Here is a 57,671-nt window from a genome sequence, read left to right as displayed (position 1 = left end):
CGGGGATGCGGTCGGCCAACGGCTTCTTGCGCGTCGTGAGCCGGGCGGGTGCGAGAGGCGGAGCCGCGGCATCCGCCCCCTGCTCGACAGTGGGTTCGGTGGACATCAGTACCTCACTCGCGGGTCGATGAGCACGGCGACGATATCCACGATGAAGTTCGTCACGGCGATGATCACGGCGATCATGATGACGATGCCCTGCACGGCCACGAAGTCGCGCGACAGGATGTACTGCGCGAGGTGGAACCCGATCCCCTTCCACTCGAAGGACGTCTCGGTGAGCACGGCTCCCGCCAGGAGGAGGCCGATCTGCAGACCGATGACCGTCACGATGGGGATGAGCGCGGGGCGGTAGGCGTGCTTCGTGAGCAGGCGGTACTCGCCGACGCCGCGCGAGCGCGCCGACGTGACGTACTGCGCACCGAGCGTGCCGATGACGTTCGTGCGCACGAGCCGGAGGAAGACGCCTGCCGTGAGGAGGCCGAGGGTGAGCGCCGGCAGGATGGCGTGCATGAGCACATCTCCGACCGCCTCGGGCCCGATCTGGAACGCATCGATGAGATAGATGCCGGTCGGGTTCTGGATCGCCTGCAGCTGCAGCTCGACGCGGGTCGACGCACGGCCCGCCACGGGCAGCCAGCCGAGCCACGCCGCGAAGACGAGCTTGTACAGAATCGCGACGAAGAAGACGGGCGTCGCGTAGAGAAGGATCGCGCCGATCCGCAGGAACGCGTCGGGCACGCGGTCGCGCATCTTCGCGGCGATCAGGCCGAAGGGGATGCCGACGAGGAACGCGACGATGAGCGCGTAGATCGCGAGTTCGAGCGTCGCGGCACCGAACTGCAGCAGAATCGAGCTCACGGCCTGGTTGTCGGTGATCGTCGTGCCGAAGTCGCCGCGGAACACGCCCAGCATGTACTCGAAGTACTGGACGATGACCGGCCGGTCGTAGCCCGCCTCGTGGATGCGCTCGGCCAGCTGGTCGGGAGGAAGCCGTCCGCCGAGGGCGGCGGTGATCGGATCGCCGGTGATCCGCGTCAGGAAGAAGACGACGGTCACGAGGATGATGACCGTGGGGAAAATGAGGAAGAAGCGGATGAGGATGTAGCGCCAGAGCCCGCTGCCCTTTGCAGAGACGAGCGGGTCTGAGGCCATCGCTTCTTCGGCCGCGAGAACCATGCGTATGCCTTAAGAGGTATCGCGCGGGCCGGCCGCCGAGCCCGGAGCGGAGGCATCCCCGCTCCGGCGCCCGGCCTGCCGGCCCGCGCTGGGTACTACTGCTGCTTGTTCAGCGGCGCGTAACGGAACTTGAACGAGCCGTCGAGCGTCGCGCCGTCGACGTCGGCCCCCACGATCGCGACCTGCGTGCCCTGAAGCAGCGGGAGCGTCGAGAGGTCCTTCGCGACGAGCGACTGGATCTGACCGATCTCCTCTTCACGCTTGGCGGGATCTGCCTCCGTCGCCTGGGTCGTGATGAGCTGCTGCACCTCGGGGTTGTCGTAGTGGTTCGCGAGGAAGTTCTTCTGCGAGAAGAAGGGCGTCAGGTAGTTGTCGGCGTCGGAGTAGTCCGGGAACCAGCCCAGCTGGTACTCGGGGTAGACGTCGGCGGTGCGGTCCTTGACGTACTGCACGTACTCGGTCTGCTGCAGGTTGACGGTGAACAGGCCGCCGTCCTCCAGTTGCGACTTGATCGCGGCGTACTCGTCGCCCGACGACGGCCCGTAGTGGTCGCCGTTGTACTGCAGGTTGAGCGTGACGGGCGTGGTCACACCGGCCGCCTCGAGGGTGGCCTTGGCCTTCGCAGCGTCGGGGCCGCCCTTCCCGTCGCCGTAGAGGTCCTTGAGGGCCTCGGTCGCGCCGGTCAGACCCTGCGGGACGTAAGAGTAGAGCGGTGTGTAGGTGCCCTTGTAGATGTCCTTCGACAGCTCGTCGCGGTCGATGAGGTCGGCCGCGGCCTGGCGGACGGCGAGCGCCTTGGCGGCGTCGGCGTCCGACGTCGTCGCACCGTAGGGCATCGTGTTGAAGTTGAACACGATGTAGCGGATCTCGCCACCGGGGCCCTGGACGACCTTGACCTTGTCGTTCTTCGACAGGTCGTCGATGTCGGTCGCCGAGAGGCTGCGGAACGCGACGTCGATGTCGCCGTTGCCGACGTCGAGCTTGAGGTTCGAGGCGTCGGTGTAGTACTTCACCGTGACGCTCGAGTTCTCGGGCGCGGGAAGCTCGCCCTTGTAGTCGGCGTACGGCTTGTACGACACGAGCTCGTTGACCTTGTAGGAGTCGATGACGTACTGACCCGCGAACGCCTTGCCCTTGACGATCTCGTCGTCGGGCGTGACGCTGTCGGCCGAGAACACGTCTTCGTCGACGATCGGCGCGGCGGGGCTCGAGAGGATCTGCTCCCACGTCTGGTCCGGACCGCTCTTGAGGTGGAAGACGACGGTGGTGTCGTCGGGCGCCTCGACGCTGTCGAGGTTGCCGAGCAGCGAAGAGGGGCCGTTCGGGTCGGCGATCGCGAGCTGGCGGTCGAAGGAGAACTTGACGTCCGACGAGGTCAGGTCGTTGCCGTTGGCGAACTTGAGGCCGTCCTTGAGCTTGACGGTGTACTCGGTGTCGGACGTGTACTCGCCCGACTCGGCGATGTCGGGCGTGACGTCGGCCGTACCGTACTGGCTGTTGAACAGGAACGGATAGATCTGGTTCATCACGGCGAACGAGCCGTTGTCGTACGAACCGGCGGGGTCGATCGACGTGATCTTGTCGGTGGTGCCGACGATGAGGTCGCCACCCGAGGCGCTGCCGCTCTCGGTGGACGAGCCCCCGCCGCCGCCGGCGCAGCCGGCGAGGAGAAGAGCCGAGGCCCCGAAGGCCCCGATGGCGAGGCCGAGCCGGCCGCGCGCGCTGTGGTGCAGTGACATGAGTGCTACCTCTGCTGTGAACGAAGTCGGCCGCGGCAGGTCGCGCGGCCCTCGGGATATCTTCATCCCGCACGGCCCGAAGGGCAATCGAGTGAACGATTCGTAACGAGACTGAAATTCTTCGGCCTTGACACTGGATGCCGCATCCGCCCCATGACGAATGTCACGACCGAGTCGTGACGGGCGTGTGAGGCACGATCCGGCGGCGCCCGCGACGATGGATGCCATGGAGAACACACGACTCGCCGCGACTTCCGCCGTCGCGGCCGAAGGCACCCTCGACGCGGTGCGCGCGACGGGACTCGAGAAGCACTACGGCGACGTCCGTGCCGTGCGCGGCGTCGACCTCACGGTCGGGCAGGGCGAGATCGTCGCCTTCCTCGGCCCCAACGGCGCCGGCAAGACGACGACGATCGACATGATCCTCGGCCTCGCCGAGCCCGACGCGGGAAGCGTGAGCGTGTTCGGACGCACGCCGCGCGCCGCGATCGTGCAGGGCTACGTCTCGGCCGTGCTGCAGACCGGTGGCCTGCTCAAGGACATCACGGTGCGCGAGACGCTCGAGCTGACCGCGAGCCTGTTCGTCGACACCCGGCCCGTCGACGAGGTGCTCCAGCGTGCCGGCATTCGCGAGATCGCCGACCGCCGCGTCGGGGTGTGCTCGGGCGGTCAGCAGCAGCGGCTGCGGTTCGCGATGGCGCTGCTGCCCGACCCCGGGCTGCTGATCCTCGACGAGCCGACGACCGGCATGGACGTCGAGGGACGCCGCTCGTTCTGGAGCGCCATCCGCGCCGACGCCGCGCGCGGGCGCACGGTGCTGTTCGCGACGCACTACCTCGAAGAGGCCGACGCGTACGCCGACCGCATCGTGCTCATGAGCCAGGGACGCATCGTCGCCGACGGGTCCGCCGCCGAGATCAAGAACCTCGTCTCCGGGCGCATCGTGCGCGCCACGATCGACGACGCCGACCCGGTTGCCCTCGCGGCGCTGCCGGACGTCGACGGCGTCGAGACGCAGGGCGACCGCGTCTCGCTGCACACGAAGGACTCGGATGCCGTCGCCCGGCATCTGCTCACCCACACCGCGGCGCGCGACCTCGAGATCAGCGCGCAGAGCCTCGAGAGCGTCTTCCTGGCGCTCACGTCTGAAGGAGACCCCTCATGAGTGCCGTCGCAACCGACCGCGTGAGCCTCGATCGCCGCACGCCCCCGCTCGGCGGCTTCACGCTGACGTATCTGCGGATCGAGCTGCTGCGCAAGCTTCGCAACCGCCGCACGCTCATCTTCACGGTGGCCTTCCCCGTGCTGATGTACGTCATCATCGGCCTGCCGCTGCGCGATACGCCCCTCACAGCGACCCCGATCGCCGCGGGCGGACCGTCGGTGGCCGCCTACATCATGGTGTCGATGGCGATGTACGGCGCCATGATGTCGGCCACGCAGACCGGTGCCGCGGTCGGCGTCGAGCGCGCGCAGGGATGGAGTCGTCAGCTGCGCCTCACGCCCCTCAACCCCGTCGTCAACATCGTGATCAAGATCGTCGCGGGCATGCTGCTCGGCCTGCTCGCGATCGTCGCGACGTTCATCGCCGGCGCCGTCAGCGGTGTCGTCCTCACGCCGGCGCAGTGGATCCTGACGGGATTCGCGGGCTGGCTGCTCGCAGGGGCGATCTTCACGACGCTGGGCCTCGCCGTCGGCTACCTGGTCCCCGGCGAGAACGCGGCGCAGATCACGAGCCTCGCGATCGTGCTGCTCGCCTTCCTCGGCGGCCTCTTCTACCCGATCAGCTCGATGCCCGACTTCATGCAGGTCATCGCGAAGTTCACGCCCGTCTACGGCATCAGCGAGATCGCCCGCGCGCCGCTCACGGGTGACGGCCTCGACGCGCTGTGGTTCGTGAACGCCGCCATCTGGCTCGTGATCTTCCTCGCGGGGGCCGCCTGGGCCTTCCGCCGCGACACGAAGCGCGTCTGATCCAGGATGCCGCGACCCGGGACTCCCGCAGAGCCCTGGGTCGCGGCATCCCTCGTTCTAAGGTGATGCTCATGCACGCGAACCCGGCGGACCCGCCCGGCCCGCGCCTCGGATCGGAGTGGCCCATCCGGCCGGCTGCGGCACGAAGCGCCGCCCTCGGCCCCCTCCGGCCCGCGCTGCTCGCGCGAGGCCCGCGCCGCTGGTACCTCGGCGCGACCATCGCACTGCTGTGGCTCCTCTCTCCCGCGCAGGCCGCCGTCGCCGCCGCGAACGGACCCCTGTCCGCCGTGCTCGCCGTGGCACTCGTCGTCGTCTTCGGGGCGGCCTTCCTGGTCGCGCCGCCCCTCGCGTGGTGGCTTCCGCTCCGCGGGCGGCTGCTGGTGTGCGCCGCACTGTTCGCCCTGACCTTCGCCCTGTTCCCTTGGCTCGGGTGGGACATCGCGTCCATGTGGACCTACGTCGGAGTCGCGGTGGGGATGTGCGCCTTCCCCTGGCGGCTGACGTGGGTGCTCATCGTCGGACTCGGGCTCCTCGGCCTTGCGAGCGCGGCGCTGGTCAACGGATGGAGCGAGGATGACATCTGGCTCCCCGCGATCATCGTGTCGGTCTCGCTCATGATGGCCGCCTTCGGGCGGGCGCTCGCGACGATGAACGAGCTGCGGGCGACGCAGGCCGAGCTCGAGGCGATGGCCGCCGAGCGCGAGCGCGGACGGGTCGCGCGTGACATCCACGACATCCTCGGCCACTCGCTGACCGTCATCACGGTGAAGTCCGAGCTCGCGGGGCGCCTCGTGGACGTCGACCCGTCCCGCGCGAGGGCCGAGATCGGCGAGGTCGAACAGCTCGCCCGCGGCGCCCTCGCCGACGTGCGGGCGACCGTCGCGGGCTTCCGCGGTGTCACCGTGAGCGGAGAGCTCGCCGCCGCGCGGTCGGCCCTCGAGGCGGCCGGGATCGCGGCGGAGCTGCCGTCCTCGACCGACGTCGTGCCCGCCGACCGGCGAGAGCTCTTCGGCTGGGTCGTGCGCGAGGGCGTGACGAACGTCGTGCGCCATTCCGGCGCGGCACGGTGCCGCGTGCGGCTCGGCGCCCGCGAGGTCGAGATCGCCGACGACGGCGTCGGGCCGACGTCGGGTGCCGCCGCGTCGACCGGGCTGTCCGGGCTGCGCGAGCGCGTCGAGGCGGCGGGCGGCCGCCTCTCGATCGGCCGCAGCGACCTCGGCGGGTTCGGGCTGCGGGTGACGCTGTGACCGGCACCTCGCCGGGCGCGATCCGGCTGCTCATCGCCGACGACCAGGCGCTCGTCCGGGGCGCGCTGTCGGCCCTGCTCGGACTCGAGGGCGACATCGAGGTCGTCGCCGAGGTCGGGCGTGGCGACGAGGTGGAGGCCGCGGCGGTGGCGTCGAGACCGGATGTCGCCCTGCTCGACATCGAGATGCCCGGGATCGACGGCATCCAGGCGGCCGCGCTGCTGCGGCAGGCGGTTCCCGGCTGCCGCGTCATCATCGTCACGACCTTCGGCCGGCCCGGCTACCTCAAGCGGGCGATGCAGGCGGGCGCTGCCGGGTTCGTCGTGAAGGACACCCCGGCCACCCAGCTCGCCGATGCCGTGCGGCGGGTCGCACAGGGCCTGCGCGTCGTCGACCCCGGCCTCGCGGCGGCATCCCTCGCGCAAGGCGACTCGCCGCTCACGGAGCGCGAGACCGACGTGCTCGGCGTGGCCCGCGCCGGCGGTTCGGTCGCCGACATCGCGCGCATCCTGCACCTCTCCGAGGGCACGGTGCGCAACCATCTGTCGAGTGCGATCGGCAAGACCGGCGGCCGCAACCGCGCGGATGCCGCGCGCATCGCGGAGGAGAGCGGCTGGCTCTAGGCGCCGCGCAGTGCCCGGTCGACGGTCCGCGTGAGTCCGGCGAAGCGGTCATCGGTCGCGAGGTCCTCGATCAGCACGGCGCGGCCGTCGGGCCCCGCGAGCGGGACCTGCCAGTTCGGGTACTCCCGATGCGTGCCGGGCTGGTTCTGCACGCGCCGCTCGCCCACCGCGTCGACGAGCGCGACCCCGAGGAGCAGCGAGGGCGATGCCGTCAGCAGCACGTGCAGCGCCTCGACGATCTGCTGCTCCGACGCCTCCGCGCCGATGAGTCCGCGCTCGCGCAGCGTCGCGAGCATCCGATCGCGCTCGGCGGCGGCCGCGGCACGCACCTCCTCGACGGGCTCCGTGAGCAGGCCCAGCCGGGCGCGCAGCTCGACATGCTCGCCCGCGAGATACCCCGCGGTCGGCGGCAGGTCGTGCGTGTTGACGGTCGCGAGCACCTCCGTGCGATAGTGCTCGGGAGGCTTGAGTCCGTCGCCCTCGTACTCGAACCACAGCACCGACGTGCCGAGCACGCCACGCGACGCGAGATAGTCGCGCACCCACGGCTCGACGTTGCCGAGATCCTCGCCGATGACGACGGCGCCGGCCCGCTCGGCCTCGAGCGCGAGCACGCCGATCATCGCCTCGTGGTCGTAGCGCACGTAGGTGCCCGTCGTGGGACCGAGCCCGGCGGGGATCCACCAGAGCCGGAAGAGTCCGATGACGTGGTCGATGCGGAGGGCTCCGGCGTGCCTCAGGAGGTTGCGGATCATGTCGCGCAGCGGCGCGTACCCCGACGCCGCGAGCGCCGACGGCAGCCACGGCGGCTGGCTCCAGTCCTGGCCCTGCTGGTTGTACATGTCGGGTGGGGCGCCCACGCGGATGCCCGGCGCGTACATGTCGCGCAGCGACCAGGCATCCGATCCGTCCGGGTCGACTCCCACGGCGAGGTCGTGCATGACGCCGATGCTCATGCCGGACTCTTTCGCGTCGCGCTGTGCCGCCTGGGCCTGCTCGTCGGCGATCCACTGCAGCCAGACATGGAAATCGACGCGGTCCGCCAGCTGCGCGCGCAGCCGCGCGACGAGCGGCGAGCCGATGTCACGCGCCTCGTCGGGCCTCTCCTCGCCGTCGGGAAGATCGGCGTAGTGCTCCTCCAACGCGCACCACAGGCCGAAGTCCTGCAGGGCCGAGCCTCCGGCCGCGACGAAGGCGTCGAGCGACCGCTGCCGCGCGGCGCGGCGCGGGGCGCGGTGCACGATCTCGAGGGCCGAGCGCTTCGCGATCCAGGCGATGTCGCGGTCGACCCGCTCGGGGTCGGTATCGGTCGCGGCGGCAGGCGCCTTCGCGGCGTCGAGCAGGCTCCGCTCGTCCGCGCTCAGGTAGGCCGCCTCGCGGATGTCCTCCGGCCGCACGTAGAGCGGTGCGATGAACCGCCGCGTCGCCGGGAGGTACGGCGACGGCTCGATGGGCGTCGTCACCTCGGCCGCGTGGATCGGGTTGACGAGCAGGAAGTCGGCGCCGCGCTGCGCCGCGACGGTCGCGAGGTCGCCGAGGTCGGCGAAGTCGCCCACGCCCCACGACTGGCGCGACCGCACGGAGTAGAGCTGCGCCATGAGACCCCATGCGCGGTCGCCCGCCCCCGGGCGCGTCGGCGGTGCCGACAGCCGGTCGGGCGTCACGACGAGCGTGGCCATGCTCGTGCGGCTGGGTGTGCCGTACCGGTGTTCGCGGGCGTGGAGGCTGTGCCACCCCAGGGGAAGGTCGGTGGGCAGAGGCACGGCCACCCGCCAGACGGCGACGTCGTCGATGCGCCGCGAGACGGGCTGCTGGGCGGGGATCGGGATGCCGCGCCGCGACCCGTCCTCGAGCATCACGGTGAGCTCCACATCACAGCCGTCCGCGACGTGCACGAGCAGCTCGCCGCCGCTCCGCCGCACGACCACGGACGGTGGCAGGAGCGCCCGCCACGGCGCCTCCTCGGCCGCGGTCAGCGCCGCCTGCGCCGAGGACTCGTCGACGGCGTCGATGCCCATCGCGGTCAGGATGCGGCGCAGCGTCGACGCGGGCACCTCGACCCGATCGCCGAAGAACGACCAGTATCCGGTCGCGACCCCGTGTGCCTGTGCGAGCGCCGCGAGAGTCGGCGTCGGGCTGTCGTTCGTCGTCATGAGGCCCCCGTCCACGATCCTGCCAGGTGGAGGGCCGCCTCATGGGGCGCGAGACGACATCGGCTGGACGAGACTGCGGGCAATACCCGGCATCTCGTCCAACCGACGCAGCCTCGCGGTCGTCAGCGCGGCGGGCCGAGCCCGAAGTGGTCGAGTTCGTCGTCGGTCAGCATGCGGCTGCGGATGATGAAGCGGTTGCCCGTCGGACCCTCGACGCTGAACCCGGCACCGCGACCGGGCACGACGTCGATCGTGAGGTGCGTGTACTTCCAGTACTCGAACTGCGCCCCGGAGATGAAGACCTGGATCGGATCATCCACGCCGGCGTCGATGGCGCCGAGGTGGACATCGGAGGTCCCGGTCAGGAACATGCCGACGGGGTAGCACATGGGGGCGCTGCCGTCGCAGCATCCGCCCGACTGGTGGAACATGAGCCTGCCGTGCTGCGCCGTGAGGTGGCGCAGCAGAGCGGCCGCGGCATCCGTCACCGCGACGCGTGAATATGTGGTGGTCTCGGTCATCGTCGTCCTCGGGAAGGGCCAGGCGTCGCGGCCCGCCCGACGATCGCCAAGGGGACGCGATCGTCGGGCAGGCCGGGCGAGGGGACGGGCTCGGATCAGAAGAAGCCCATGGCTCCTTCGGCGTACGAGACGAGGAGGTTCTTCGTCTGCTGGTAGTGGTCGAGCATCTTGAGGTGGTTCTCGCGGCCGATGCCGGACTGCTTGTAGCCGCCGAACGCTGCGTGTGCGGGGTACTGGTGGTAGGTGTTCGTCCAGACGCGACCCGCCTCGATCGCACGGCCGGCACGGTAGGCGGTGTCGCCCGAGCGGCTCCAGACACCGGCACCGAGACCATAGAGCGTGTCGTTGGCGATGCCGATGGCGTCGTCGAAGTCGTCGAACGACGTGACCGACACGACGGGCCCGAAGATCTCCTCCTGGAAGATCCGCATGTCGTTCGTGCCCTCGAACACGGTCGGCGCGACGTAGTAGCCCTCGCTGAGGTCGCCGCCGAGGTCGACGCGGTGACCGCCCGCGAGCAGCTTCGCGCCGCCCTGCGTGCCGATGTCGATGTAGCTGAGGATCTTCTCGAGCTGGTCGTTGGATGCCTGTGCGCCGATCATCGTCGCGGGATCGAGCGGGTTGCCCTGCACGATCTTCGAGACGCGGTCGAGACCGTCGGCGAGGAAGCCGTCATAGATCGAGCGCTGGATCAGCGCGCGACTCGGGCAGGTGCAGACCTCGCCCTGGTTCAGCGCGAAGAAGCTGAAGCCCTCCAGCGCCTTGTCGTAGTAATCGTCGCGCGAGCGGGCGACGTCTTCGAAGAAGACGTTGGCGCTCTTGCCTCCCAGTTCCAGCGTGACGGGGATGAGGTTCTGCGACGCGTACTGCATGATGAGGCGCCCGGTCGTGGTCTCGCCGGTGAACGCGACCTTGCGGATGCGCTTGTGCTGCGCGAGGGGCGCGCCCGCCTCGATGCCGAAGCCGTTGACGATGTTGACGACGCCGGCCGGCAGCAGGTCGCCGATGATCTCGAACAGGAACAGGATGGACGCCGGCGTCTGCTCGGCCGGCTTCAGCACGACGCAGTTGCCTGCCGCGAGCGCGGGCGCGAGCTTCCACGTCGCCATGAGGATGGGGAAGTTCCACGGGATGATCTGACCGACGACGCCCAGCGGCTCGTGGAAGTGGTACGCCACGGTGTCTTCGTCGATCTGGCTGAGTGAGCCCTCCTGCGCCCGCAGGACGCCGGCGAAGTAGCGGAAGTGGTCGACGGCGAGGGGGATGTCGGCCGCGAGCGTCTCGCGGACGGGCTTGCCGTTCTCCCACGTCTCGGCGACGGCGATCGCCTCCAGGTTCTGCTCGATGCGATCGGCGATCCTGTTGAGGATGTTGGCGCGCTCGGCCGGCGTCGTGCGCTTCCACGATTCGAAGGCCTTCCACGCGACGTCGACGGCGCGGTCGACGTCTTCCACGGTGCCGCGGCCGACCTCCGTGAAGGGCTTCCCGTTGACGGGCGAGATATTCTCGAAGTACTGGCCCCTGATCGGCTCGACGAACTCGCCGCCGATGTAGTGGCCGTAGCGGGGGCGGTAGTCGGCGACCGATCCGCGCTGCCCCGGGGCCGCGTAGACGCTCGAGACGCCCTCTTCGACGATGGTCATGTGAGTCTCCTTCGACGCTGTCCCGCGGCTTCGGTGCCGCGTTGCGTCGAAGGTAGGCCTCGCAACGTTGCATCCCGTTGCATCGGGATGCCGACGGGCGTCAGGGCGTGTGCGCGGCGAGCATGTCGGTGAAGTGGCGGTTCTCCATGACGCCCAGGACGTTCCCGAAGGGATCGATGACGGATGCCGTCACGAAGCCCTCACCGCGCGCCGTGACGGGCTGGAACACCACGGCGCCCTTCTCCTGGAGACGCGCGAAGGTCGCCTCGACGTCGTCGACCTGCCAGTACAGCACCGCCCCGCCCGGCTGCGCGCCGGCATCCGGACGGAAGCGCGCGTCGATGATGCCGAACTCGTGCTCGTACGGCCCGACGCGGAACTCGACGTAGCCCGGGCGCTGGAAGTACGGCTCGATCCCGAGCAGGTCGGCGTACCAGGCGGAGGCCGCCTGGAGGTCGTCGGCGTAGAAGTTGAGGGTCGCGAATCCGTTGAGCATGTCCGCTCCCTTCGTCGGTGCGACCAGTCTCGCGGACATCGCGGACAGATCACGTCCGCAACGGATCACTCGCTTTGCAGCTTCTCGATGCGCGCGACGAGGCCTGCGCGCTTGGGCGAGCGTGCGGGGAGCATCGAGAGGCACAGCCGCAGCAGCTCCTCGTCGTCGGCGCCCGCCGCCGTGTCGGCGAATGCGAGGAGGACGTCGACGGATGCCTCGGCCATGAGCGCCTCGCGCAGCGCCGTGCGCACCGACTCGCGGAACTCCTCGACGCCCGGAGCCGTCGAGTCGGGCATCACGTCGCCGCGGTACGCGGCGAGCGCGACCCGGTGAGCGCCGCGGTCGAGGAGCGAGAGCACCTGGTGCGCGTCGGTCTCGACGGGCGCGGCGAGCCGGTAGGGTCGCGACTCGAGCGTCACGTGCGGGGCCGACTTCTCGAGAGCCTTGCGGAGGCGCACCATCTCGGCGCGGAGCGTGACCGAGGCCCCCGCATCGCCGTAGACGAGCTCGCCGAGCCCTTCGGCGGAGACGCCCTGCCTGTGGGTCGCGAGCATGAGGAGCAGCTCGGCGTGACGCAGCCCCAGCTCGGACACCGTCTCGACCCCGTCGCCCGCGACCTCCAGCAGCGCCCGGTCGCGGCCGAGCACGCGCAGCGTCGTCCGGGCCGTCTCCGGCTTGCGTGGCGCACGCCGCGTCGGCGCCGATTCGCGGGCGCGCAGACGGGCGAGGAGCAGCTCGCCCTCGACGGCGCGGGCCGTGGCATCCACGAGCAGCTGAGCCTGCGGCGTGACGACCTGCTCGCCGCCCGTGACGTCGATGACGCCCAGGATGCGGCGCGTCTCGGGGTCGTGGACGGGTGCCGCCGTGCACGACCAGGGCTGCACGAGCCGGTTGAAGTGCTCGGCGCCGCGGATCTGCACGGAACGGTCGAGCGCGATCGCGGTTCCCGGTGCCGCAGTGCCGACGGCGTCCTCCGACCAGTTGGCGCCCGGGACGAACCCCATGTCGCCCGTCAGGGCCCGCACGCGGCGGTCGCCCTCGACCCACAGGAGGCGTCCCGCCGCGTCGCCGACCGCCACGACGACCCCGGCGTCGTCGGGGTCGCCCGGAACGAGCAGGCCGCGGATCATGTCGATGACACCGGCGAGCGGGTGGGCGCGGCGGTACTCGTCGAGCTGCGCCGTCGCGAGGTCGAGCGGCGGGAGGTCCTCCGCACCGACGAGGCTCGCGAGCGACCGGCGCCACGACTCGCGCACGAGCGGGCGGATGTCGTCGAGGCGCATGTCGCCCGTGTTGCCGGCGACGAACTCCTCGTGGGCGCGCTCGATGAGGAGCCGCGAGTTCTCAGGTGTCGACTCGCGCCTCGTCGACCACGCTGAACTCATCGCGGGCTCCGATCGACGTCGGGGAGCGTGCGTCCAGTGTAGGCGCGACCGCCCCGCTAGGCCGCCGGGGTGGTGACCTGCGGACGCAGCGGCAGCAGTGCGCCGGCGACCTGGTCGATCGTGGCGGCGTCGACACCTGCGTCGGCGAGCGCGGCGGCTGCGTGGCCGATGACGCGGTCGAAGTCGGCGTCGCCGATGCCCCGGCCGGCGTGCGCAACACCCAGATCCTTGCCGCGATACCCGTCGGGGCCTCCCGCCGCGGCCGCGAGGAAGAGCGCCATGTGGCCCTTCTGCTCGGCCATGCGCGTGCTCTCGAAGAACGGGGCGAGGGTCTCGTCGGCCATGATCCGGCTGTACAGGCCGTCGACGACGACGGCGATGCCCTCGCCCTCGCCGAGTCGCTGGTACAGGGTCGCTTCGCTGGTGTCCGTCATGTGGGCGCTCCGATCGTGAAGGTGGGGGATGTCGTCAGTGCTGAGTGTCGCCCGATGGCGACAGGACTATTCCGAGCCGTCCGCCGGGGCCTGGGCGGGCGGGGTCGGTCGTGCGGAGGCGGCTCCCAGCCGAGCCAGTTCCCGCTCGATCGACTCGAGCAGCGAATGCACCTGCGCGGTGGCCATGCGGGCGAACTGGCGGGCCCGCACGACGTCGTCGGGAGAGGCAGGTCCCGCGACCTCGAGATCGTCGGTCGCGAACGCGAATGCCGGCGAGCGATCCGCCCACGTCTGGACTGCGGCGCTCGGCGCGGCGGGCCGTCCCGCCGGGGCCGCCGCGTCCTGAGCCGGATGCGCCGCCGCCTGCTTCTCGATCGTGTGGGCGGTCTGCTGCGCCCGCTCGATGATCTCGCGGTACTGCGTGCGCGCCGTCTCGATGAGGTCTTTCGCGTACGACTCAGCCTCGGCGACGGCATCGTCGGCGATGCGCTGCGCGCTGCTGAGGAGCAGGACCGCGCGGCTCGAGATCTCGCCGTCGTCTGCGCCCACACCGCTGGCGGTCAGGGCGGAGTTCTCGCGCCAGGCGACCTCGAGGGCGTCGGCCGCGGCCGTCAGCATCGCATGGACCTCGCCGCGGGCGTAGCCGTGGCGCTCCTCCGAGAACGTCGCTCCGCGGAGCGACTCGGGCGTGGTGGATACGGATTGGATCGCGGACATGATCGTCTGCCCCCTACTGGAAGCCCGGCGACGTGCCTGCCCGGGCGGGTTCCCGGGAGTCTGCTCGTCCGCCGAGGGCGCTGGGTTGTTGGGTGAACGGGTCTTCGTACTTCTCGCTTCGGATGCGGCTCTCGTCGAGTCCTGCGCGGTGGAGCGCTGCGACCGCGTGATCCACCATGCGCGGCGAGCCGCAGACCATCGCCAGGCGGTCGTCCCAGGGGCCGTCCGCGGCGGCGAGGTCGCCGATGAGCCCACGGCGTCCGGGGAACGACGGGTCGTCGGATACGCCGTACTCGACATCCAGCCAGTCGGCGCCGGCGTAGCGCTCCAGCTCGGGCTTCGCATAGAACGCCCAGGGATGCCGCACGCCCTGGTACAGCGCGACGCGGGGTCCGTTGCCGCGGGCAGCGTGGCGAGCGGCGACCTGGTCGAGCACTGCCAGCAGCGGCGCGAGTCCCGTGCCGCCGGCGACGAGCAGGAGGTCGGGCCACTCGCTGTCGAACGGCAGGGTCAGCAGCTCGCCGACGGGCGGGCCGAGCCGCACGCGATCTCCCGCCTTCAGCTCGCGCATGAGCGCTCCGCTGACCTGGCCGCCGGCGACGAGCTGGACGTGGAAGGTGATCGTGCCGTCGGCGCGCGGCGCGTGCGTCGGCGACAGGTAGCGCCATTGCCGCGGCCGCTGCGGGATCTCGATCGCCATCGACTGGCCGGCCTGATAGCGATACCGATCGTCGGGGCGGACCGTCAGGGTGCTGACATCCATCCCCCGCCGCTCGGTCGCGACCACCTCGGCGGACCACGTCGCGGGCTGGGATTCGGCGCCCTCGGCGGCCGTGATCATGGTCGTCGCGATGAGTCCGTACGCCTCGGCCCAATCGCCGGCGAGCTCGGCCGTCCACGCGTCGCCGAGGAAGTGCTTGAGCGTCGCGAGCAGCGACGCGCCGACGGCGGGATAGTGCTCGGCGACGGTTCCGAACTTGCGGTGATCGCGGCCGAGATCCTCGATGTACGGCACGACGTCGCCGACGCGGTCGACGTTGCTCACCATGTGGCCGAGCGCTTTCACGAGGCGGTCGCGCTGCGCCGCCATCGCGACCGGGAAAAGGTCGCGAGTCTCGGGGTGGGCCAGGAACAGGTGCGCGTAGAAGTACCCGGGGACCGCGTCCCCGTGGGCAGCGACCTGAGCCCAGGTCCGTTTGAGCGCTACCGCATCCACGTGTTTCCTGTCCCCTCCGTCGGCGAGTCCGGCCTCGGGCGACGCTAGCGGGTTACAGATGTATCTGCAAAGCGATCACATGCAACTGCAACCCGATACCATGGCTTCCGATGCCGTTCGGGGGTGCGCGCATCACGGGTCGGGGGGCCGCATGAGCGTGTTGTTGTCCAATGGCATGGTATTCGTCGAGGCGGGTCTGCACGAGCAGGCCGCCGAACTTCTGCGGCATTCGCCCGATTTCGGCACCCTCGGGTTCGCCGTCACCGCGGAGGACGGATCGACGGCGGACGTGCCGGCAGAGCTCAGCTCGCTGCTGGCTCACGTCCTGCGGGGGCTGGCCGGCGGGCGGGTGTCTGTCGCGACGCTTCCCGAGGAGCTCACGACGACCGTGGCCGCCGAGCTCGTCGGAGTGTCCCGTCCGACGCTCATGAAACTGGTGCAGGGCGGGGAACTGGCGTCGCGGCAGGTCGGAAGCCACACGCGGCTGCGCACCGCCGACGTGCTGGCGCTGAGGCGGAGACGGGCCCGCGCGCGGCGCGAAGCCCTCGACGCGCTCCGCGCGCTCGACGACGAGCTCGGCGCCGACTGACCGCCTCACCGCGGAGCCCGGCAGGGCATGGTTCGAGTCAGTGGGCGCGCGCGGCGAGGTTGTCGGAGGCCCAGCGGCCGAGGTCGTCGAGGATCGGCAGGAGGCGCCGGCCCGCGTCGGTGAGGGTGTAGGACACGGCCAGCGGAGGGCCGGGGTCGACGTCGCGCACGACGAGGCCGGCGTCGGAGAGTTCGGCGAGGCGGTCTGACAGCACGGCGTCGCTGATGCCGGTGACGGCACGGCGCAGCCCCGCGAAGCCGGCGGGACCGCCGCCGAGCGACGAGACGATCATGCCGTTCCACCGCTTGCCGAGCACCGAGAACGCGAGCGTCACGGCGGCATCGCACACGCTGTGGTCGGTCTCCGTCTCCGGCATCACCCCATCGTACGCGTGCTACAGTCTCGCTAGCCGCTATGTTTTTCTTAGCTGCTCACCTGATCGGAGTAGAAATGTCCCTCTTCCGTCTGGATGCCAGCATCCTGCCCGCGTCCTCCGCCAGCCGTTCCCTCGCCGACCTCGTCGAGGCCGAGTGGATCGCCGCCCACCCCGACTCGAGCGTCGTGCGCCGCGACCTCGCCGTCGAGCCGGTTCCCGCCACCGCCTGGGCCGACGTCGTGACGTCGGGCTTCGTCGAGGCCGAGCAGCGCACCGAGCGCCAGCTCGAGGCTCGCGCCCTCGCGAAGACCGTCGCCGACGAGCTCATCGACGCCGAGGCGCTCCTGTTCGCCGTGCCGCTGTACAACTACGGCGTCTCGCAACACTTCAAGACGTGGTTCGACCTGGCCTACACCGACCCGCGCATCGACCCGCAGGGCACGGCCCTGCGCGGCAAGCCCGCGACCCTCGTCACAGTGCTCGGCGGCAACTACGCGCCCGGGACGCCCAAGGAGGGCTGGGACCACTCGACCGCGTGGCTGCGCCGGGTGCTCGTCGACGTCTGGGGCCTCGATCTGCGCATCGTGGAGCGCCCCTTCACGCTCGTGGGCGTCAACCCGGCACTCGACGCGTTCGCCGACGCGGCCGCGGAGCTGAAGGCGCAGGCCGAGTCCGACGCGACGACGTACGGCCAGGAGCTCGCCGCGCTCCGCGGCAACGTCGCCTGACCTCCCCGCTCTGTCCATAGCCCGTGCTCTCACCGAGCGCCCACGTTCCGCACCGTCCGCAACACGGGCTTTCGGCCAGAGCACGGGCTATGGACGACAAGGCGAGTCAGCCGCGGGCGGCCCACCACTCCCGGAGGCGCCGCTCAGCCTCGTCCTCGCCGACGAGACCCTCATCGAGGCGCACGTCGAGCAGGAACTTGTACGCCTCGCCGACCTCGCGGCCGGGGCCGATGCCGAGGATCTCCTGGATGCGGTTGCCGTCGAGCTCGGGACGCATCGCGTCGAGCTGCTCCTGGGCCGCGAGCTCGTCGATGCGCCGCTCGATGTCGTCATAGGCGCCGGCGAGCCGTGCGGCCTTGCGCTTGTTGCGGGTCGTCACGTCGGCGCGCGTGAGGATGTGCAGGCGTTCGAGTTCGGCTCCGGCATCCCGCACGTAGCGCCGCACCGCCGAATCGGTCCACGCGCCCTCCGCGTAGCCGAAGAAGCGCAGATGCAGCTCGATCAGCCGCGACACGACGTTGGTCGTGTCCGAGTCGAAGCGCAGCGCCTGAAGGCGCTTCTTCGCCAGGCGGGCGCCCTTGATGTCGTGGTGATGGAACGTGACGCCCCCGCCGCGCTCGAGCTTGCGCGTCGCGGGCTTGCCGATGTCGTGCAGCAGCGCGGCGAGGCGCAGCGGAACGTCGGGGGAGGCATCCGGATGCCGCGATCTCTCGAGCGCGATCGCCTGCCGAAGCACCGTCAGCGAGTGCTCGTAGACGTCCTTGTGGTGGTGGTGCTCATCGACCTCGAGCCGCAGGGCGGGGATCTCGGGCAGGAAGACCGCGAGCAGTCCCGTGTCGACGAGGAGCCGGATGCCGCGTACGGGGTCGTCGGTCTGCAGCAGTCGTGTCAGCTCGCCCTGGATGCGCTCGGGGCTCACGATCGAGAGGGTGTCGCGCAGCTCGGCGATCGCGTCGGCCGTGCGGGACTCGACGTCGAACTCGAGCTGTGACGCGAACCGCGCGGCGCGGAGCATGCGCAACGGGTCGTCGCCGAAGCTCACCCGCGGATCGGTCGGGGTGCGCAGCGTCTGCGCCAGGAGGTCTTCCACGCCGCCCGTGGGATCGACGAGCGTGCGGCTCGGCACCCGCAGCGCCATCGAGTTGACGGTGAAGTCGCGCCGCACGAGGTCGCCCTCGAGGGTGTTGCCGAACTCGACGGTCGGCTTGCGCGTGACGCCGTCGTAACTGTCGGCACGGTACGTGGTGACCTCGACCTGCTCGCCGGCGACGCGGGCTCCGATCGTGCCGAACTCGCGCCCCACATCCCACTGCACGGAGCTGATCGGTGTGACGATGCGGAGGATCTCGTCGGGCCGGGCGTCGGTCGTGAAGTCGAGGTCGTGCGTCTCGCGACCGAGCAGCGCGTCGCGCACGGGACCGCCGACGATCGCGAGGTCGCGGCCGGCCTCGGCGAAGGCACGGCCGAGCGTCGCGATGACGGGAGACTCGGCGAGGGCGCCGAGGCGCGCCACGCCCTCGGCCATGTTGAGCATGCTTCGAGCCTACCGACGGGTCGGGCGCGGCATCCCACCGCGCGGTTCGGGGATGGCGGCGATCAGGCCGCGATGCGTCGATCGGCGAGGGCTGTGCACGACCGGCTCATCCGCGGGTTCGACCGACGACCGCCGCCACCCCGGGCTCGAGGGGCTTCGGGCACGGGCCCGCCGATCGTCAGTCGTCGTCCAGGATCGTGATGATGCCCGTGCCGTCGGTGATCGCCACTCCGGAGCTGACGCTCATGATGCCGACGATGATCGTCTCGGCCGGCTCGGCGACCTTGTCGCCCACGATCGTGAGGCTGAAGGTCGCCGTCGTCTGCCCGGCGGGGATCACGAGGGTCACCGTCGTCGACCCCTTGTAGTCGGCGCTCGTGGCGGTTCCGCCGGTGACGGAGACGACGATCGTGACGGCCGACGTCGCGGGCGCCGAGAGCGTGATCGTCAGGGTCGCGGCCGTACCCTTGCCGGTCGACCCCTCGGTGACCGTCGCGTCGTCGATGCTCGCGGTCGGCGCGGCCGCGGGGGCGGGAGCCACGACGGGGTCTGCCACGATCACCCCGCCCGCGATGCCGTGCTGGTCGAGGTCGGAGCCGTAGTTGTTGAACTTGTCGAACTCGCTCGACTGCGTCGAGATGAGCTTCGCATCGCCGCTCGCGAGCGCCGCGTTCGTGCGCGCGATCACCTGCGAAGTCGTGTACGGGTAGGCGATCTCGGGGTGCGCCGACGACAGGAGCGCCGCGACCGCCTGGCGCAGGAGCGCGTCGATGCCGCCGCCGCCCGTGCCGAGCGCCTCGAGCAGCGTGCGGTTCGCGTAGGCCGCGGGCGCCGCACTGAAGACGCTGCCCACCGGCTGGTCGGGGCTGTACACGAGCGTGCCGTCGGGGTTGCGCGGCCAGGCGATCGCACCCCAGTTCGTCGCGTTGTTCTTCCAGAAGCCGGGCGTGTGACCCTCCGCACCGCCCGTCGCGGCGCGGTAGACGGCCGCGTCGCGGTCGGTGACCGTGCCGTCGGATGCCGTGCCGGTCACGGTCGCGGTGTTGGTGTAGCCCGTCGAGCCGACGACGTGGGTGCGCACGCCCGCCGACGTGAACAGCCACACTTCGCCGACGTCGAGGAGACCGTTGCCGTTCGTGTCGCCGCCTGCGTAGACCGGGAGGAAGTCGTCGGCGGTCGAAGCCGTGCCGTTGTCGTCGACGAGGCTCACGGCGAGCGGGGTGTTGCCCGTGTTGCGCACGAGGTACGTCCAGACGACGTTCGTGCCGGGGAGCAGCTGCGGCCCGCCGGCGTCGGCGTCTTCGAGGCCCGTCGGCGCCCACGGGTTCACTGCGTTGATCGCCTTCTCGACGTCGATGCCGAGCAGCACGCCGTAAACCCAGGCCGGGTCGTCGTCGGAGTAGACCGTGCCGAACCGGTCGGCGCCCGTGACGCGGGCGACGTTGTGCAGGGCGGCCGCGCCGGCGATGGTCGTGAAGCGATAGCGCCACACCTCGCCCGGGTCCAGCAGGCCGTCGCCGTTCGTGTCGCCCGACAGGAGCGTCAGCGTCACGTCGTCGGAGGGGTCGACCGTGCCGCGGTCGTCGACGACCGTGATGCCCGCGAGCGGGAGGGAGCCGGCGATCGAGCGCACCTCGAACGTCCACTCGATCGTGGAGCCCGCGGCCACGCGCACGGCCGTCGCCTCGGTGTCGGCATCCTGCCCGTTCGCGCGCTTGACGATGGAGATCGCGGTCGGCGGCACGACGACACCTGTCGTGGTCGCGACGTCGGTGTCGGTGCCGACGAGGTCCGTGCCGGGCACGCGACCCGTGACGGTGGCGATGTTGACGTAGAGTCCGGCCGTCGCGACGCCCGTCGCGCGGTAGAGCCACACCTCGTCGGGGTCGAGCAGACCATCGCCGTCGGTGTCGCCGGAGACGTAGGCGGGGCGCCAGTCGTCGGACGGGTCGGATGTGCCGTTGTCGTCGACGAGATCGATCGCGAGGGCCACGTTGCCCGTGCTGCGGACCTCGTAGGTCCAGACGAGCTGGCTTCCGACGGTGACGACGACGCCCGGGGCCGTCTGGGCGTCCTGGCCGTTGACGTACTTGGTCACGACCGGTGCGGCGATCGCGCCGAAGTAGAACGCGGAGTCGTTCGCCGTGATCAGGGTCCCCGCCGGGTCGTGCCCCGTCACCACCGCGACGTTGCCGTAGAGCCCCACCCGGGCCGTCGCCGTCACGACACCGACCGACGTGAACAGCCACACCTCGTCGGGGTCGAGCTCGCCGTCGCCATCGGCGTCGCCCGAGAGGTACCGGGCCGTGAAGTCGTCGGAGGTGTCGAGCGGCGTCCCGTTGTCGTCGCGCACGACGATGTCGCGCACGCCGGCCTGCGTGAGGTTGCGGACGAGGTAGGTCCAGATGACGACGACCCCGGGTGCGAGGCGCTTGGCCTGGCCGGCCGTGTCGGCGTCGTCGGCGGCGGTGGGAGCAAGGGGGGATGCCGCGTTGACGGCCTTCTCGATGGAGATCAGGCCGACGGGGATGCCGAGGTAGTTCGCGGCATCCGTCGCGGTCAGGGTGGTGCCGCCGCCGGATCCGCTCGCCGTGGCGATGTTCGTGTACTGCCCGAGGATCGCCGTGCGGACCGCCCGGAAGAGCCATGTCTCGTCAGGGTCGAGGATGCCGTCGCCGTCGGTGTCGCCCGAGACGTAGGTCGGGGCGAAGTCGTCGGACGCGGTGCCGGGCGTGCCGTTGTCATCGATGAGCGCGACCCCCGAGACCGGGCCGCCCGATGCCGTGACGAGGTAGGTGAACACGACCTGCGAGCCGACCGCCACGACAGGACCCGTCGGCAGATCCGCGTCCTCCGCCGGCGTCAGGTGCAGCGGGTCGACCGCGTTGACGGCCTTCTCGACCGCGAGCCTGGTCTCGCCCACGGGGATGCCGAGGTAGTTCGCGGCATCCGTCGCCGTCAGCGCGACTCCGCCGCCGGATCCGCTCGCCGTGGCGATGTTCGTGTACTGGCCGAGGATCGCCGTGCGGATGGCCCGGAAGAGCCAGGTCTCGCCGAGGTCGAGGATGCCGTCGCCGTTCGTGTCGCCGGACACATAGGTGGGGGCGAAGTCGTCGGACGCGGTGCCGGGCGTGCCGTTGTCATCGACGAGCGCGACCCCCGAGACCGAGCCACCCGATGCCGTGACGAGGTAAGTGAACACGACCTGCGAACCGACCGTCACGACCGGACCGGTCGGCAGGTCGGCGTCCTCCGCCGGCGTCGGGTGCAGCGGATCGACCGCGTTCACTGCCTTCTCGACCCCGAGCCGGGTCTCGCCCACGGGCACGCCGAGGTAGTTCGCGGCATCCATCGCGGTCAGCGCGACTCCCTCGGCGCTGCCGCGGGCCGTGGCGATGTTCGTGTACTGCCCGAGGATCGCCGATCGGATCGCCCGGAAGAGCCAGACCTCGTCAGGGTCGAGGAGGCCGTCGTCGTTCGTGTCGCCGGACACATAGGTGGGGGTGAAGTCGTCGGACGCGGTGTCGGGCGTGCCGTTGTCGTCGCGCAGCGTCAGCGACGACAACGATCCGCCGACGGCGGTGACAAGGTACGTGAAGACGACTTGCGAGCCGACGGTGATCCGCGGCCCCGTGGGCGAGTCGGCGTCCTCCGCGAACGTCGGGTGCAGCGGGTCGACCGCGTTCACAGCCTTTTCGACGAGGAGCACGGTCTCGCCGACCGGGATGCCGCGGTAATTCGCCGTGTCGGTGTCGACGAGCGGGCGTCCGCCGCCTGTGCCGCGCACGGTCGCGGTGTTCGCGTAGGGGCCGAGGACCGCCAGGCGGGCTGCGCGGTACACCCACACCTCGTCGGGGTCGAGGATGCCGTCGCCGTCGGTGTCGCCCGAGACGTAGGCGGGAGCGAAGCCGTCGCTCGGGTCGTTCGGCGTGCCGTTGTCGTCGATCAGGGTGACCCCGGTGACCGCCCCGCCGAGCGAGGTGACGAGATACGTGAAGACGACGAGCGAGCCGACCGTGACGATAGGGCCGCTCGGCGAGTCCGCGTCCTCTGCAGGTGTGGGGTGCAGCGGATCGGCGGCGTTCACGGCCTTCTCGACGAACAGCAGCACTTCGTCCGGCGCGGTCAGCCCGATGTAGACGGCAGGGTCGCTGTCGCGCCGCGACTGCCCGTTCGTGCCGACGCCCTCCGCCGTCACGACGTTCTCGTAGCGTCCGGCGCGCACGATTCCGGTGGCGCGGAACAGCCACGTCTCGCCGGGGTCGACCCAGCCGTCGCCGTCGCTGTCGCCGCCGACGTAGACGGGGACGAAGTCGTCGCTCGGGTCGGCCGGTGTGCCGGCGTCGTCGAGCAGGCGCGTGAGGCGGATCGCGACGGCGCCGGGGTTGGTGACCTGGTACGTCCAGACCACGACCGAGCCGACCGGCAGCGTCGGTCCGGTCTCGTTGGCGTCCTGGCCGTTGACGTACTTCACGACGCGGAGGATCGTCTGCGGGTCGCAGGGGCAGTGCAGGTTGGGTCCGCCGACGTCGTCGCGTCCGACGCCGCCGATGTTGCCCGGCTGCGGGTCGCGCGGGCCGCCCTTCTGGTCCTGCCAGAGCTGGCCGTCGCTCTGCTCGACGAGCGCCGTCTCGTCGTACGGCTCGCCGGCGGGGACGGCCGGGCCGAGGTCGGCGCCGCCCGCCGCGGTGAGGGCACGGATGAGATTGCGGATCTGCGGGCTGAAGCTGCGGTTGACGGTCGGCGAGCCGAACGGTGCGAACGGCACGATGAAGCTGTTGAACTCGCCCGACCAGTCGTACATGCGGTCCTGCGCCGTGTTGGCGATGAGCACATCGCGCCCGGCGCCGCCGAAGGCGAAGTCGCCGTCGCGGAACCGCGGGTCGTCGTTCTCGGGGTCGGTGTTGGCGCCGCCCGCGGTCTCGAGGTTGTCGTCGAGCTGCAGCAGGTCGTCGCCGAATCCGCCGAACAGCCAGTCGCAGTTGGTGCCGCCCACGAGCCAGTCGTGCCACAGATCGCCGTACATCCGGTCGCGACCGTCGTCGGACTTGACCTTCTGACCGTCGATGTCGATCGGCAGGCCGGTCGCCTCATCGAGGACGTACGCGTCGAAGTTCAGCAGGAAGCCGGGGATCAGCGAGCGTGGGTCGTCGGCGTCGTATTGCGCGAACATCGTCGTGTCGGCGTTGTAGTGCAGCGGGTCGACGTCGATGAGCGGCAGCTCGGTCGCGAGCCGGCTCAGCCCACCGTTGCGCAGATCGCGGTTGTAGAACTGCTGCATCGCCTCAGCACCCGACATGGCGTCGCTGCCTTCGCCGCCGTGCATGAAGTCGTCGCCGAGTCCGCCGTACATCGTGTCGTCGTTGACCGCGCCATCGATCCAGGTGTGGATGTCGGCACGCTTGAGGAGCTCGCCGAGGATGTAGATCTCGGCTCCCGTGAACGGCCCGGGCAGGGAGACGAAGTCCTCGGCGTCCGCCCTCACGACGTGGTGGAGCGGTTCCGTCGACCCGTTGCGGCTCGTCTGGATGACCCCGTCGTCGCCGAGCATCCCGTCGACGCCCGTGCCGCCATAGAGCCGATCGTTGCCCCAGCCGCCGTAGATGTCGTCGTCCTGGCCCTCGCCGAAGAGCACGTCGTCGCCGAGCTGGCCGTGGATCGTGTCGTCGCCGTCCTCGCCGTGGATGAGGTCGGCGGAGCCCACGCCGTTGGGCGAGCCGACGGTGTAGTCCAGCAGCGTGTACGCGCGCGGCACGAGGCGCAGCGCGCCCGCGTAGTCGTCGTACGTGAACTGCAGGAACTGCGCCGTGGCGCCGACCATCCTCACGAGGCGGAAGATCGTGCCGTTGTCGCCGAGGATGACGTCGCTGTCGGCGGCATGGCCGCCTTCCTCGAGGTCGCCGTAGTTGTTGCGCACGAGCCGGATGCCCGCACCGCCGAAGATGGTGTCGGCGCCGTCCGGGCGGCGGGCGGCCGTCGTGAGGCTGAAGAGGTCGGAGCTGCCGCCGATGAGGTCGTCACGGCCCAGGTCGCCGAAGATGACGTCGTTCCCGCCGTTGCCCTCGATCCAGTCGTCGCCGTCGCGGCCGGGGCCGGCGTAGTCCTCGACGGATTGCCGCGTCGTGCGCACGTCGATCGTGAGGGCGCCGGAGTCGTCGATCGCCGAGCCGTCGCCTTGGATCCAGTCGTCGCCGAGCTGGCCGAAGATGAGGTCGTCATCGGCACCGCCGGCGATGACGTCGTCGCCGTAGCGGCCGGTGGGGGTCGAGGTGTCGTGGTCGAACAGCTGGACGTCGCGCTCCTTCGCGCCACGCGGGTCGGCGTACGAGTTCAGCGCGCCGACGCCGCACGCGGTGGCCGACGCGATGTTCGGGCATCCCGTGTCCTGCTGGAAGATCGCGTCGCCCGTGAGCACCTGGAACCGGCGGCTCGTCGCGTCGCCCGTGCGCAGGAGGTTCGCGTTGTCACCCGCGATCGCGTCGTTCTGCTCGCCGCCGTCGATGAAGTCGCCCGTGTCACTGCCGCCCGCGACGTTGTGACCGCCGATGAGGTCGTCGTCGCCCGTGCCGCCGGTGATGCGGTCGGCGCCCTGCCCGCCGATGATGACGTCTTCGCCCGCGTTGCCGCGCAGGAGGTCGGCGGCCCCGCCGTCGGCGGGCTGCGTGGCGATCGACGTCCACGCGAAGGGGTGGGCGGCAAGCGGCATGTTCAGCGGCAGCAGTTCGAGGAAGATGCCCAGCCGCCCGAGGTAGGCCACCGTCGACTCCACCTTGCCGTGGTCGCCGAAGATCAGGTCGTTGCCGCCACCGCCGGCCACGGTGTCGGCGCCCGTGCCGCCGAAGACGATGTCGTTCTCGGTGCCGCCCGTGACGACGTCGGCCGCGCCCTGGTTCGGGTCGGTCGTCGTGATGAGGTCCCACGTGCCGTCGGCCGTCCCGCTGACGGTGCTGTCGCGCACGACACCATGATCGCCGAGCACGATGTCAGCCTCGGCGTCGCCGGAGATCGTGTCGGAGCCGTTCCCGCCGAGCACGATGTCGCGCTCGGTGCCGCCGGAGATCGTGTCGGCGCCGCCCGGCACCGCCGCGTCGGTCGTGGTGATGAGCTGCACGAGGCCCGACGGACGGTCGATCTCGATGCGACCGTGGTCGCCGAGGAGGATGTCGCGACCCGCGTCGCCCGAGATAAGGTCGCCCGCGTTGCCGCCCAGCACGATGTCGTCGCCGGTGTCGCCCGTGATCACGTCCGCGCCGGCGAGAGCCGTGGCATCCGTCGTCTCGATGCGCTTCGGGAGACCCGTCGCGAGGTCGTATGCGACCCGACCGTGGTCGCCGAGGAGGATGTCATCGTCCGCGTCGCCCGAGATCGTGTCGCCGCCGTTGCCGCCCAGGATGACGTCGTCGCCCGCGTCGCCCGAGATGAGGTCGCTGCCGGCGGGCACGTTCGGGTCCGTCGTCTCGACGGTCGCGAACGGGTGGTCGGGGAGTGCCCACAGGACGTGCCCGTGGTCGCCGAAGACGACATCGTCGCCCGCGTCGCCCGAGATCGTGTCACCGCCGTTGCCGCCGAAGATGACGTCGTCGCCCGCATCGCCCGAGATGAGGTCGGCGGCACCGTTGAGCGGCTCGGCCGTCCTGGCGTCGACGCGCCGGGTCGTCGTCTCGATCCGCTCCGGCTCGAGCGCCGACCGCACGTACCCGGCGGGTCCGACGACGGCCTCGGTCGTGTCCTGAACGAGCACGCCGTGGTCCCCGAAGATCAGGTCGCCGCCGTCGCCGCCGACGATGTGGTCGCGCCCAGCGGTGAGCGGGTCGGCCGCGGCCTGGGCACTGACGCCGTTCACGATGACCGACAGCGTGCGCGTGCGGAGGTCGACCTGGATGCCCGAGTCGCCCCAGACCAGGTCATCGCCCGCGTTCGCGACGATGAGGTCGTCGCCCGAGCCGCCCGCGAGCACGTCGCCCGCCTGGCTGCCGCGGATCGTGTCGTTGCCCGCGCCGCCGTACGCGATCACGCCGATCGACCACGACGGGTCGCCGATCGCCGAGGCGTCGACCGTGTCGGCGCCGGCGTTCGCGAAGGCGTTCGCGAGGCTCACTCGGAAGGTGGGCGCGTTGCCGATCTCGTTCGCGAACGGCTTGCCGCCGATGATCGACAGCGAGACGGCGCCCGCCGACCCGGCATACCAGGCACCCGTCTTGTCGGTGTCGCCGTAGATCACGAGCGGCGAGACCGGCCCGGCACCACCGGTGACTGTGATGACGTCGTCGCCCCCGCCGCCGTGGATGACCGTGAGGCCGCCGTGGCGGGCGACGACGCCGGTCGAGGCATCCACTCCCGGAACCAGGGTCGAGGTGATCAGCAGGCTGTCGGAGCCCGCGCCGAGGAAGAGCGAGATGGCCTCGAACGTGTCGCCGATCGTGATGCCGGCTCCGAACGACGTGGGTTCGCCGAGGGCCGTCGCGCCGAAGGCGAGCGCGCCCGCGAGGTCGAAGCCGGTGAGCGACGACGCTGTCAGCACACCGGAGTGCCCCGCGGGCGCGGCGTCGTCGAAGATCAGCAGCAGATCGATCTGCTGCGCCTCGCTCGGGAGCGGGGCGAGCGCGAAGAGCGCCTGGTTCGCCTCGCCGGGGAGCACGAACGCGGTCCAGAGCAGCCGGGCCGGGCCCGCGCCGCCGATCACGCCGAGCGGACCGTCGATCGTGCCGAGCAGATGTGCGCCCTTGCCGAACGGGATGAGCGCGCCGGCCGCGTCGCGTGCGACGACGTCGGGGGCGACATCGCCGGTGATCTGCACGAGATCGCTGCCGAGGCCCGCGATGACCCGGGTCGCGATGCCTGCACCCGTGGAGAGCACGTCGACGGTGTCGTCGCCCTCCATCGCGTCGACCTCGAGGATCTCGACGGCCGTGTAGGTCGCGGTGATGCCGGCGCCGTAGATGCCCGTCGCCGTCACGACGATGTGGTCGGCGAACTCGGTGGCCACCATGACGGTCTTGTCGAAGCCGTCGCCGCCGTCGATCGCGACGGGGAGGTTCTCGTGGTACGCGACCTGGGTCCCGACGAGAAGCGGCATCGGCACGCCCGGAGCGTCGGAGCGGAACACGATGTGGCAGGTCGGGCTGACGGCATCCGGGGTGCAGTCGCCGGTCGTCTGGGCGAGCGCGAAGGCGCGCAGGGTGAACAGGTCGTTGCCGGCACCGCCGAGGAGCGTGAGGAGTGCCTCGTTCGCGTACACCTGGAAGATGTCGTCGCCCGCGCCGCCGATGGCGGTCGTCGCGCGGCTGATGCCGGCGCTGAGCCATCCGCGGGTCGTGGCGATCGTGCCGAAGATGTCGTCGCCGGCGAGGTCGCCGCCCGCCGGTGCCGCTGTGGCGTTGCGCTGGGTGCCGTAGAGCTGGCCGAACTGGAAGGTGTCGTTCCCCGCGCCGCCGTCGAGCACCGTGCCGGCGCTGTTGTCGTCGGAGGCGAAGGAGTCGTCGCCGCCGAGCCCCAGCATCGTCAGTCCGCCGAGCGGGTCGTCGAGGCCGAGGTCGTAGTTGATGCGCTGCACCGACTGGGGACGAATGCCGGCGCTGCCGGCCGGGTCGGAGGTGCGTGCGTCGTCGGTGTCGACGTGCAGCAGTGCGACGAATGCGGGCCGGTTCGCCGTCCAGTTCGGCTCGGTGAGGGTCGTGAAGCGGCGCAGGAGGAAGACGTCGTCACTGGAGTCGGTGCCGCGCACCGTGAGGGCGTCGGTGCCGGAGTCGCCCGTGTCGAGGACGTTGATGACGTAGTCACGGGGGTCGCCCTGGCTGCCGGTCGTCTGCACGAGGTAGGTGTCGCCCTCGTCCTGGCCGTCGAGGGTCAGCGTGTGCCCGAGATCGACGAGCATCGTCTGAAGGTTCAGCACCGTGAAGGTGTCGGCGCCGTCGTCGGCGGTGCCGCCGTTCGCCGCCGTGCTGCTGCCGAACACGTGGGTCTTCGCGCCCAGGAACGTCGAGGTGAACAGGAAGGTGTCGGACTCGGTGTTCCCGAAGATCTCGGTGAGGTCGGTGCGGTCGCTGCAGCCGCCGGCGCAGAGGTCGAAGATGCCGCCGACGACGCCCGCGAACGTCATGCTCGTGCCGACCGCCGGGTCGGCATCAGCGCCGGCGGGCGCCTGGTCGCCGTGGATCGTGATGAGGCGTCCCGCGACGATCCAGGTGTCGACGGGAGCCGAGACGTCGTCGCCGACCCAGAGGGTGATGTCGGTGGCGGCCCAGATGCCGCTGCGGAACGCTGCCGTGACGCCCTTGGGCGCGGCCTGCTGGGTGGCGCCCTGTGCGAGGAGCACGGCGCCTTGTGCGACGAGGATGAGGTCGTCGGGCTGGCTCGACTCCGTCAGCTGCGGGTCGGACCAGAGCGGTGAGAGCGGGCCGAGCGTCGGGGGTCCGCGGGGAGCCGCCGAGTCGGGCACCATGAGCACGACCGAGCCGTGCGTCGAGATCGCGCCGAGCACGATGAGCTCGTCGTTCGCCTCGGTGATGACGACGTCGCCGTAGCCTGCCGCGAAGAGGTGGCCGGAGCCGGCGCCCGCGATCGACGTGTCGACGATGAGGGCGTCGCCCGCGAGCGGGCCGCCGATGCCGCCGAGGCCGCCCGCGAGGAGGTTGATCCGCACACCCGAGATGATCGTGCGTGCCGCCGTCGTCCCGAGGATCGAACCGGAGCGCGTCGTGAGCGCGACGTCGGTCGGCACCGTGCGGTCGGTCGAGCGCGACGTCACCTCGGACAGACGCAGGTCGCCCGCCGTCTCAGTGAGGAAGATGATCAGGGCCGCGCGGGCGATCAGCGCGCCCGGTGCCGTCTCGCAGCCGACGACCGTGCAGGTCGTCGGGCTCGCGATGCCCTCGAGGAGGTCGATCTCGAGGAAGTCGGCGGCCGAGCCGATCGCGCCGTTCGGCGCAAGGAGCGTGATGCTGCGACCCGCGACATCGGCGGGATCTGTCGCATCGGAGGCGTCGCCGGGGTCCCCGTCGAGGATCGAGCCCAGCTTCGCGAGCAGCTGCACGTCGCCGGCGCGCGAGCGGACGAGACCGAGCCGCAGGTCGCCGGAGTTCTCCGTCGCGACGGCGTAGCCCGCGACGTCGACGTCGAGCACGGCCCGCACGCCGGCGGGGATCGTATCGGCGAGCGCCGTGTAGGCCAGAACCGAGATCCGGGATGCCGCGACCCCCGCGCCGAGATCCTTCACGGTGATGTCGCGCGCAGCGATCAGGCCGGGCGTCGCGTCGCCGACCGCCGAGGTGCCGCTGCTCGTGCGGACGATCGGGTCGCGCGGCGAGGTCTGCTGGTCCCACAGGAGCGTCGTGCCGGGGTAGGTCGCCGGCTGGAAGGTCGGCGCGGCCGTGCGGTGCTCGAAGCGGTAGGTGCTGTCGATGACCGTGCCGGTGCCGTTCGGGTAGGCGGCGGGGTCGCGGGTGAGCGTCGTGGCACCCGTGGCATCGGGCCGGAAGTGGCTCGCGTGCTGCCGGTTCCAGTCCGCCGTCAAGCCGTTGATCGACGGCGCCGCGGCCGCCGGCACGAAGGCGATGACGCGCACCCAGATGTTTCCGGCGACCCCGGTCTGCCTGCGGCTGTCGTCGAGCAGCACGTCGACGTCGCCCTGGTCGGAGCGCAGCTCGTCGACGTAGACGACGAACGTCGCGGGGCTGAGCGCGTGGGTCGTCGGCACCCGGTCCACGGCGAGCAGTCGGAGGTGCGCATCTCCCTGCGCCGTGGCCCAGATGCGCGTCAGGCGCACGCGGTCGTCGGAGGTGCCGGGGCCCTGGCGGTCGAGGCTTTGCACGAGCGTCACTCGCACGGGCGCGGCATCCGTCCCGATCGCCCCGTTCGGCGTCTCGAGGTGCGCGACGTTCGTCGTGATGCCGGCGCTGCTCGAGGCGGACTCGATATCGCCGAGCGTGTGCAGGATGTGCGTCCAGCCGGTCGGATTGTTGATGGGTCCGGCGATGATGAGGCGGCCCGTCGCCCGCTTCTGGATGTCGATCCACGTCTCGAGCGCATTGCGCGTCAGGTCGAACTGGAAGGGGATCTGCTCATCGAGCGAGTCACGCGTGCGGCTCAGGAGCCACACCGTCGGCTCGGTCGTGTTGGAGACGGGCGTGACGACGTCGATCGAGCCGAGCGTGATGTCGGCGTGCGAGTGGTCGATGATGATGACGCTCGAGAGCGTGTCGCTGAAGATGAAGAGCGGCCAGCCGTTCGCGGCGCTCGTCGTGTCATTGGCGATCGCCGCGTACTGCTGCGCTTCGTCTGCCCGGTTCACGAGCCCGTCGGCCGACATCAGCACGTTTCCGGGCCCGTCGTTCTCGACCGTCACGGTGAAGGCGCTGCCGACCTGCTGCCCGACGAAGGCGTCGGCGCCGTCGATCTTGACGCCGTTGGCGACCTTGACGACGCCGTTCTCGTCGACGACGAGCCGGGGGGCGCCCTTGCTCCCGCCGAAGATCGTGACGTCGGCATCCCACGTGATTTTGCCGTAGCGGTTGGTCGTCGAGCTGTCGCCGTCGAAGTAGCCGTCCTCCGTCGTGATGTGCCACTTGCCCGCCGTGACGCTCGCGACGGTGTTCGCGTCGACGTAGAGGGCGAGGCGCGGGTAGAGGCCGGTCCCGTCACTCGGCTTCTCGAGCAGCGTCGATGGCGAACGGACCCCTGCCCGCACGAGAGCGGCGGCCTTCGTCACGACCGACGACGTGATCGTGAGCGTGCCGTTCGCGTAGCCCTCGTTGATCGGCACGGGGAACGCGACGCCCAGCCGGCTCGCGAGGCGCTTGATGGTGAGGTCGGTCGCGCGGGCGATGAGGTCGACGCCCGCCCAGCCGGTCACGATCGCCCGCGCCGAGATCGTGACGGTCGTCGTGATCGTGCCCTGGAGAAGCGCGTTCGCGCGTGCTGCGGCACCGCCGAGCAGCAGCACGAGGAAGGCCTCGGCGCCGGCGTGCGCCTGGAGGTCGGCGTACGATGTGGTCGCCTTCAGGCTCACCTGGTCGGCCTCGAGGCGCGCATCGGCCCCGATCGTGACCGTCGAGACGACCTCGACGACGAGTCCGTTGGGCGAGTGGTCACCGTCGTTGAACCAGTTCGAGTCGGCTCCCGCGAACCCGACCGTGCCGACGCCGAGCGAGTCGACCTCGGTGAGACCGTAGACCCGCACGTCGGTCGTACCGGACAGGAGTCGGCCCGCCGTGAGAATCGCCCCGTCTCCGACCGAGATGGTGGCGTGCGGTTTCACCGTGCCGACGCCGTCGGTGTCGGTGACCGAGACGATGCCGCCACCCTTGGAGACCGCGCGCACTTCGAGGTGCGCGTCGGCGGCGGCAGTCATCGCGAGGTCGCGACCGGCCGTGAGAGTCGAGCCCGCACCGACGGTGACGCTCGCCTGCGGGTCGACCGAGCCCTTGGCCCGCGCGACGCCGATCTGCACGATCGACCCGCTGCGGACGTCCGTGTAGGCAGTGCCGTAGGCCGTCGCCGACGCGTCCAGCGCGATGTCCCCGCCGGCGCGGATCGTCGCCGCGGCCGAGCACGTCTGGGCCGAGGCATCCCATCCGACGCACGTCTGCACGACCGGCGTCACCGTGAGGGAGGAATCAGGAGTGTTCGCCGTCACGACGAGCGCCCCGGAGGCGCCCTGGGCCGACGACTTCGAGCGGCCGTCTCCGCCCGCGCCCACGAGGGTCACGAGGTCGACGCCGCCGGGGCCGAGCAGCTTGCCGGCCCCGGTCGGACCGCCGGCGAGGTCGAAGTACAGCGAGAAGTCGCCGGCCGTCGCCCGGAAGTCGAGGCCCTCGACACCGATCCTGTGGGTCGCCGACGAACTCAGCCCCGACGCGTCGAGTGCGATGGCGGTGCCGGTGGGGGTGAGCGCGAGCTTGAAGCTCGTGGCGGTGCGCTCCACGACGTAGTACGTGACGCCGTCGACGAGCGGGGAGATCGCACCTTCGCCCGGCCGCGTCAGCGAGTAGCGCCAGCCGTCCCCCTTGCTCGCGTCGGCGGGCCGGGCGACCGAGAACGAGATGACGCCCGTCGATGCCGTCGTCACGCACGATCCGCCGGAGAAGCCGGCGTCACTGGTCAGGTAGACCTTGTCGCCCGACACCGACGAGATCGTGTAGGTGCCCGCGTAGCAGTTCGACAGGAAGAGCGTGTCGCCCGCGCCGAATCCGAACGCTGCCCAGGAGCCGCCGGCGGTGAGCCGGAAGAAGTCGTGGTCGTTCTCGTTGCCCGGCACGATCGATGCGGTGAGGAGGCCCTTGACGAGCTGGAGCTGATCCTTGTCGATGACGTGCACGCGGTAGATCGCGCTGTCGGTCAGGCCGGTGATGGGGTTGGATCCGGTGCCGGTCGCGACGATCCGGAACCGGACGGCCTCGCCTTCGGTGAAGCCGTGCTTCTGGATGACGATGCGGTTGGACGACGCGGTGTCCACGAGCGTGAAGCTCGTCACGTCGTGGGTCACGGGATCGACCGTCTCGGTGTAGACCATGTCGGCCGAGCCGCTCGTGAACTGCTTCGAGAGTCCGGGGTCGTGGTAGGTCACGGCGTCGCCGTCCTCGAAGGTGTTGCCCTTTTGGATGGCTCCGCCCACGACGTTCGCCGACGTGAAGTCGATCGTGCCGTCCTCTGTGCCGTCCTGCAGCTTGATCGTCGTCGCGTCGATGACCAGCACCGTGTACGTCTGGCCGGCGGTGAGACCCGGGATGACGTTCTCGAGCGAGCTCTGCGACGTCGTCGCGGGCGCGGTGAGGTTGATCGGGGCTCCACCCGGGGTCAGAGCCAGCTTGATCACGTTGGGCTTGGTCGAGTCGGGGACGAGCACGTAGTAGACGGCTCCGTCGATGAGGCCGCCGATGAGCGCGGCACCCCGGTGATACACAACGGCCGCGCCCGCGTAGAGGCCGCTGCCTGCGGGGAGCGTGATGGTGTCGTTCGCCGTGCTGACCCGCAGCGCCGCGTCGAAGGTCGCGACCGCACCCTGCGAGATGACGAGCCTGTCGCCTGTCTTGAAGAGGTGCGGAGCCGAGAAGCGGATGACATCGATGACGGGGTCGACGGATGCTCCCGCGAAGCGCGCACCCAGCCGGTAGACGCCGTCCGATACGACGATGATCGTGTAGTCGCGATCGTCGGCGAGCTGCGTGCCGCCCGACGTCACGGGGTTCGCGCCCGCGAGGTAGCGGACGATCTGGCCGTCCAGGAGGCGCAGCCGCACATCGAGCGCGATCGTGTTGTTCAGGGCGTCGACCGTGACGATGTCGCTCCTGGGGGCATCGCCTTCCTGGATGAGCTTCGCCGAGACGACGGCGTCGCCGGCGGCCGTCAGCACGGCACCCGATCCGACGAGCGCCTGAACACCCGGCGTCACCGTCGTCGTCGAGTGCGCCGCTCCGCCGTCGCCGATGAAGCTGCCGCCGTAGGCCTGCGCCGTCGCGTCGGCCTCAGCCGATGCCGACGCCGTGACCGCGATGTCGCCGTCGCTGAGGCCCGGCGTGTTGACGGACGTCACGAGGCGCACCGTGATGCGGGCGGATGCGCCGATCCACGCCTTGGTCGCTCCCGTGACGCTGCTCGTCGCAGTGGCGTCCCGGCCGCTGGCGACGCCGCCCGCCGTGACGATGAGGGTCGTGACGTCCGTGCGGAGCGACGAGGTCGCTGCGACGCTGACATACCCGTCGGTGACGTCGACCGTGATTCCGTCGTCGATGTACGCCGTGGTGGCGGCGCTGACCGTCGCGGTGCCGGCGGCGTTGCCGCCCGCCGCGATGAGGGCTCCCGCGCCGACCGTCATGGAGACGGTCGCGATCGCATGGGTCGTGGTGGCGGTGACGTCGAGGTCTCCGCCGGTGATGGTCGTTCCGGTGGCGAGATAGGCCAGGACCGAGAGGGAGTCGGTCGCAGTGGCCGAGTGGATCGGGACGGCGATGATCGCCGAGCCGGATCCGCCGCGGAAGGTGGAGATGGCGTCGCTCGTGGCGGTCGCCGTGATGCTGAGTCCGGAGGTGCCGAGGAGCAGGACCAGCCGCGGAGGTCCACGGGTCGGATCGGCGGCGTCGACGAAGGCGGTGACCGTGCCCTCGACGCTCGCCGTGACGGGGCTCACCGAGCCCGAGCCGGCGGCGACGAGCCCCACGGCGACCGCGAGCACCGTGGCATCCGCCTTGCTTCCGGATGCGGTCGCCGAGACGGCGAGGCCCTTCGCCGAGAACGATCCGGAGTCGCCGGTCGGCCCCTCGAGGAGTCCGAGGTAGGCGCGGGTGTCGCCGGTGACCTTGGCGGTCGCATCGATGATCGTGACGGCGATGAGAATCGATCCGGAGCCGCCCTCGCTCTTCGCGGTCGCCTGCGCGGCGGTGTTGAGCGCCCGGATCTCGGCGTCGCCCGCGACGGTGATGGTCGTGGGCAGGGCCGACGCGGTCGACTCTGCGAGGAGGCCGATCCAGGCCTCGACGTCGCCGCTGATGGTGGCCGTCGTCTTCTCGCCGAGGCCGCCGCCGGCGAGCCCCACGGCCCCGAGCTCGGCCTTCACGTCGGCGTTCATGCGAGTGGCGGTCGCCGTGACCTTGAGCGAGCCGGCTTGGACGGTGGTGCCGTCGTCGATGTGGGCGAACGTGTTGCGGCTGATCGTGCCGGTGGCGTCCAGCGTCATGCCGGCGATGAGGCTTCCGGAGCCGCCGAAGGCGTGCACGGACGCGTGCGCGTCGGTCGTCGACAGCACTTGAACGGCGCCTGCGGCCTTGACGCTCGAGCGCCGCGCGGCGTGGGTCGCGTCGGCCGCGGAGGATCCGATGGATGCCTCGGTGCGACCGCTGATCGTGCCGGTGGCGGTCACCCCGCCGCCCGAGCCGCCGATGACCAGGCTGACCGTGACGTTGCCGTTCTCCGTCCGCTTGATGTCGTCGGTGGAGGTCGCGCTGACGGTGATGCCGGCCGCGTTGGAGGTCACCGAGGAGCCGAGGACGCGCGCGAGCACGTCGTTCTCGATCGTGTTCGTGAGCTTCGTGATGGCGACGGAGACGGCGATGAGCGCCAGCTCCACGGCGACTCCGACGATCGATCCTTCGACCGTCGAGGTGTCGCTCGCGGTGACGGCGACGGCTCCCGTACCCGTCACGGTCGACCGCACGATCTCCGCGATCGTGTGGCCCTTCACGGTGTTGGTTCCGACGACGCCGACTCCTGCGGCGCCGAACGATATCGGCACCTCCGAGATCTGGATCGCGACGCCGATGGCGACCGAAGCCGCCTCGGCCCAGAGGGTGCGCGTCGACTCGGCCTTGACGGTGGTCGTACCGGCACTCGTGACAGTCGAGTCGTGGATGTAGGCGTCGACGGCGCCGTCGATGATGTTGTCGGCCAGCGCGACCGCGATCGACGCGTTCGCGGACAGGCCGCCCTCGCTGAGCCCGACGGCGACCGAGAGGGCACCGGAGCCCATCCGCGCCGTGATCGTCGCGACGTCGCGAGCGGAGACGAGGAGTCCGCCGGCGCCGATCTGGACAGCCGCGTCTCGACCCTGGACGGCGGTCACGGCGTCGACGATGGCGGCTGTCACGATGGTCTTGATGGTGTTGCCCGCCCACGTGATGGCGACCGCGCCCGCGAATCCGATCCCGTCGCCGACCGTCATCCGCGCCGAGCCCGCGCCCGCCATCGTCAGCGTCTCGATCGTCGCCTCGGAGTCGGCGACGATCCGTGCCGAGACCGCTTCGACAAGGGATGCCACGACACGTGCGATGAGGGTGGTCGTGATGCGGGACTCGCCGACCGAGATGCCGGCCGAGATCGCCGCGCCGGAGGAGTCGCCGTTCGCGAAGGTCAGCGAGAGGGCGAATCCGCCGGCGTCGGAGTGGATCTTGGCGCGATCCTCCGCGGTGACGGCGAGCTCCCCTGTCCGTGCGATGGCGTGCGCCGCGTTGCGCAGCTCGGCGGTGATGGCCCGCGTGATCGTGTTGATGGCGATCGAGAGGCCTGCCGACAGGTCGAGACCGTTCGAGTCGCCGCTGCCGAGGTGGAACGCCGCCGCGATGCCGAGCGCGAGCGCGTCGATCGTCGTCTGCTGCGTCGTGCCGGCCTTGATCGCGACCGAGTCGCCTGTGACGGTCGTGCCGTCGACGACGGCGAGCACTTCGCTGTCGATCGTGTTGAGGGCGACGGCGATGCCGAGGGCGAGGTTGAACCCGGCGCCCTTGCCGAGCGCCAGCATGAGGCCGAGCGCGCCGGCGTCAGCCGTGATCTTCGAGACGTCCTGCGCCGAGACGGTCACGGCGCCGGCCGCCGTCGAGACGGCCGTCGTCGCGGTGCCGCCCTTGATGATCGCCTGCACCGTGGTCGCGATGACGTTGCTCGAGCCCGCGCCGCCGCCCGCGAGGTTGAATCCGCTCGACGACCCGATCCGCCCGTTGACGGCGCCGCCGAGCACGAGAGCGTCGATCGTCGGGGCTGAGAGGGCCGAGACCGTCACCCCGGTCGCAGCGGAGACCGAGGACGCATCGATGACGGCTTCGACGATGTTCTTGTGGCGCACCGTCGGATTCGCCGGGTCGTGGGTGTAGATCTCGTTGATCGCGACGCCGATGCCGATGCCGCCGCTGAACAGCGACTTCTGGCCGGAGCCGAACGCGACGGCGATCCCGACGCCCGCGCCGTCGGCGTGGATCGTCGATGTGTCGGAGGCGAGCACCCGCGCGGCCCCACCCGTCGCGGTCACGGTGGAGTTCACGATCGCCGCGCGCACCGTGGGAACGGCGGCGCCGGCATCCCACCGTCCACCGATGCTGTTGAACGACCCCGCGCCGCCCCCCGCGATCTGCAGGTTCGGGTTGCTGGTGGCCACGTCGACCGCGACGCCGAACGTGAGGGCGGAGATGACCGCGGATGCCACGGCCGAGACGACCACGTCGCGGAGTGCCGTGACCGTCGAACCCGAGACGAGCGCGAGGTTCTCGCTGACGACGTCGTTGATCGCCACGCCGATGCCGATCGCGATCGTCGGCGAGTCGCCCTTCGAGCGGAAGTCGAGCGCGAACCCCACGCCGCCGGCGTCCGCCGTGATCGTCGCGCTGCTGAACGCGTCGACGAGCACTCCGGCGCCCGTCGCTGTCACAGAGCTGCCCTCGACCGATGCGCGCACCGTCTGGTCGATCGTGTTGCCGGAGCCGGCTCCGCCGCCGCTGATCGGGTCGGTAGAGGCCGCACCGGCGAGGGTGATCGCCAGGATCGTCGGCGTCGACTTCGCCGCGACGACGACGGCGTGGTGCGCGCCGGTGCCGGCGCGGGGGTCGTCGGCGAGGGCTCCGCTCGTCGTGAGCGTCACCCCGACGACGGTCGCCTTGACGGTCGAGGTCACCGTGTTGTCGGCGACCGAGACGCCGACAGTCGCGCTGAGACCGCCCGATCGTGCGGGGACAGTGCCGGCGAGAGCCAGCGCTCCTGCCGCGGCCACGATGGAACCGGTGCTCTCTGCGAGCACGAGCACACCGCGCGCGCTGACGACGGAGGCGCCGACGGGAGAGTTCGCCACCTGATCGGTGATGGATGCCGCGACATCGCTTTCGACGATGTTGATGAGCACCGACCCGGCGCCGGCGATGCGGCCTGTGCCGCCGAAGCTGCCGGAGAGTCCGACGGCCACGCCCAGGACCGAGCCGTTGGCGACGGCTCGGACGACGATGTCTCCTGTCGTCGTGATGCGGGCGTCGTCGACATGGGCGCGGGTCGTCTGGTCGGCCTCGTTGTAGCCGAGGGCCGCGCCGACCGAGCCGCCGCCACCGATCGCGAGGCCGGCGCCGCCGCCGATCGAGATGATGCCGGTCGAGTCGGTCGCGGCGACCGTGACACCCGTCGGGCCTGTGGTGGTGCTGCTCTGCAGAAGCGCCTCGGTGACGTTGACGACGATGTTGATCGCCATGACGAAGCCGAGGCCGATGGTCGTCTTCGGGCCGAGCGCGCCGCCGATCCCTGCACCGACGGAGTAGATGCGGGGGTCGGTGCCAGGGTTCTCGTTCTTCGCGGTCACGGAGAGCGCGCCACTCGTGATCGTCAGGGTCGAGCCGGCGAGCGTCGCCCGCGTGATGGTGGGCCGGTCGTCGGTGCCGAAGAGATTGAGGCCGACGCCCAGGCCGACACCCGCCTTGCCGCCGAACGCGATGCCGCCGCCGACCGCGATGATGCGGGAGCGGTCGAGCGCGCTCACGACGACATCGCCGTCGATCGTGCCGTTCATGCCGCGGAGGGTGGCCTCGGTCTCGTTGAAGATGACGTTGGCCGAGAACGAGCCGGCGATGCTGAGGCTGTCGTTGCCGAGAGCGCCGGCGAGCCCTGCCGAGATCGAGAGCAGATCGCCGCCGCGGACCGCGACGACGGCGACGCCCCCGCCCGTCGTCACGGCATCGGTCTGCACGATGAATGCGCGCGTCTTGACGTCGAGGTCGTTGAGGCTGAACGCACCCGCGATCGACTTCGATCCGCTGCGCTGGCCCACGACGAACGCGGCGCCGCCCGTGACCGCGAGCTGGAAGAACTCGTCGGTCGCCGTGACGGTGATGGTCCCCGCGCGGATGCGACCGGCATCTGCGATCGAGGCCTGCACGGTGTCGCGCACGATGTTGACGGATGCCGCGCCCGCGACTCCGACGCCGGTGGGAGGCGTCTGCACCGACGTGCCCAGGATCTGCAGCGCCTTGGCGGAGGTGGTCGGCGGGTTAGCCGGCGGAAGTCCGGGCTTGGATACGGCGCCCGCGACCGCGAAGGCCCACAGGTCGCCGTTGAGCTTGGCGAGCACATCGACGGCGCCCGTGACGTGGATGTTATCGACGTTGCGGGCGGTTCCGGTCGCGGTCGAGACGGCGTCGGGCGACCCGACGACGGCCTTGGTCGTGCGGTCGAGGTCGTTGATCGCGATCGAGATGCCGACGCCGACGCCCTCGCCCACCGTGATGGCGCCGACCCACGTGACCTGGGTCGTCAGGTCGCCCGCGTAGAGGCGCACATCGCGGCCCGTGACGATCGCGTCGGAGTCGAGACGGACGAGCGTGTCGCTGTGCTGGCGGACGTAGGCGACGGATCCGGCGATCGCGACGGCGCCGCCCGTCGTGCCGGACTGCACGAGGTCGACGTTGAGGATCGCCTCTTCGGCCTTCATGTTGAAGCCGCCGTCGGCGCCGCTGTGGATCTTGGCGCCGGAGCCGACGATCGCGTGCGTCGTGTTGTCCTGCACACGGATGAAGAACGCGCCGCCTGCACCGCCGCGCGAGCCGCTCGTGCCCATCGGGTTGAGCGTGATGCGGTCGCGCTTGGTCTTGTCCGCCGAGTCGAGATCGATGTCGGGCAGCGTGAAGATGCCCGTCATCGTGATGAACTGCTGGTAGTTCGTGGCCTCGATGGAGACGACCTGCTCGTTCTCCGCACCGTCGGCGTCGTCGCCCGGAGTGTTGTCGTTGTTGTAGTGATCGCTCGTGCGCCACGCGTCGTCCTGGTTGATCCCGACGCCCGACTGCACCTCGGCGATCGCGCTGTTGGTGAGGACGAGCACGGCGACGGTGCCGGCGATGCCCAGCTCCTCGGCCGTCGCGGTCGACGTCGTCCACGAGTTGAAGAACGAGTCCTGCGCGCCGAGGCTGCTGTTGACGTACTTGAGAACGGCGTCATACCCCTCGTTGCGGATCGCGTCGACCCATTCGCCCTGCGAAAGGGGGATGTACTGGTCGGGACGGGTCAGGAAGGGGTAGAGCACTTCGGCGATGACGCGCGTCGCCCGCAGGCCGTCGAGCGTCGCCGCGATCGGCGCGCCCGAGGCATCCGTCCCCTTCGCGATCGTCGTCGTGGACGTGTTCTCGATGACGGCGATGGCGACGGCGATGCTGATCATCGTGTCGGCGCTCGTGCCGGCGCTCTGCCGCGTGATGTCTTCCTGCGGCTCGGTCTCGCTCTCGGCGCTGATGGTCAGCGTCTGCGCGATGTTCGCCTTGACCTCGAGGTCCTCGTTCGACTTCACGACGCCGGTCGGTCCCACGGTCGTGGTGACATCGTGGTCGGCGAAGATGAACGCGAGCGCTCCCGCGACGCTGATGCTGCTGGACGAGCCGACGTTGGCGGCGCCCTGGTTCTGCGCGTACTTTTTGGTGAGCTTCGTGACGATCTTGTCGGCGACGTTGGTGCCGACGATCTCCTTGAACTTCGCCCAGCGGTTGGGCGCCGGGTTCTCGCTCGAAAGGCCCGCCGTGGCCGACGACGCATCCTTCGCCGTGAGCTGCGCGATGATGCCGACGCCGGTCGCGAAGCCCGAGTCGAGCACGTGCTTCGCCGCGAACCAGTGGCCCGAGACACTCGGGTCGACGGAGGTCAGATCGATGAGCACGCCGGCGCGGGCCTCGTTCTCCGTCTCGGCGAGTCCGAACACCTGGGCGTCGGCGAAGCGGGTGTTGCCCTGCAGGTTCGTCTGTCCCGTGCTCGCGGCGATGTAGTAGGTGTTGTTGTCCTTCAGGCCGCCGATCTCCGGTCCCGTGCCCTTGTGGTAGACGACGGCCTGACCGAGCTCGAACGTGTTGAACACACCGACGGGGCGCGGGATCGTGATCGTATTGGCCGCGAGGTCGACGTCGGCGGCGTCGAAGTAGAGCTTGTTCGTGTCGGTGGCCGGCACGCCGACCTTCGTCAGGTCGACGACGTTGCCGGCGTGGTGGTCGACTCCGAGGCCCGCGCGGATGGCGCGCTGCTCGCTCGGCGCCAGCTTGATCCACTGCGACTCGTCGCGGTTCGGCGTCGTCGGGTCGTCGACGAGCTGGATGACGTAGTACTGCCGGCCGTCGACGAGTCCGCCGATGCTCGTGCCGCGGCGGTTCGTGTAGGTGATCACGTCTTCCGTCACGAGCCCGTGCGCGCCGACGTAGATCATGTCCTTGTCGTAGTCGACGTAGCCGACTTTCTGGTCGTCGGTGTCCTGCGGCTCGATCTCGATCTTCACCGTCGAGATCGCGTTGCCGTCGTCGTCGGGTGCCATGCGCGCGATCACGGTGCCGTTGACGGTCGTCGTGATGTCGGCGTCGCTCAGCTCGATCGAGAACGCGAGTCCCGCCGTGCCGTCCGAGAAGATGCCCGACTCCGCGCTCGCGGACGAGTCGACTCCGCCCGATGCGATGATGTTGGCGGTTTTGCCGGCCTCGATGTACGCGGTCTTGGCGACGGTGATCGTCGACTTCGCGATGGCATTGCTCACGGCGAGCGATATCGCGATCTGCGACGAGCCGGGGTTCGGGATGCTGTCGAGCTCGCGTGACGTCGATGCCTCGAGGGATGCCTTCGCGTTGGCGGTGCTCGTCACGACCACCGCGGCAGTGCTCGTGATGACGGCGCCCTCCGCGATCTCGACGGATGCCGTCGCCGTCGCCTGCGCGTAGCCGATGCTGAAGAGGCTTCCGTGCGCCGTGCCGCTCGCGTCCGCCGATGCGGTCGCGTAGATGCCGACCGTGTCGGCCCCGATGATCTGCGCACCCGTGCCGATCGTGATCTTCGCCGTCGAGGACTTGAGCAGCAGCTTGGCGGGAAGCGCGAGCGCCCCTTCGAGGAGACCCGTGAGCGGGTCGATGACGAAGTTCGCGACCTCCTTGCTCGCGTCGAGCGCCTCGGGGAGGCCACGATCCTCGGCCTGGGCGATGAGGTAGATGCCCGTGCCCCGGATCTGCGCGCCGGCCTCGATCGTGATCGAGACGGAGCGGTCGCTCACGAACAGGGGAGAGAGGTTCTCTGCGAAGGCGTTGGAGATCTGCCGCACGCGGAAGGTGATGTAGCTGCCGCCGGAGTCGACCACGACGCCCCCGCGGACGGTGATGTGCGCCGCGTAGATCTCGATCGTGCCGCCGCCGGTGACGGCGTTCCCGTTGAAGAAGACGCTGTCGGGGTCGGGGTCGTCGACGAAGGTCTGCTCCTGCTCGCTGAGACGCCGGTTTCCGTAGACGTAGAGCGAGGCGCCGGGGTTCCAACCGGCGGGGAGGGCGATCGTGATGGTGTCGGTGCCTTCATAGCCTTCGACGACGAGGGTCGTGGCAGGGACCGTGACGATCCAGTCGCTGCGCGTCGTGCCCGTCGCGGCGTCGTACCAGACGACTCCGTCGTAGTGGATGCGGAGCGTCCCGGCGGTCGCGGCGGAGATCGTGATGACGTCGTCGGCCGACGTGCCGTGCACCCGCACCTCGTCGGGGTTGGCCGCGACGGCCTCCTGACGGTCGAGGCCCGTGACCTGGACGGACTTGCCGGAGGGCGTGTGGAGGGCGGGACCGCTGAAGTCGTCGACTGCGGGGTTGTAGACCGCTGCGAGCGTGGCGCTCGTGGAGAAGAGGAGGATGTCGGCGCCGCGGGCGCCGCCGTTGATGATTCCGGAGAAGGAGCCGTCGACGGTGATCTGGAAGACGTCGGCGTTGTCGTCTGCGCCGGTGAGCACCTCGAACGACGTGAAGGCGATCCCGGCGACGGTGCCGGAGTCGGGGCCGTCGATGACCCAGCGCACGCCCGCCTCCGGGGGACCGCGGATCGTGTCCGTGGATCCCGACCCGTCGATCGCGTCGATGTTCGAGATGGCCCCGGTGCCCGTCACCGACGAGGGGGGCGGCGTGTACTGGAAGAAGACGATGTCGCCGTCGGCGAAGGCGGTCGAGCCGGCCTCCCTGAACACGACGCTGAGCTTGCGGTAGCCGCCCGGCGCACCGGGAACGGCGATGCCGAGGAGTTCGAGGAGGACCCACTTCGTGGCATCCGTCGGACTGTAGAGCTTGAGCTCGCCGTACGGGCCGGATCCCTCGATGCGATCGATCGCCTCGACGATGGAGTTGTCGGCGCGATCGACGTCGTCGACGTAGATCGACGTGACCGAGGCGGGGGTCGCGCTGTTGAACCGGATCCTGCCATCTCCGGGATCGCTGTCGGCCGTGAGCGTCGAGAAGATCGCCTCGTAGGTCAGCGCTCCTCCTGTGATGACGAGGGTCACGGGTGAGCCGTACGCCGTGAAGACGATGCGGTCGGTCGGCGTGGGTGCGCCGTCGACGACGGCGCCGCCCTCGACGGTCCCGGCGACGGAGCCGGTGCCGGTGAAGGTGAAGGTGTCGTCGGAGCCGCCCCCGACGAGGTTCTCGATGCCGGAGAACGGCAGGCCGTTGAGGTCTCCGCTGCCCGGTCCGCTGACCGTCCAGGCGTTGACGATGTCCGCCGCGGCGACCGCGTCGGATCCGCCGCCGCCCGCGATCGAGCCCGAGACCGTGGCCGCCGTGTGCGGCCCTCCGTCGGGACCGAGCGTCTTGAGCACGAAGACATCGCTCGCCGAACCACCCACGAGGTTCTCGACGGACGTGAAAGTGGTCGTGTCGGTGGCGCCGGCATCCTCCGCCGTGACGACCCAGTCGGTGTCGACGTCGGGGCCTCGGAGCGTGTCGGAGCCCGCCAGGCCATTGATGCCGGCCACTCCCGTCCAACTCGCGTCGACGGTGAAGATGTTGGCGGACACTCCGCCGACCAGGTCGGCCTTCTGGATCCACGTGAGGCCGATGGCCTGCGTGCCGACGGTGAGCGAGGTGCTCGTCAGCGACATGTCCGCGTCGCGGGTCGCAGCGACGGTGTTGGTCCCAGGGCCGCCGTCGACGCTCAGGACGACGCGAGTGGGAAGGGGGTCGACGGTGAACACGTCGTCGCCGCCGCGTCCGCGAACCGTGAGGTTGAACGGGCTCGATGAGAGCGTGAACGAGTGGCTCTCACCGGTGCCGTCGGTGAAGTCGATCGTGACGTTGTCATTGCCCGTGCTGTGGACCCGGAGCGCGTGCGGGTTGTCGTCGCCGACGGTGACGATGCAGGAGCTCGTGCACGACGCGCTGATGTCGATCGGTTCGAGGCCCGCGTAGGTGGTGACCGAGCCGTCGCGGGTGATGGCGCCCGACTGCGGTCCCGTCACGCTCGACTCGATCGTCGCGAATGACCCCGATCCGAGGGTCAAGGTGTCGAATCCGCCGTCGCCGCCGTCGACCGCGGAGATCGAGCCAGCGCCCTCGAGAACGAAGTCGTCCCGATTGCCGCTCGAGCCTCGCAGCATCTCGAAGCCCGCGAAGGCCACGACGACACCTCCCGCGCGGAGCGATCCCGACGACAGGCCGTCGATCGTCCACCGTGTGTCGGCGGAGGGCCCGACCAGGACGTCCTGCCCGCCCGCGCCGTCGATGCGGATGCCGACGCCCGCAAGGGCGGCCAGGGCGCTCGCGTCGATGACCACGACATCGGCGCCGGCCGTGCCGACGAGCACGATGCCCGAGATCGTCGCGAGCTCGCGTCGCTGGTCGCCGATCACGACCCAGCCGTCGACGACCCGGAGCGTCGACGTGCCTCCCGGGAGCTCCACTGTCCAGACGTCGGGGAGCGGCGCCGTCGCGGCCTCGGCTGCGATCGACGGAGTTGTCGCGGTATCCGCCGCATCGATTTGCGCTGGGTCGGCCGGCACAGGATCGGCAGGTGCCGACTCGACAGGTGCCGAGTCGACAGGCTCCGCGTCGGCAGGCGCGGTGTCCGGGGTGGGCGCCGGATCGGCAGGGGCCGGCACGGGCTCGACGGCGACGGGCTCGGCAGGCGCAGGATCGGGAGCGGGTGCGGGGTCTGCTGCGGGCTCCGTGGTCGCCGGCTCGGGGGTGCTCGGATCCGACGTGTCCGCCGCGCGAAGCGGGTACAAGCCGCGCGCGAGCCCGTGGACGACAGATGCCTCAGCGCCCGCATCTTCTCCGACGGAGAGGTATCGCTCCCCGACGTCGAGCCGGGCGCCCATGATCGTCGCCCCGGTCGGCGCGACATCGGCACGGCCGAGCAGGTGGCCGATCTCGTGGGCGAGCACCGTCCGCAGGTCGACCCGATCGTAGGCGGAGCTGCCCCGCGTCGCGTGCGCGACGATGCCGTCGCGGCGGGCGAACTCGGTCGATCGCGCCGGCGTGGCGTCGACGAACCAGCCGAGGCCCGCGGCCGTCGGGTCGATCGTGATGGTGCGCCCTGAGGTGGTCGCGAGCTGGTCGCCGACGACATCGGCGACGCGGATGCGCGCGCCGTCCGGGAGTTCGCTCAGACCCCACAGCCTCAGTGCGCCGGGCGCGACGGCGGCGACGTCGGTGATCGTGACGGCGCTTTCGACCGATGCAGTCCCGGACGCGCTCGCGCGCAGCGCCTGCACGGGCGTCGCCTCGACAGCGGCGGGCACGAGTGCCGGTGCGGCGACGACGCACGCCACGACCACCGCTGCGATGAGCTGCGTCCGTGCAGTCAATCGCAGGGCGATCGACGCGTTCTGCGTCGAACCGGACCTGTCGTCCACGTGGTGCTCCTCCGCGCATGGCGGTGTGGGACATGACAGGAATCCCGAAGCATCTGCGCCCGAACGCAGACCCCAAACAGACGGCAGAAGCGCCGCGATTCCCCAATCAGACGAAACTCTGGCCCCACTGCGCGCGAGTTGTCAACACTCGCCGCAGGAGTCGGACGGCATGTCCGGTTCAGTCGAGCAGGAGGAATCCGGTGAAGGCGAGCTCCCGCACGCGGGGCAGCAGATCGTCGCGAAGCGCCGTGGCATCGACCTCGAGCAGCTCCGCGATCGCGTCGATCAGCGCCCCGACCGCGAGGTCGCCGTCACACGCGCCGACGAGCGCCGCCAGAGCCGGATCGACCTCGAGCGTGCGCCCGAACCCACCTCCCTGACGCAGCTCGATGACGCTCGGCGCGTCGCTGCCGGGCAGATGGTGCCGCGCCTCGGTCACATCGGGTGAGACCAGCAGAGTGGATGCCGCGAGCCCCGAATCGTCGAGCGCCGCGAGGCGGTCGTGCGCTGCGAGCGCGTCGGCCAGGTGCCGGCCGAGGCCTCCCGGAGTCGCCCCGAGCGATTCGCCGACCCGCTCGTACCGCGAGAGCGTGGGCGCTGCATCGGCGGGCCGGCGCAGCAGGATGTATCCGAAGCCGACCGCCGAGACGTCGCGGTCGGCGAAGTCCTGGAGCCATGCCGACGCGAGCCGCGCGAAAGCGGGGCTCCCGGGCACCGTGCCGCCGTCCCGGATCCAGAGCTCCGCATACGCGAGGGGTTCGAGACGCTCCCGTTCGACGACCCACGCGTCCAATGACACGGGAGACGACGCGACCCACTCCCGCACCCGGTCGAGTCCGTCCACGCCGGAGCGGGTCTCCCAATTGCCGAGCAGCTGTGCGACCCCGTCCGGTTCGAGGTGCTCGCCGACCTGCCGCACGAAGGCGGCGACCAGATCGTCGCCGATCATGCCGCCGTCGCGATACTCGTATGCGGGTACTTCTGCCGCGCGGGGAGTGATGACGAACGGCGGATTCGACGCGATGCGGTCGAACGTCTCGCCCCGAACCGGGTCGAAGAGACTGCCTTCCCGCAGATCTATGCCGTCGACGGCATTGAGCAGCGCGTTGAGTCGTGCGAATCGCAGAGCGCGCCGGGAGACGTCGGTCGCGACGACCTCGTCGACGTCGCGGCGGGCGCGAAGGGCCTGGATGCCGCATCCCGTGCCGATGTCGAGTCCACGGTGCGCCGGGGTCGGCAGCTGCAGGCCTGCGAGCGTCAGAGACGCGCCGCCGACGCCGAGGACATGATCCTCGGGCAGCGGACCGCCGAGCGCGGCCTCGTCGAGATCGCTCGCGATCCACCAGCCACCGTCGCCGTGCGCGTCTGCGAACGACTGCGGTCGCAGCAGCGCGAGGGGGTGGATGCCGTCCTCTCGCCCCTCGGCGAGCCCCAGTCGTACGAGTCCTTCGGCGCGTGAGCGGGGCAGCGCCGCGTCGACGCGCGACGGCGGCTGCGGCATGGCGAGCACGAACAGCCGGGCGAGGACCGCGAGCCCTCCGTCATCGCCCTGGATCGCTGCCAGGGCGGGGAAGCGCAGCCCGCGGACGATGGCGTCGTCGGCTGTCGGTCCCCACAGCGCGCGGATGGTCGCGGCGTGGAAGCCGGCGTCGCGCAGGTCGTCGGCGAGGGCCGCGCACAGCGCGGCGTCGGGCTCGGGAAGGGGGAGTGCGGGCACGGCCTCCATTCAACCCTCGCCACGCGGGGCCGATCCACCCCGCCCCGCTCCACGAACCACCGCCCATGCACGGGGGCCTCAGAGAGTGCGCCCGTAGAATCGCAACGATCGTGCGGTCCGGAATCGCACAGGAGCGAACCCCCACATGATTCAGTCCCCACCGCCTTCCGTGCCGCGCGCGCGGAGGAGACGCGCGTCTCTCGCGGCGGTCGCGGGTCTCGTGGCGGTGCTCCTGACCCCCCTCGCCGCGGTGCCGGCGCAGGCATCCGTCCCCCTCGCGTCGTCGACGCCGTCGCCGACCCCCACGCCGTCGCCCGTGGCCGCGAACCCCGTGCTGACCCTCGCGCCCATCTCCAACGGCGTGCTCCACGACGGCGATCACCTCACGGCATCCGTCACGCTCACCAACGACACCGTCGCGGCGACCCCCGTCGGCACCGTCTCAGTGAGCCTCGGATCGCAGCGGCTCGCCGACCGCGTCGCGCTCGACGCGTGGCTCGCGGGCGGAGTCGACGACGACTCGCTCTCCGAGGTCGCGTCGATCCCCTTCGTGTCCGTCGATGCCGGCGACTCGCAGACGCAGGGCGTCATCACCGAGCAGCCGATCACGGGGCTCGCGCCCGGAGCGTACCCCGTGCTGGCGACCCTCACGACCGCCGCCGGCGTGTATACCGCGACGAGCGTCGTCGTGGTCCCGGACGCCGCGATCGGTCCGATCGGCATCGGCGTCGTGGTGCCGGTCACCGCCGACGCGACCGCTGAGGGCCTGCTCACAAGCGACGAACTTCAGGACCTCACCGGTCCGGAGGGCTCGCTGACGAACCAGCTCGACGCCGTGGCGGGCACCGATGCGATCCTCGCCGTCGACCCCGCGATCGCGGCTGCGATACGCGTACTGGGCACATCCGCGCCCGAGACAGCCACCGCATGGCTCACGCGGCTCGAGGCTCTGCCCAACACGCGCTTCGCGCTGCAGTTCGGCGATGCCGACGTGGCGGCACAGGTGAAGGCGGGGATCGTGCCGCCTCTCAAGCCCGCGTCTTTGCAGTCCTACATGGATCCCGCGGACTTCCTGCCCGCGCCCAGCTCGACGGCGACGCCCGGCCCGACGGCGACGGCGACCCCGCCGACCGACCCGACGGTCCCCGTCTACCCCGACAACTCCGCGCTGCTCGACATCGGCACAGCACGCGCGGGCGTGTTCTGGCCGGCGACGGGAACGGCCGGGGGCGATGTCGTCGAGGCGCTCGGCGGCGTCACGGTCGATGACCAGCAGGGCCTCACACTCATCGCGTCGACGTCGACGGACACCGGGTCGGAGGGTGCGACGGTCGCCGCGCGCGGCGCGGACGGCGACGATCCTGTCCTGGTGTACGACTCGGCGATCTCTCGCGAGCTGCACGCCGCGTCGACGATGGATGCCGCCCCCCTGCGCGGTGCGCACCTCGCCGCTGCGACGGCATACCTCTCCTTCGCCGTCGCCGCCACGGGCGGGACCCCGCTCCTCGTGACGGTCGACCGTGGCGAAGACCGCTCCCGCGTGGCACTGCGCACAGCGATCTCCGCCGCCCTCGAGGCACCCTCGGTCGCGGCGGTGACGCTCGGAACCCTCGCCAACGCGAGCCCGCATGGCGTCGAGGTGGCCGACGTCGCCCCCGACGCGGCACGCGTCGCCGCGGCATCCGCTCTCGTCTCGGACGAGGACGCCCTCGGACAGTTCGCCACGATCCTCGACAACCCGAACACCATCACGGGCCCGGAGCGCGCCGAGATCCTGCAGCTGCTCGGCAACGAATGGCGCGCGACACCCGACGGGTGGACGGCGGCCCTCGCCTCGCACCGCGAGGAGTCGGCGACGACGCTGGACTCCGTCGGTATCCTCCGCGCGAGCCCCATCCAGCTCATCACCTCGGGGGCCGTGATCCCGGTGTGGGTGCGCAACGACCTGCCGTATCCCGTCAACGTGACGCTCTTCGCGACCCCCGACGACCTCCGCCTCGAAGTCCAGCGCACGACGCAGGTCGTCGCACAGCCGCAGAGCAACACGCGCGTCGAAGTGCCCGTCCAGGCGCAGATCGGCAGCGGCGACGTCACGATCGCCCTCGAACTGCGCAGCCCGACCGGCGTGCTCATCGGCGACCCGCAGACACGCGAAGTGCACGTCCGCGCCGACTGGGAGGGCATCGGCATCATCGTCCTCGCCGTGCTCGCCGTGCTCTTCGTCGCCGTCGGCGTCGTCCGCACGGTTCTGCGCCGCCGAGCGCGCAGGAAGACGGATGCCACCACCGAACCCGCGGAGCCAACCGCCGGCACCGCGCCCGAGCCCGCCGACACCGCGGCCATCGCCGACGCGGCCGAGCCCGCCGACACCGCCGAGCCGGAGCCCGACGCGGTGGATTCAGAGGAGCCCCGCTCATGAGCGGCATCGCGCGCGCGAGCGCCCTGATCGGCGCGGGCACGATCGTCTCCCGCCTCACGGGGCTGCTCCGCACGATCGTGCTCGTCGCGGCGATCGGGTCGGTCGGCAGTGAGGCCGGTGACGCGTTCGCCGTCGCCAATCAGCTGCCCAACAACATCTACGCGATCATCTCGACGGGCCTGCTGACCGCCGTCATCGTGCCGCAGATCGTCCGGGCGGCGGCGCACGCCGACGGCGGCCACGCGTTCACGTCGAAGCTCCTGACCCTCGGCACGGTCGTGCTCCTCGGAACCACCGCGATCGCCATGGTGGTCGCCCCGTGGCTCGTCGCGCTGTACGCGCCCCACTACGGGAGCGAGCAGCTCGCCCTCGCGACGGCCTTCGCCTATTGGTGCCTGCCGCAGATCTTCTTCTACGGCCTTTTCGCCCTCCTCGGAGAGATCCTCAACGCGCGGCGCGTGTTCGGCCCCTACACGTGGGCTCCGATCGTCAACAACCTCGTCTCGATCGCCGGCTTCGTCGTCTTCATCCTGCTGTTCGGCCCCGATCAGTCGATCGTCTCGGAGTGGACCGACGGCATGATCGCGCTCCTCGCGGGAACCGCGACCGCCGGCATCGTGCTGCAGACCCTCCTGCTCCTCTTCTTCTGGCGCCGCGCAGGGCTGCACCTTCGCCCCGACTTCCGCTGGCGCGGCGTCGGGCTCAACCACCTCGGCCGGCTCGCCGGCTGGACCTTCCTCATGGTGGTCGCCGGCCAGTTGGCCGGACTCGTGCAGTCCCGGGTGCTCTCCAGTGCGTCCGGTGACGGGGCATCGGTGTTCGCGTCGCAGAACGCGTGGCTGATCTTCATGCTCCCGTACTCGGTCATCGTGCTCTCGATCGGCACTCCGTACTTCACCCGCCTCAGCGAGCACGCCCACGCCGGCCGCGACGACGACGTCCGCGCCGACATCGGCAGCAGCATCCGCACCCTCGGCTTGTTCACCGTGCTCGCGACGGCGGCGCTGGCCGTGGCATCCATCCCGGCCTCCCGGATCTTCACGAACTCGCCGTCGCAGGCGCAGCAGGCTGCGCTCGTGCTGGTCTGCTTCCTCGTGTCGCTCGTGCCGCTCGCGGTGCTGTTCGTCGTGCAGCGCACCTTCTACGCCTACGACGACACGCGCACACCTTTCCTCTTCACGCTCCTGCAGACGGCGCTCGTGGTCGCGATGGCGCTCGTCGCGCAGGCGGTGCTCCACGTCGAGTACCTCGCGGCCGGTGTCGCCCTGGGTCAGTCGATCTCGAGCACCATCCAGGTCGTCGTCGCGACGTGGCTGCTGCACCGCCGCCTCGGCGGGATCGGCGTCGGGGGATGGATGCTGTCGCTCGGCCGCTTCGTCCTCGCTGCCATCCCCGCGGCCGGCGCCGGATGGCTCACGTTCCTCCTCCTCGGGGGAGTGGAGGGGTGGACCGTGTCCGACCGCCTCCTCGGGGCGATCGGCACCGCTGTCATCGGAGCCGTCGCCTCGCTCGTCTACCTCGGCATGCTCTGGATCCTGCGGGCTCCCGAGCTCGCCGTCGTGGGTCCGATGGTCCGCCGCGTGCTGCGGCGCTGACACGACGGACTGTTTCCGTCAACCCGCGTCACGCGGCGATGGCGCGGAATACGCCGCGCTTACCATGGGTTGAGTCATCCGAAAAGTCATTCAAGGGGGCTGACGTGCGTCACGTCATCATCATCGGTTCCGGTCCTGCGGGCTACACGGCGGCCATCTATGCCGCCCGCGCCAACCTCGAGCCGCTCGTCATCGCGAGCTCGGTCGAGGCCGGCGGCGAGCTCATGAACACGACCGATGTCGAGAACTTCCCGGGCTTCCCCGAGGGAATCCAGGGTCCCGACCTCATGACCAAGATGCAGGAGCAGGCCGAACGGTTCGGCGCCGAGGTCGTGTACGACGACGTCGTCGACCTCGACATCTCGGGTCCTGTCAAGCGCGTCACGCTGGGTAGCGGAGCTGTGCACGAGGCCACGTCGCTCATCTACGCGACCGGCTCCGCGCACCGCAAGATCGGCATCGCCGGCGAGGAGCGCCTCTCCGGCCGCGGCGTCTCGTACTGCGCCACCTGCGACGGCTTCTTCTTCCGCGAGCGTGCCATCGCCGTGGTCGGCGGCGGTGACTCCGCGATGGAGGAGGCCACGTTCCTCACGAAGTTCGCGTCGAAGGTCTACGTGATCCACCGTCGCGAGGAGCTGCGCGCCTCCAAGATCATGCAGGAGCGCGCCTTCGCGAACCCGAAGATCGAGTTCGTGTGGAACAGCGAGGTCGCCGACATCGTCGGCGACGAGGCCGTCACGGGTGTCGTGCTGCGCTCGACGGTCGACGGCACGCTCACCGAGCTGCCGCTCGAGGGTGTCTTCGTCGCGATCGGCAACGACCCCCGCACGCACCTCGTGCACGACAAGCTCGAGCTCACCTCCGCCGGAACCATCTGGGTCGACGGCCGGTCGTCGCGCACGTCGCAGCACGGCGTGTTCGCGGCAGGCGACGTCATCGACCCCACCTACCGTCAGGCCGTCACGGCCGCGGGCACCGGCACGGTCGCCGCTCTCGACGTCGAACACTTCCTGGCGTCGCTCGGCGAGGCCGGCGCGCCCGACGTCGTCGGCGACCAGATCGAAGGCCTCGCCGAGGTCAGGGCCTGATCCGCGCCGGGAACATCTCCCGGCGCCCTCGCGTTACCGCAATCGACGCTTCTATCTAAGGAGAAACCTCAACATGACCGCAAAGGCCACGAACTCGAGCAGCTGGGCCGAGGACGTCCTCCAGGCCGATGGCCCGATCCTCGTCGACTTCTGGGCCGAGTGGTGCGGACCGTGCCGCATGGTGTCGCCCATTCTCGACCAGATCCAGGCCGAGAACCCCGACAAGATCACGATCCTCAAACTCAACGTCGACGAGAACCCCGATCTCGCGATGAAGTACCAGATCACCTCGATCCCCGCGATGAAGGTGTTCAACAAGGGCGAGGTCGAGACGACGATCATCGGCGCCAAGCCGAAGTTCGCGCTCGAGCAGGATCTCGCGCCCTACCTCGCGTAAGGACCTGCGCTTTCCGAAGCCCCGGTGGTCGGTGGAGTCAATCCCCGACCACCGGGGCTTTCCGCATCTCCGGGATCGATTCCTCCAGCAATTTCGCAGAGGATGTCGATATCGGCCCCGTTCGTTCGACGCACAGGGTGAGCGGGCCGAGCGGCTCGTTCCGGACGACACGTCCGCTGACTTCGAGGAGTGAGAAATGCGCTGGATGCTGATCATGCAGGTCGAGCCCGAAGCCGCCGCCCGGGCGGCCGAAGAACTCGACATGGCCCAGGTGATCGCCGCGATGGGGACCTACAACGAAGAGCTGCAGAAGGCCGGGGTCTTCCTCACGGCCGAGGGCCTGTCCGACGCGAGCGAGGGCTTCCGCGTCGATTTCTCGTCGCAGCCGCCCGTCGTCACCGACGGTCCCTACGCGGAGGCTCGGGAGATCTTCACCGGATTCTGGATCCTCGAGGTCGCGAGCCGTGAGGAGGCCGAGCACTGGGCCCGCAAGTGCCCGCTCGGACCGGGTACGGCCCTCGAGGTGCGTCGGGTCAACGAGTTCGCCGACTTCGAATCCGACGAGCAGGACGAGTCCGTCCGCGAGTGGGCCACGAAGGCGCAGGAGTGGCGGGCAGCGAACGCCTGACGGCGCTCGGGGCTCGAGCGGATGTCGCGACTACGACGCGTCGGCACGCACCACCGCATCCCAGCGGCGGTGCGTGTTGGCGTCTCCGAGGAGTCGCCAGACCGCGCGGGTGAGCGGCGGATAGTCGAGCGCGATCTGACGGAGGACGCGATAGTGGCGCGCGGCGTTGGGGCGGACACCCCCGTCGGCCTGGATGTTCTCGGCGCGCAGCGTGAACACGACGAGCTCGTCGACCGTCGGGAGCTCTTCCATGAACTCCCACGGGTCTTCGCCGGCGCGCAGTCGCTCGTGCACGAGCACCGACAGTTCGTCGGCCGCCTCGGCCCGCAGCAACTCGAGGCTCGCCCTCCTGCGGGGGGTGTCGTCGTGCGTCGCCATTCCTCCACCCTACGGGGCGCCCCCGACGCGCGGGTTCGCGAGCGGGAGGTTCCGCGGTGAGCGAATCCGCGCACGCGCGCCGCGCTGTTGAGGCAGTATGGCGCTCCGAGTCGGCACGCATCGTGGCCGCCCTGACGCGGCACACGGGCGATTTCGCGTGGGCCGAGGATCTCGCGCAGGAGGCGCTCCTCGAGGCGCTGGCCTCTTGGCCGAGCGCCGGGATTCCTGAGAATCCGGGCGCGTGGCTCCTCACCGTCGCCAAGCGTCGTGCGATAGACGGATGGCGGCGCCGGGAGCGTCTCGAACAGCGGGTGGACGCTCTCGGCCATGATGCCCTGCTCGCCGAGCGGCTCGACCCCGTGGAAGCAGCGGGCGATCCCGATCGCATCGACGACGATGTGTTGCGCCTCGTCTTCGTGGCGTGTCACCCCGTGCTCACGCCCGCCGCGCGCTTGGCGCTGACCCTGCGCACCGTCGCCGGTCTCACAACGGAGCAGATCGCGCGCGTCATGCTCCTCTCGGTGCCGACCGTCCAGCAGCGGATCGTCCGCGCGAAGCGCACACTCGCCGATGCGGATGTCCGCTTCGAGATCCCCGACCGCGCCGAGCGCCCGGCCCGGCTCGCCAGTGTCCTGCAGGTCGTCTACCTGCTCTTCACCGAGGGCTACGCGCCGGCCGATGGAGACCACCCCGTGCGCCCCGACGTCGCGCGCGAGGCCGTCCGTCTCGCGCGCCAGCTCGCCGCACTCGCACCCCACGAGCCCGAGGTGTACGCACTGACGGCTCTGATGGAGTTCCAGTCGTCGCGCTTCGCCGCGCGCACGGACGATGACGGGCTGCCCTTGACCCTCGCCGAACAGGACCGCTCGCGATGGGACCGCTCGGCGATCGAGCGCGGACGCGCGGCATTGGCGAAAGCGGAGTCGTTCGACCGTGGGCTCGGCTACTACGGGCTGCAGGCAGCCGTCGCCGAATGCCATGCTGTCGCGCCCTCAGCCGACGACACCGACTGGGGCCGCATCGTGTCGCTCTACGATGCGCTGCTCACGCTCGCTCCGTCACCCGTCGTCCGCCTGAACCGTGCCGTCGCGGTCTCGATGCTCGACGGGCCCGAGGTGGCGCTTCCACTCGTCGACGAGCTCGAACCCGAGTTGTCGGGGTTCCGCCCGTTCCACGGCGTGCGAGCCGAGCTGCTGGAGCGCCTCGGGAGAGCGGATGCCGCGCATGCGGCCTTCCTCCGTGCCGCGGACCTCCCGGGCAACGACGCTGAGGCGTCGATGCTGCGGCGACGCGCGGCTGCACTGTCGACGACCCTGTCCCTCAAGCCTGGCGAGGGCTCGCAGGCCAGGCAGTAGCCGAACCTGCGCGTCGGTTCCCGAGCCCGTCGAGGAATGGTCGCCAGCTTGTCGAGGAGTGGTCCCCGAGCTTGTCGAGGGGTCGACGCCGGGGATGCCGTGGGGCTTCGGGCTCAGACCCCTCCGTACCCGCTCTCGCCGATCTCCTCGAGGATCCGGTTCAGATCCTGGATGCTCGCGAAGTCTATGCTGATCTGGCCTTTCTTGGCCGTGAGCGCGATCCGCACCCGCGTGTTCAGCCGATCGCCGAGCCGCTCAGCGACCTCGTCGAGGTGTGCCCGGCGGGAACCGGCCTGCGGTTTCGGAGTGCGCAGGCGGCCGGCATCCGGAGCCTTCGCAGCCGCCTCGGCGGCACGCACGGAAAGGTCTTCGTTGACGATCTTGTCGGCGAGCTTCTGCATCGAGTCTGCGTCTTCGAGCGACAGGATGGCGCGCGCGTGACCCGCGGTCAGCACGCCTGCCGCGACGCGCTGCTGAACGGGGACGGGCAGCTTGAGCAGGCGGATCGTGTTGCTGATCTGCGGCCGCGAGCGTCCGATGCGCGAAGCGAGCTCTTCCTGCGTGATGCCGAAATCCTCGAGAAGCTGCTGATACGCCGACGCCTCTTCGAGCGGGTTGAGCTGGCTGCGGTGCAGGTTCTCGAGGAGTGCGTCGCGGAGGAGGTGCTCGTCGGCCGTGTCGCGGATGACCGCGGGGATCGAGTCGAGCCCCGCCTCGCGAGCGGCGCGGGTACGGCGCTCGCCCATGATGAGCTCGTAGCTGCCGTCGCCGGTGTCGCGCACGACGACGGGCTGCAGCACGCCGAACTCACGCACGCTGTGCACGAGCTCCGCGAGGTCTTCGGCATCGAAGTGCGTGCGCGGCTGGCGCGGATTCGGCACGATCGAGTGCGGATCGATGTGCGCGAGACGCGCTCCCGGAACCTCGAGCAGCTGCTCGAGGTCGTCATCCTCGGGCTCGGCGACGGCGGTCGCGGTTGCCGCGCCGCGCGGGAAGAGAACGTCGACCGGACGCTCGTCGTTTGCTTCGCTGGTCGGGATGAGGGCTCCGATACCTCGGCCCAGTCCTGTGCGCTTGGCCATCAGGAACCCCCTTCATTCTGGTGTGCTGTGTCGTGCGCGATGATCTCGACGGCTGCTTCGCGATACGCGATCGCGCCGGCCGACTGCCCATCGTAAGCGATGACCGTCTGGCCGAAACTCGGCGCCTCCGAGACGCGGACGGACCTCGGGATGACGGTCTGCAGCACCTCCTTGGGGAAGTGCTGACGGACTTCGTCGGCGACCTGCTGCGCGAGACGCGTCCGCGCGTCGTACATCGTGAGCAGGATCGTCGAGAGATAGAGACGCGGGTTGAGGTGCTTCTGGATCATCCGCACCGTGCCGAGCAACTGGCTCAGCCCCTCGAGGGCGTAGTACTCGCATTGGATCGGGATGAGCAGCTCGTGCGCGGCCGTGAAGGCGTTGATCGTGAGCAGTCCGAGCGATGGCGGACAGTCGATCAGGACGAAATCGAGACGCTCGTCGAGACGCTCGAGGTAGTCGTCGAGTGCTGTGCGGAGGCGGTGCTCGCGAGCGACCTGCGACACGAGTTCGATCTCCGCACCGGCGAGGTGGATCGTGCTCGGGGCGCAGAGCAGGTTCGGCGACTCGGGGCTCGTCTGGATGATGTCTGCGAGGGGGAACTCGTCGATCAGCACGTCGTAGACCGACGGAGTGTCCGCCGTGTGGGGAACGCCCAGTGCCGTCGACGCATTGCCCTGTGGGTCGAGGTCGACGACGAGCACCCGTGCTCCCACGGCCGCGAGCGATGCGGCGATGTTGACGGTCGTCGTCGTCTTGCCGACGCCGCCCTTCTGATTGGAGACGGTGAGCACGCGCGTGCGTCCGGTGAGTTCGACGGTCGTGGTCTCGAGAGCGCGGCGTCGCGCTGAGAGATCTGCGAGTTCCCGGGCCAGGGGCGTGTCATCGAACGAGAAGGATGTCGCGGCCTCTGCGTTCTCGGGCTGTTTCACGTGAAACACTCTCCCTTTCGCGTGCAGTCAGAGCCTCCACTCCACTCTAGTCGCGGCCACCCCCACGCCCGTCCGCCGCCCCGCTGGTCAAGTCCCGTGGCGTGGTGTCATTCCGTTGCTTCCTGAGGGTGGGTGGTGGTCAGGCGGTGAGGTAGAGCTCGGGACGTGCGGGCTCGG

Annotated in this window: 30 protein-coding genes (1 of these 30 running past the window's edge); 12 read left to right on the top strand and 18 right to left on the bottom strand. The window is 70.4% G+C overall.

Annotated elements, in window-relative coordinates; translation table 11 throughout:
• From ACH3VR_RS21070 to ACH3VR_RS21060, 3 genes are all read right to left on the bottom strand, one after another.
• Nucleotides 1-106, bottom strand: the 5' portion of a protein-coding gene (locus ACH3VR_RS21070; protein ID WP_397558300.1) for an ABC transporter permease. Its footprint begins 899 nt before the window's first position; the window shows 106 of its 1,005 coding nt (coding positions 1-106); its start codon is at nt 104-106; its stop codon lies beyond the left edge, outside the window.
• Nucleotides 106-1,155 carry an ABC transporter permease gene (locus ACH3VR_RS21065; RefSeq protein WP_397558299.1) on the bottom strand — a complete coding sequence of 350 codons (1,050 nt, stop codon included), beginning with the start codon at nt 1,153-1,155 and terminating at the stop codon, nt 106-108. The genes ACH3VR_RS21070 and ACH3VR_RS21065 overlap by 1 nt, the downstream gene beginning before the upstream one ends.
• A 119-nt stretch (nt 1,156-1,274) precedes the next feature.
• Nucleotides 1,275-2,918 carry an ABC transporter substrate-binding protein gene (locus ACH3VR_RS21060; RefSeq protein ID WP_397558298.1) on the bottom strand — a complete coding sequence of 548 codons (1,644 nt, stop codon included), beginning with the start codon at nt 2,916-2,918 and terminating at the stop codon, nt 1,275-1,277.
• Nucleotides 2,919-3,144: 226 nt separating this feature from the next.
• On the opposite strand from ACH3VR_RS21060, the gene ACH3VR_RS21055 reads away from it, so the two are divergent.
• The 4 genes from ACH3VR_RS21055 to ACH3VR_RS21040 all read left to right on the top strand — a co-directional run bounded on the left by ACH3VR_RS21055 (nt 3,145) and on the right by ACH3VR_RS21040 (nt 6,762).
• Nucleotides 3,145-4,083, top strand: a complete 939-nt coding sequence (locus ACH3VR_RS21055; protein ID WP_397558297.1) for an ABC transporter ATP-binding protein — start codon at nt 3,145-3,147, stop codon at nt 4,081-4,083.
• The gene (locus tag ACH3VR_RS21050) at nt 4,080-4,892 is read left to right on the top strand and encodes an ABC transporter permease (protein ID WP_397558296.1); all 813 of its coding nucleotides are present in this window, start codon (nt 4,080-4,082) and stop codon (nt 4,890-4,892) included. The genes ACH3VR_RS21055 and ACH3VR_RS21050 overlap by 4 nt, the downstream gene beginning before the upstream one ends.
• Before the next feature lie 71 nt (nt 4,893-4,963).
• Entirely contained in the window at nt 4,964-6,139 is a 1,176-nt protein-coding gene (locus tag ACH3VR_RS21045) for a sensor histidine kinase (protein WP_397558295.1), read from the top strand.
• The gene (locus ACH3VR_RS21040; protein ID WP_397558294.1) at nt 6,136-6,762 is read left to right on the top strand and encodes a response regulator transcription factor; all 627 of its coding nucleotides are present in this window, start codon (nt 6,136-6,138) and stop codon (nt 6,760-6,762) included. Before ACH3VR_RS21045 ends, ACH3VR_RS21040 begins: the two co-directional genes overlap by 4 nt.
• On the opposite strand, the gene malQ is transcribed toward ACH3VR_RS21040, so the two are convergent.
• From malQ to ACH3VR_RS21000, 8 genes are all read right to left on the bottom strand, one after another.
• On the bottom strand, nt 6,759-8,915 hold the full coding sequence (gene malQ / locus ACH3VR_RS21035) for a 4-alpha-glucanotransferase (RefSeq protein WP_397558293.1): 2,157 nt from the start codon (nt 8,913-8,915) through the stop codon (nt 6,759-6,761). The two genes, ACH3VR_RS21040 and malQ, sit on opposite strands and share 4 nt — an antisense overlap.
• Nucleotides 8,916-9,037: 122 nt before the next feature.
• Nucleotides 9,038-9,436 (bottom strand): DUF779 domain-containing protein, encoded by a 399-nt coding sequence (locus ACH3VR_RS21030; protein WP_397558292.1) that lies wholly within the window; start codon nt 9,434-9,436, stop codon nt 9,038-9,040.
• Nucleotides 9,437-9,531: 95 nt separating this feature from the next.
• On the bottom strand, nt 9,532-11,079 hold the full coding sequence (gene exaC, locus ACH3VR_RS21025) for an acetaldehyde dehydrogenase ExaC (protein WP_397558291.1): 1,548 nt from the start codon (nt 11,077-11,079) through the stop codon (nt 9,532-9,534).
• A gap of 100 nt (nt 11,080-11,179) precedes the next feature.
• A complete protein-coding gene (locus tag ACH3VR_RS21020) occupies nt 11,180-11,575 on the bottom strand; it encodes a VOC family protein (RefSeq protein WP_397558290.1) in 396 nt (131 codons plus the stop codon).
• A gap of 65 nt (nt 11,576-11,640) precedes the next feature.
• The gene (locus ACH3VR_RS21015; RefSeq protein WP_397558289.1) at nt 11,641-12,960 is read right to left on the bottom strand and encodes a GAF domain-containing protein; all 1,320 of its coding nucleotides are present in this window, start codon (nt 12,958-12,960) and stop codon (nt 11,641-11,643) included.
• A 56-nt stretch (nt 12,961-13,016) separates the two neighbouring features.
• Complete coding sequence (locus tag ACH3VR_RS21010) at nt 13,017-13,394, bottom strand: group I truncated hemoglobin (RefSeq protein WP_397558288.1); 378 nt, start codon at nt 13,392-13,394, stop codon at nt 13,017-13,019.
• Nucleotides 13,395-13,460: 66 nt separating this feature from the next.
• The gene (locus tag ACH3VR_RS21005; RefSeq protein WP_397558287.1) at nt 13,461-14,111 is read right to left on the bottom strand and encodes a DivIVA domain-containing protein; all 651 of its coding nucleotides are present in this window, start codon (nt 14,109-14,111) and stop codon (nt 13,461-13,463) included.
• A gap of 13 nt (nt 14,112-14,124) precedes the next feature.
• Nucleotides 14,125-15,327 (bottom strand): globin domain-containing protein, encoded by a 1,203-nt coding sequence (locus ACH3VR_RS21000; protein ID WP_397558286.1) that lies wholly within the window; start codon nt 15,325-15,327, stop codon nt 14,125-14,127.
• A gap of 58 nt (nt 15,328-15,385) precedes the next feature.
• Here ACH3VR_RS21000 and ACH3VR_RS20995 point away from each other — a divergent pair, with 58 nt between their 5' ends.
• Nucleotides 15,386-15,916, top strand: coding sequence for a helix-turn-helix domain-containing protein (locus tag ACH3VR_RS20995; protein ID WP_397558285.1), 531 nt, complete (start codon nt 15,386-15,388; stop codon nt 15,914-15,916).
• A 37-nt stretch (nt 15,917-15,953) separates the two neighbouring features.
• Here the strand turns inward: ACH3VR_RS20995 and ACH3VR_RS20990 are convergent, their stop codons facing one another.
• Complete coding sequence (locus ACH3VR_RS20990; protein WP_397558284.1) at nt 15,954-16,292, bottom strand: winged helix-turn-helix transcriptional regulator; 339 nt, start codon at nt 16,290-16,292, stop codon at nt 15,954-15,956.
• Nucleotides 16,293-16,366: 74 nt separating this feature from the next.
• Between ACH3VR_RS20990 and ACH3VR_RS20985 the strand changes: the two genes are divergently transcribed.
• Nucleotides 16,367-17,020 carry an FMN-dependent NADH-azoreductase gene (locus tag ACH3VR_RS20985; protein ID WP_397558283.1) on the top strand — a complete coding sequence of 218 codons (654 nt, stop codon included), beginning with the start codon at nt 16,367-16,369 and terminating at the stop codon, nt 17,018-17,020.
• A gap of 106 nt (nt 17,021-17,126) precedes the next feature.
• Here ACH3VR_RS20985 and ACH3VR_RS20980 read toward each other — a convergent pair whose 3' ends face one another.
• The 3 genes from ACH3VR_RS20980 to ACH3VR_RS20970 form a co-directional block, all read right to left on the bottom strand.
• On the bottom strand, nt 17,127-18,554 hold the full coding sequence (locus ACH3VR_RS20980) for a CCA tRNA nucleotidyltransferase (protein ID WP_397558282.1): 1,428 nt from the start codon (nt 18,552-18,554) through the stop codon (nt 17,127-17,129).
• Nucleotides 18,555-18,732: 178 nt separating this feature from the next.
• Nucleotides 18,733-45,903, bottom strand: coding sequence for a hypothetical protein (locus ACH3VR_RS20975; RefSeq protein WP_397558281.1), 27,171 nt, complete (start codon nt 45,901-45,903; stop codon nt 18,733-18,735).
• 178 nt (nt 45,904-46,081) lie between these two features.
• Entirely contained in the window at nt 46,082-47,629 is a 1,548-nt protein-coding gene (locus tag ACH3VR_RS20970; protein ID WP_397558280.1) for a DUF7059 domain-containing protein, read from the bottom strand.
• A 136-nt stretch (nt 47,630-47,765) separates the two neighbouring features.
• Between ACH3VR_RS20970 and ACH3VR_RS20965 the strand changes: the two genes are divergently transcribed.
• From ACH3VR_RS20965 to ACH3VR_RS20945, 5 genes are all read left to right on the top strand, one after another.
• The gene (locus ACH3VR_RS20965) at nt 47,766-50,039 is read left to right on the top strand and encodes a DUF6049 family protein (protein ID WP_397558279.1); all 2,274 of its coding nucleotides are present in this window, start codon (nt 47,766-47,768) and stop codon (nt 50,037-50,039) included.
• Nucleotides 50,036-51,634 (top strand): murein biosynthesis integral membrane protein MurJ, encoded by a 1,599-nt coding sequence (murJ, locus tag ACH3VR_RS20960; RefSeq protein ID WP_397558278.1) that lies wholly within the window; start codon nt 50,036-50,038, stop codon nt 51,632-51,634. Before ACH3VR_RS20965 ends, murJ begins: the two co-directional genes overlap by 4 nt.
• Nucleotides 51,635-51,738: 104 nt before the next feature.
• Complete coding sequence (gene trxB / locus ACH3VR_RS20955) at nt 51,739-52,722, top strand: thioredoxin-disulfide reductase (RefSeq protein ID WP_397558277.1); 984 nt, start codon at nt 51,739-51,741, stop codon at nt 52,720-52,722.
• A gap of 73 nt (nt 52,723-52,795) precedes the next feature.
• A complete protein-coding gene (gene trxA, locus ACH3VR_RS20950) occupies nt 52,796-53,119 on the top strand; it encodes a thioredoxin (protein WP_397558276.1) in 324 nt (107 codons plus the stop codon).
• A 196-nt stretch (nt 53,120-53,315) separates the two neighbouring features.
• Nucleotides 53,316-53,747: a YciI family protein gene (locus ACH3VR_RS20945; RefSeq protein WP_397558275.1), complete on the top strand. Its 432-nt coding sequence runs from the start codon at nt 53,316-53,318 to the stop codon at nt 53,745-53,747.
• A gap of 30 nt (nt 53,748-53,777) precedes the next feature.
• Here ACH3VR_RS20945 and ACH3VR_RS20940 read toward each other — a convergent pair whose 3' ends face one another.
• A complete protein-coding gene (locus ACH3VR_RS20940; protein ID WP_397558274.1) occupies nt 53,778-54,125 on the bottom strand; it encodes a tryptophan synthase subunit alpha in 348 nt (115 codons plus the stop codon).
• Between the two features lie 56 nt (nt 54,126-54,181).
• Here ACH3VR_RS20940 and ACH3VR_RS20935 point away from each other — a divergent pair, with 56 nt between their 5' ends.
• Nucleotides 54,182-55,480, top strand: a complete 1,299-nt coding sequence (locus tag ACH3VR_RS20935; protein WP_397558273.1) for an RNA polymerase sigma factor — start codon at nt 54,182-54,184, stop codon at nt 55,478-55,480.
• Nucleotides 55,481-55,593: 113 nt separating this feature from the next.
• Here the strand turns inward: ACH3VR_RS20935 and ACH3VR_RS20930 are convergent, their stop codons facing one another.
• Both ACH3VR_RS20930 and ACH3VR_RS20925 read right to left on the bottom strand, forming a co-directional pair.
• The gene (locus tag ACH3VR_RS20930; RefSeq protein WP_397558272.1) at nt 55,594-56,562 is read right to left on the bottom strand and encodes a ParB/RepB/Spo0J family partition protein; all 969 of its coding nucleotides are present in this window, start codon (nt 56,560-56,562) and stop codon (nt 55,594-55,596) included.
• Nucleotides 56,562-57,494, bottom strand: coding sequence for a ParA family protein (locus tag ACH3VR_RS20925; RefSeq protein ID WP_397558271.1), 933 nt, complete (start codon nt 57,492-57,494; stop codon nt 56,562-56,564). The genes ACH3VR_RS20930 and ACH3VR_RS20925 overlap by 1 nt, the downstream gene beginning before the upstream one ends.
• Between the last annotated feature and the right edge of the window lie 177 nt (nt 57,495-57,671).

This window comes from Microbacterium alkaliflavum, from assembly GCF_044325405.1.
Taxonomy (GTDB): domain Bacteria; phylum Actinomycetota; class Actinomycetes; order Actinomycetales; family Microbacteriaceae; genus Microbacterium; species Microbacterium alkaliflavum.
This window is presented reverse-complemented; position numbering and strand designations above follow the sequence as displayed.

Bases quoted from the DNA above. Each gene is read 5' to 3' on its own strand.
- ACH3VR_RS21065 (WP_397558299.1), bottom strand. From the start codon at position 1,155: ATGGCCTCAGACCCGCTCGTCTCTGCAAAGGGCAGCGGGCTCTGGCGC.
- ACH3VR_RS21060 (WP_397558298.1), bottom strand. From the start codon at position 2,918: ATGTCACTGCACCACAGCGCGCGCGGCCGGCTCGGCCTCGCCATCGGG.
- ACH3VR_RS21055 (WP_397558297.1), top strand. From the start codon at position 3,145: ATGGAGAACACACGACTCGCCGCGACTTCCGCCGTCGCGGCCGAAGGC.
- ACH3VR_RS21050 (WP_397558296.1), top strand. From the start codon at position 4,080: ATGAGTGCCGTCGCAACCGACCGCGTGAGCCTCGATCGCCGCACGCCC.
- ACH3VR_RS21045 (WP_397558295.1), top strand. From the start codon at position 4,964: ATGCACGCGAACCCGGCGGACCCGCCCGGCCCGCGCCTCGGATCGGAG.
- malQ (WP_397558293.1), bottom strand. From the start codon at position 8,915: ATGACGACGAACGACAGCCCGACGCCGACTCTCGCGGCGCTCGCACAG.
- ACH3VR_RS21030 (WP_397558292.1), bottom strand. From the start codon at position 9,436: ATGACCGAGACCACCACATATTCACGCGTCGCGGTGACGGATGCCGCG.
- exaC (WP_397558291.1), bottom strand. From the start codon at position 11,079: ATGACCATCGTCGAAGAGGGCGTCTCGAGCGTCTACGCGGCCCCGGGG.
- ACH3VR_RS21020 (WP_397558290.1), bottom strand. From the start codon at position 11,575: ATGCTCAACGGATTCGCGACCCTCAACTTCTACGCCGACGACCTCCAG.
- ACH3VR_RS21015 (WP_397558289.1), bottom strand. From the start codon at position 12,960: ATGAGTTCAGCGTGGTCGACGAGGCGCGAGTCGACACCTGAGAACTCG.
- ACH3VR_RS21010 (WP_397558288.1), bottom strand. From the start codon at position 13,394: ATGACGGACACCAGCGAAGCGACCCTGTACCAGCGACTCGGCGAGGGC.
- ACH3VR_RS21005 (WP_397558287.1), bottom strand. From the start codon at position 14,111: ATGTCCGCGATCCAATCCGTATCCACCACGCCCGAGTCGCTCCGCGGA.
- ACH3VR_RS20995 (WP_397558285.1), top strand. From the start codon at position 15,386: ATGTATCTGCAAAGCGATCACATGCAACTGCAACCCGATACCATGGCT.
- ACH3VR_RS20990 (WP_397558284.1), bottom strand. From the start codon at position 16,292: ATGCCGGAGACGGAGACCGACCACAGCGTGTGCGATGCCGCCGTGACG.
- ACH3VR_RS20985 (WP_397558283.1), top strand. From the start codon at position 16,367: ATGTCCCTCTTCCGTCTGGATGCCAGCATCCTGCCCGCGTCCTCCGCC.
- ACH3VR_RS20980 (WP_397558282.1), bottom strand. From the start codon at position 18,554: ATGCTCAACATGGCCGAGGGCGTGGCGCGCCTCGGCGCCCTCGCCGAG.
- ACH3VR_RS20970 (WP_397558280.1), bottom strand. From the start codon at position 47,629: ATGGAGGCCGTGCCCGCACTCCCCCTTCCCGAGCCCGACGCCGCGCTG.
- ACH3VR_RS20965 (WP_397558279.1), top strand. From the start codon at position 47,766: ATGATTCAGTCCCCACCGCCTTCCGTGCCGCGCGCGCGGAGGAGACGC.
- murJ (WP_397558278.1), top strand. From the start codon at position 50,036: ATGAGCGGCATCGCGCGCGCGAGCGCCCTGATCGGCGCGGGCACGATC.
- trxA (WP_397558276.1), top strand. From the start codon at position 52,796: ATGACCGCAAAGGCCACGAACTCGAGCAGCTGGGCCGAGGACGTCCTC.
- ACH3VR_RS20945 (WP_397558275.1), top strand. From the start codon at position 53,316: ATGCGCTGGATGCTGATCATGCAGGTCGAGCCCGAAGCCGCCGCCCGG.
- ACH3VR_RS20940 (WP_397558274.1), bottom strand. From the start codon at position 54,125: ATGGCGACGCACGACGACACCCCCCGCAGGAGGGCGAGCCTCGAGTTG.
- ACH3VR_RS20930 (WP_397558272.1), bottom strand. From the start codon at position 56,562: ATGGCCAAGCGCACAGGACTGGGCCGAGGTATCGGAGCCCTCATCCCG.